Origin of the sequence: Methylophilus sp. OH31 (genome assembly GCF_000576615.1) — a bacterium.
GTDB lineage: Bacteria > Pseudomonadota > Gammaproteobacteria > Burkholderiales > Methylophilaceae > Methylophilus.
In genome coordinates this window covers 230,687-288,357 of the sequence record NZ_BAUS01000012.1, presented here as the reverse complement: position 1 = coordinate 288,357, position 57,671 = coordinate 230,687, and the positions used below count along the sequence as shown (strand labels likewise).

At 45.9% G+C, this 57,671-nt stretch carries 53 protein-coding genes, 1 tRNA gene and 1 other RNA gene (2 of these 55 running past the window's edge); 22 read left to right on the top strand and 33 right to left on the bottom strand.

Going from position 1 to position 57,671, the window contains the following annotated elements:
• The 4 genes from cheD to cheZ all read left to right on the top strand — a co-directional run.
• Positions 1-178, top strand: partial view of a chemoreceptor glutamine deamidase CheD gene (gene cheD, locus OH31_RS14240; protein WP_019882314.1) — the final stretch only. 431 nt of this gene lie to the left of the window's left edge; only the last 178 of its 609 coding nucleotides appear in the window; its start codon lies beyond the left edge, outside the window; the stop codon is at positions 176-178.
• Between the two features lie 25 nt (positions 179-203).
• Positions 204-1,274 (top strand): chemotaxis response regulator protein-glutamate methylesterase, encoded by a 1,071-nt coding sequence (locus OH31_RS14235; protein ID WP_019882315.1) that lies wholly within the window; start codon positions 204-206, stop codon positions 1,272-1,274.
• Positions 1,275-1,385: 111 nt separating this feature from the next.
• Entirely contained in the window at positions 1,386-1,784 is a 399-nt protein-coding gene (cheY, locus tag OH31_RS14230; protein ID WP_019882316.1) for a chemotaxis response regulator CheY, read from the top strand.
• Positions 1,785-1,786: 2 nt separating this feature from the next.
• Positions 1,787-2,467: a protein phosphatase CheZ gene (gene cheZ / locus OH31_RS14225; RefSeq protein ID WP_024931256.1), complete on the top strand. Its 681-nt coding sequence runs from the start codon at positions 1,787-1,789 to the stop codon at positions 2,465-2,467.
• Positions 2,468-2,518: 51 nt separating this feature from the next.
• Here cheZ and OH31_RS14220 read toward each other — a convergent pair whose 3' ends face one another.
• Both OH31_RS14220 and OH31_RS14215 read right to left on the bottom strand, forming a co-directional pair.
• Positions 2,519-2,899 (bottom strand): DUF779 domain-containing protein, encoded by a 381-nt coding sequence (locus OH31_RS14220; protein WP_024931255.1) that lies wholly within the window; start codon positions 2,897-2,899, stop codon positions 2,519-2,521.
• Between the two features lie 108 nt (positions 2,900-3,007).
• Positions 3,008-4,528, bottom strand: a complete 1,521-nt coding sequence (locus tag OH31_RS14215) for an aldehyde dehydrogenase family protein (protein WP_019882319.1) — start codon at positions 4,526-4,528, stop codon at positions 3,008-3,010.
• Between the two features lie 323 nt (positions 4,529-4,851).
• Here OH31_RS14215 and OH31_RS14210 point away from each other — a divergent pair.
• A tRNA-Ser gene (locus tag OH31_RS14210) sits at positions 4,852-4,941 on the top strand.
• A 58-nt stretch (positions 4,942-4,999) separates the two neighbouring features.
• On the opposite strand, the gene OH31_RS14205 is transcribed toward OH31_RS14210, so the two are convergent.
• From OH31_RS14205 to cmk, 6 genes are all read right to left on the bottom strand, one after another.
• Positions 5,000-5,299, bottom strand: a complete 300-nt coding sequence (locus OH31_RS14205; protein ID WP_019882320.1) for a ComEA family DNA-binding protein — start codon at positions 5,297-5,299, stop codon at positions 5,000-5,002.
• Between the two features lie 109 nt (positions 5,300-5,408).
• Positions 5,409-6,104, bottom strand: a complete 696-nt coding sequence (pyrF, locus tag OH31_RS14200; protein ID WP_024931254.1) for an orotidine-5'-phosphate decarboxylase — start codon at positions 6,102-6,104, stop codon at positions 5,409-5,411.
• A gap of 30 nt (positions 6,105-6,134) precedes the next feature.
• Positions 6,135-7,364: a lipopolysaccharide assembly protein LapB gene (gene lapB / locus OH31_RS14195; protein ID WP_024931253.1), complete on the bottom strand. Its 1,230-nt coding sequence runs from the start codon at positions 7,362-7,364 to the stop codon at positions 6,135-6,137.
• Between the two features lie 130 nt (positions 7,365-7,494).
• Entirely contained in the window at positions 7,495-7,782 is a 288-nt protein-coding gene (locus OH31_RS14190) for an integration host factor subunit beta (protein ID WP_018985241.1), read from the bottom strand.
• Positions 7,783-7,796: 14 nt separating this feature from the next.
• Positions 7,797-9,293, bottom strand: coding sequence for a 30S ribosomal protein S1 (rpsA, locus tag OH31_RS14185; RefSeq protein WP_024931252.1), 1,497 nt, complete (start codon positions 9,291-9,293; stop codon positions 7,797-7,799).
• 177 nt (positions 9,294-9,470) lie between these two features.
• A complete protein-coding gene (gene cmk, locus OH31_RS14180; protein ID WP_024931251.1) occupies positions 9,471-10,148 on the bottom strand; it encodes a (d)CMP kinase in 678 nt (225 codons plus the stop codon).
• Positions 10,149-10,239: 91 nt separating this feature from the next.
• Here cmk and OH31_RS14175 point away from each other — a divergent pair, with 91 nt between their 5' ends.
• Positions 10,240-10,464: a DUF2061 domain-containing protein gene (locus tag OH31_RS14175; protein WP_024931250.1), complete on the top strand. Its 225-nt coding sequence runs from the start codon at positions 10,240-10,242 to the stop codon at positions 10,462-10,464.
• Positions 10,465-10,469: 5 nt separating this feature from the next.
• Here OH31_RS14175 and aroA read toward each other — a convergent pair whose 3' ends face one another.
• Both aroA and OH31_RS14165 read right to left on the bottom strand, forming a co-directional pair.
• On the bottom strand, positions 10,470-11,750 hold the full coding sequence (gene aroA, locus OH31_RS14170) for a 3-phosphoshikimate 1-carboxyvinyltransferase (protein ID WP_024931249.1): 1,281 nt from the start codon (positions 11,748-11,750) through the stop codon (positions 10,470-10,472).
• Between the two features lie 12 nt (positions 11,751-11,762).
• The gene (locus tag OH31_RS14165) at positions 11,763-12,653 is read right to left on the bottom strand and encodes a prephenate dehydrogenase/arogenate dehydrogenase family protein (protein ID WP_036299372.1); all 891 of its coding nucleotides are present in this window, start codon (positions 12,651-12,653) and stop codon (positions 11,763-11,765) included.
• Between the two features lie 60 nt (positions 12,654-12,713).
• Between OH31_RS14165 and ssrA the strand changes: the two genes are divergently transcribed.
• Positions 12,714-13,078, top strand: a transfer-messenger RNA (tmRNA) gene (gene ssrA / locus OH31_RS14910).
• A 140-nt stretch (positions 13,079-13,218) separates the two neighbouring features.
• On the opposite strand, the gene OH31_RS14160 is transcribed toward ssrA, so the two are convergent.
• The 6 genes from OH31_RS14160 to OH31_RS14130 all read right to left on the bottom strand — a co-directional run bounded on the left by OH31_RS14160 (position 13,219) and on the right by OH31_RS14130 (position 21,377).
• Complete coding sequence (locus OH31_RS14160) at positions 13,219-13,602, bottom strand: hypothetical protein (RefSeq protein WP_019882357.1); 384 nt, start codon at positions 13,600-13,602, stop codon at positions 13,219-13,221.
• 228 nt (positions 13,603-13,830) lie between these two features.
• Positions 13,831-14,907 carry a two-component system response regulator gene (locus tag OH31_RS14155; RefSeq protein ID WP_024931247.1) on the bottom strand — a complete coding sequence of 359 codons (1,077 nt, stop codon included), beginning with the start codon at positions 14,905-14,907 and terminating at the stop codon, positions 13,831-13,833.
• A 42-nt stretch (positions 14,908-14,949) separates the two neighbouring features.
• Positions 14,950-15,309, bottom strand: a complete 360-nt coding sequence (locus OH31_RS14150; protein WP_024931246.1) for a response regulator — start codon at positions 15,307-15,309, stop codon at positions 14,950-14,952.
• A 22-nt stretch (positions 15,310-15,331) separates the two neighbouring features.
• Entirely contained in the window at positions 15,332-18,526 is a 3,195-nt protein-coding gene (locus OH31_RS14145) for a response regulator (RefSeq protein WP_024931245.1), read from the bottom strand.
• A 269-nt stretch (positions 18,527-18,795) separates the two neighbouring features.
• Positions 18,796-19,311, bottom strand: a complete 516-nt coding sequence (locus OH31_RS14135) for an FxDxF family PEP-CTERM protein (RefSeq protein WP_024931244.1) — start codon at positions 19,309-19,311, stop codon at positions 18,796-18,798.
• Between the two features lie 263 nt (positions 19,312-19,574).
• Entirely contained in the window at positions 19,575-21,377 is a 1,803-nt protein-coding gene (locus OH31_RS14130) for a PQQ-binding-like beta-propeller repeat protein (RefSeq protein ID WP_024931243.1), read from the bottom strand.
• 152 nt (positions 21,378-21,529) lie between these two features.
• Between OH31_RS14130 and OH31_RS14125 the strand changes: the two genes are divergently transcribed.
• The 11 genes from OH31_RS14125 to OH31_RS14075 are packed head-to-tail and all read left to right on the top strand — an operon-like array spanning position 21,530 to position 33,142.
• Positions 21,530-22,582 (top strand): cyclopropane-fatty-acyl-phospholipid synthase family protein, encoded by a 1,053-nt coding sequence (locus OH31_RS14125; RefSeq protein ID WP_024931242.1) that lies wholly within the window; start codon positions 21,530-21,532, stop codon positions 22,580-22,582.
• Positions 22,583-22,597: 15 nt separating this feature from the next.
• Positions 22,598-23,134, top strand: a complete 537-nt coding sequence (locus OH31_RS14120) for a DUF2878 domain-containing protein (protein WP_024931241.1) — start codon at positions 22,598-22,600, stop codon at positions 23,132-23,134.
• Positions 23,131-23,904 carry a DUF1295 domain-containing protein gene (locus OH31_RS14115; RefSeq protein ID WP_036299368.1) on the top strand — a complete coding sequence of 258 codons (774 nt, stop codon included), beginning with the start codon at positions 23,131-23,133 and terminating at the stop codon, positions 23,902-23,904. The genes OH31_RS14120 and OH31_RS14115 overlap by 4 nt, the downstream gene beginning before the upstream one ends.
• Positions 23,897-24,529: a DUF6134 family protein gene (locus OH31_RS14110; protein WP_024931239.1), complete on the top strand. Its 633-nt coding sequence runs from the start codon at positions 23,897-23,899 to the stop codon at positions 24,527-24,529. The genes OH31_RS14115 and OH31_RS14110 overlap by 8 nt, the downstream gene beginning before the upstream one ends.
• 35 nt (positions 24,530-24,564) lie before the next feature.
• Positions 24,565-25,062, top strand: coding sequence for a lipocalin family protein (locus OH31_RS14105; protein WP_201768576.1), 498 nt, complete (start codon positions 24,565-24,567; stop codon positions 25,060-25,062).
• A 38-nt stretch (positions 25,063-25,100) separates the two neighbouring features.
• The gene (locus tag OH31_RS14100; protein WP_024931237.1) at positions 25,101-26,048 is read left to right on the top strand and encodes an acyl-CoA desaturase; all 948 of its coding nucleotides are present in this window, start codon (positions 25,101-25,103) and stop codon (positions 26,046-26,048) included.
• A complete protein-coding gene (locus tag OH31_RS14095; RefSeq protein WP_024931236.1) occupies positions 26,045-27,292 on the top strand; it encodes an NAD(P)/FAD-dependent oxidoreductase in 1,248 nt (415 codons plus the stop codon). Before OH31_RS14100 ends, OH31_RS14095 begins: the two co-directional genes overlap by 4 nt.
• Positions 27,289-28,065 (top strand): DUF1365 domain-containing protein, encoded by a 777-nt coding sequence (locus tag OH31_RS14090; RefSeq protein ID WP_024931235.1) that lies wholly within the window; start codon positions 27,289-27,291, stop codon positions 28,063-28,065. The genes OH31_RS14095 and OH31_RS14090 overlap by 4 nt, the downstream gene beginning before the upstream one ends.
• Positions 28,066-28,067: 2 nt before the next feature.
• Positions 28,068-29,354, top strand: coding sequence for a cyclopropane-fatty-acyl-phospholipid synthase family protein (locus OH31_RS14085; RefSeq protein ID WP_024931234.1), 1,287 nt, complete (start codon positions 28,068-28,070; stop codon positions 29,352-29,354).
• Positions 29,355-29,387: 33 nt separating this feature from the next.
• Positions 29,388-31,358: a bifunctional tRNA (5-methylaminomethyl-2-thiouridine)(34)-methyltransferase MnmD/FAD-dependent 5-carboxymethylaminomethyl-2-thiouridine(34) oxidoreductase MnmC gene (gene mnmC, locus OH31_RS14080; protein WP_024931233.1), complete on the top strand. Its 1,971-nt coding sequence runs from the start codon at positions 29,388-29,390 to the stop codon at positions 31,356-31,358.
• The gene (locus tag OH31_RS14075) at positions 31,355-33,142 is read left to right on the top strand and encodes a tetratricopeptide repeat protein (protein ID WP_024931232.1); all 1,788 of its coding nucleotides are present in this window, start codon (positions 31,355-31,357) and stop codon (positions 33,140-33,142) included. The genes mnmC and OH31_RS14075 overlap by 4 nt, the downstream gene beginning before the upstream one ends.
• Here OH31_RS14075 and OH31_RS14070 read toward each other — a convergent pair.
• A complete protein-coding gene (locus tag OH31_RS14070) occupies positions 33,139-34,050 on the bottom strand; it encodes a DMT family transporter (RefSeq protein WP_024931231.1) in 912 nt (303 codons plus the stop codon). The genes OH31_RS14075 and OH31_RS14070 overlap by 4 nt on opposite strands.
• Before the next feature lie 15 nt (positions 34,051-34,065).
• On the opposite strand from OH31_RS14070, the gene dapC reads away from it, so the two are divergent.
• Positions 34,066-35,256, top strand: a complete 1,191-nt coding sequence (gene dapC / locus OH31_RS14065) for a succinyldiaminopimelate transaminase (protein ID WP_024931230.1) — start codon at positions 34,066-34,068, stop codon at positions 35,254-35,256.
• A 66-nt stretch (positions 35,257-35,322) separates the two neighbouring features.
• Here the strand turns inward: dapC and OH31_RS14060 are convergent, their stop codons facing one another.
• The 4 genes from OH31_RS14060 to OH31_RS14040 all read right to left on the bottom strand — a co-directional run bounded on the left by OH31_RS14060 (position 35,323) and on the right by OH31_RS14040 (position 38,566).
• Positions 35,323-35,838, bottom strand: a complete 516-nt coding sequence (locus tag OH31_RS14060) for a PEP-CTERM sorting domain-containing protein (RefSeq protein WP_024931229.1) — start codon at positions 35,836-35,838, stop codon at positions 35,323-35,325.
• A 36-nt stretch (positions 35,839-35,874) separates the two neighbouring features.
• A complete protein-coding gene (locus tag OH31_RS14055) occupies positions 35,875-36,363 on the bottom strand; it encodes a hypothetical protein (protein ID WP_024931228.1) in 489 nt (162 codons plus the stop codon).
• Positions 36,364-36,766: 403 nt separating this feature from the next.
• On the bottom strand, positions 36,767-37,735 hold the full coding sequence (gene galE / locus OH31_RS14045; protein WP_024931227.1) for a UDP-glucose 4-epimerase GalE: 969 nt from the start codon (positions 37,733-37,735) through the stop codon (positions 36,767-36,769).
• A gap of 69 nt (positions 37,736-37,804) precedes the next feature.
• Positions 37,805-38,566: a WecB/TagA/CpsF family glycosyltransferase gene (locus OH31_RS14040; protein ID WP_019882374.1), complete on the bottom strand. Its 762-nt coding sequence runs from the start codon at positions 38,564-38,566 to the stop codon at positions 37,805-37,807.
• A gap of 267 nt (positions 38,567-38,833) precedes the next feature.
• Here OH31_RS14040 and OH31_RS14035 point away from each other — a divergent pair, with 267 nt between their 5' ends.
• The 3 genes from OH31_RS14035 to OH31_RS14025 are packed head-to-tail and all read left to right on the top strand — an operon-like array spanning position 38,834 to position 42,585.
• A complete protein-coding gene (locus OH31_RS14035) occupies positions 38,834-40,513 on the top strand; it encodes an FAD-dependent oxidoreductase (protein ID WP_024931226.1) in 1,680 nt (559 codons plus the stop codon).
• 10 nt (positions 40,514-40,523) lie between these two features.
• The gene (locus OH31_RS14030; protein WP_024931225.1) at positions 40,524-41,495 is read left to right on the top strand and encodes an NAD(P)-dependent oxidoreductase; all 972 of its coding nucleotides are present in this window, start codon (positions 40,524-40,526) and stop codon (positions 41,493-41,495) included.
• Between the two features lie 13 nt (positions 41,496-41,508).
• On the top strand, positions 41,509-42,585 hold the full coding sequence (locus tag OH31_RS14025; protein WP_024931224.1) for an acyltransferase: 1,077 nt from the start codon (positions 41,509-41,511) through the stop codon (positions 42,583-42,585).
• A 15-nt stretch (positions 42,586-42,600) separates the two neighbouring features.
• Here the strand turns inward: OH31_RS14025 and OH31_RS14020 are convergent, their stop codons facing one another.
• The 12 genes from OH31_RS14020 to OH31_RS13965 all read right to left on the bottom strand — a co-directional run.
• On the bottom strand, positions 42,601-44,016 hold the full coding sequence (locus OH31_RS14020; RefSeq protein WP_024931223.1) for a hypothetical protein: 1,416 nt from the start codon (positions 44,014-44,016) through the stop codon (positions 42,601-42,603).
• Positions 44,017-44,174: 158 nt separating this feature from the next.
• Complete coding sequence (locus tag OH31_RS14015; protein ID WP_019882379.1) at positions 44,175-45,305, bottom strand: acyltransferase; 1,131 nt, start codon at positions 45,303-45,305, stop codon at positions 44,175-44,177.
• Between the two features lie 32 nt (positions 45,306-45,337).
• Positions 45,338-46,522 (bottom strand): glycosyltransferase family 2 protein, encoded by a 1,185-nt coding sequence (locus OH31_RS14010; protein WP_024931222.1) that lies wholly within the window; start codon positions 46,520-46,522, stop codon positions 45,338-45,340.
• 32 nt (positions 46,523-46,554) lie between these two features.
• Positions 46,555-47,952, bottom strand: coding sequence for a hypothetical protein (locus OH31_RS14005; RefSeq protein WP_024931221.1), 1,398 nt, complete (start codon positions 47,950-47,952; stop codon positions 46,555-46,557).
• Between the two features lie 17 nt (positions 47,953-47,969).
• Positions 47,970-49,184: a glycosyltransferase family 4 protein gene (locus OH31_RS14000; protein ID WP_024931220.1), complete on the bottom strand. Its 1,215-nt coding sequence runs from the start codon at positions 49,182-49,184 to the stop codon at positions 47,970-47,972.
• Between the two features lie 63 nt (positions 49,185-49,247).
• The gene (locus OH31_RS13995) at positions 49,248-50,396 is read right to left on the bottom strand and encodes a Gfo/Idh/MocA family protein (protein WP_024931219.1); all 1,149 of its coding nucleotides are present in this window, start codon (positions 50,394-50,396) and stop codon (positions 49,248-49,250) included.
• Between the two features lie 75 nt (positions 50,397-50,471).
• On the bottom strand, positions 50,472-51,896 hold the full coding sequence (locus OH31_RS13990; protein WP_024931218.1) for an O-antigen ligase: 1,425 nt from the start codon (positions 51,894-51,896) through the stop codon (positions 50,472-50,474).
• 59 nt (positions 51,897-51,955) lie between these two features.
• Complete coding sequence (locus OH31_RS13985) at positions 51,956-53,038, bottom strand: glycosyltransferase (RefSeq protein WP_024931217.1); 1,083 nt, start codon at positions 53,036-53,038, stop codon at positions 51,956-51,958.
• Positions 53,039-53,059: 21 nt separating this feature from the next.
• Positions 53,060-53,875, bottom strand: coding sequence for a glycosyltransferase family 2 protein (locus tag OH31_RS13980; RefSeq protein WP_024931216.1), 816 nt, complete (start codon positions 53,873-53,875; stop codon positions 53,060-53,062).
• Positions 53,876-53,877: 2 nt separating this feature from the next.
• The gene (locus OH31_RS13975) at positions 53,878-55,899 is read right to left on the bottom strand and encodes an acyltransferase family protein (protein WP_024931215.1); all 2,022 of its coding nucleotides are present in this window, start codon (positions 55,897-55,899) and stop codon (positions 53,878-53,880) included.
• Between the two features lie 36 nt (positions 55,900-55,935).
• On the bottom strand, positions 55,936-56,886 hold the full coding sequence (locus OH31_RS13970; RefSeq protein ID WP_019882389.1) for a polysaccharide pyruvyl transferase family protein: 951 nt from the start codon (positions 56,884-56,886) through the stop codon (positions 55,936-55,938).
• Between the two features lie 49 nt (positions 56,887-56,935).
• Positions 56,936-57,671 carry the 3' portion of a hypothetical protein gene (locus OH31_RS13965; RefSeq protein ID WP_024931214.1) on the bottom strand. 158 nt of this gene lie beyond the right edge of the window, so the window shows 736 of its 894 coding nt (coding positions 159-894); its start codon lies beyond the right edge, outside the window — the gene reads right to left on this strand; the stop codon is at positions 56,936-56,938.

Sequence of the window (57,671 nt, the reverse complement as noted above, 5' to 3'; positions counted from 1 at the left end):
GACCGGCGAAGACTTGCTGGATATTTATCCGCGCAAGGTCTATTTTTTTCCAAAAACCGGCAAGGTATTGGTTAAAAAACTGAAACAACTGAACAACTACACATTGGTCAAACGCGAACAAGCTTACTCGAGCAAGTTGCAGACAAACGATGTGGGTGGGGATATCGATTTGTTTTAATAATAATTAAAAAAGAGGACATGCCATGAAAACAAAAGTACTCGTCATTGATGACTCTGCGTTAATACGCAGTCTGCTGAGCGAAATTATCAATGACACCAAGGATCTGGAAGTGGTGGGCACTGCACCGGATCCGCTGGTTGCGCGAGAAATGATCAAGCAACTGAATCCGGACGTGCTGACGCTGGATGTGGAAATGCCACGCATGGACGGCCTGGATTTTCTGGAAAAGCTCATGCGTTTGCGCCCGATGCCAGTGCTGATGGTCTCTACGCTGACTGAAAAGGGCTCAGAGATCACATTGCGCGCGTTGGAACTGGGTGCAACAGATTTTGTGACCAAGCCTAAAATGGGGATTTCGCAAGGCATGCAACAGTATGCTGACGAAATTACAGACAAAATCCGTACGGCCTCCAGAGCGAAAGTCAGTACCTTGCAAAGCATTGCCAAAGCCTCTAATACACAGGTGCAGCAAAATGCGATCCGCAACCCACTCATCAGTAGTGAAAAATTATTGATTATTGGCGCATCTACCGGCGGTACAGAGGCGATTAAGTCAGTGTTGATGCAAATGCCATCTGATTGTCCAGGTATTTTGATTACCCAGCATATGCCGGCAGGGTTTACTAAATCTTTTGCTGAGCGCTTAAATACCTTGTGCAAAATTGCGGTTAAAGAGGCGGTGGATGGCGAACGTGTGCTGCCCGGCCATGCCTATATTGCACCAGGTGATAAACATCTGTTATTGGGCAGAAGCGGCGCCAACTATGTGACCAAGCTGTCAGACAGTGAGCCCGTCAATAGACATAAGCCTTCAGTCGATGTATTGTTTGATTCTGCAGCGACCAATGCGGGTAAGAACGCAGTGGGGATTATCCTGACCGGCATGGGCAAGGATGGGGCGGCAGGGATGCTGCGCATGAAAAATGCCGGTGCCTATAATTTCTCGCAAAATGAAGAAAGCTGCGTAGTGTATGGCATGCCGCGCGAGGCAGTCGCGCACGGTGGCGTCCATGAGGTGGGTCATTTAAAAGACCTGCCACGAATGGTGCTACATTATTTAGCTACTAATAGTGAACGTGCCCTGCGTGTTTAACGTAGTGGTGAACAAACAGACAATTCCCGGTTTTATCGACAATAGCATTGTGCGTCACATGTCAGATAATCAATGCTACGGGATAGGTAACTAATGATAGTGGAGTAACAAATGGGCAACCCTAATACAAAATTTCTGGTAGTGGACGACTTTTCCACCATGCGTAGAATCGTACGTAACCTGCTCAAGGAGTTGGGTTATAACAATGTGGAAGAGGCCGAAGATGGCGCGGATGCATTGAACAAATTGCGTAATGGTGATTTTGAGTTTGTAGTTTCTGACTGGAATATGCCGAACATGGATGGTTTAACCATGTTGCAGAATATTCGTGCAGACAACAAATTATCCAAGCTGCCGGTATTGATGGTCACGGCCGAAGCGAAGAAAGAAAACATTATTGCGGCGGCACAAGCGAAAGCCAATGGTTATGTGGTGAAACCATTTACGGCCGCTACCCTGGAAGAGAAATTATCCAAAATCTTTGAAAAATTGGAAAAAGGCGAGGTGTAACCATGACCGAAGCTGTCAATCCGAATCAGGACAATCTTGTCGTGGACATCGCTTCCACCATGATGCAAGAGCTGAACGGAAATCAACAAGAAGAAATGATCAGCCGTATTGGCCACATGACACGCTCATTGCATGACAATTTGAGCGGATTGGGCTACGACAAGGTGCTGGAGCAGGTGGCTCAGGAGATTCCTGATGCGCGTGACCGCTTGAGTTATGTCGCAAAAATGACAGAGCAGGCCGCAGAGCGTGTGTTAAATGCCACAGACCAGGCGACACCGCTGCAGTCTGAATTGGCGGACCGTGCGACTGCGTTAAAACAGCGCTGGGAAGAGGTGATGCAACGCGCATCGCTGAAATCAGAATATGATGCCGTGGTGCAAGAAACATTGGCTTATTTATCACTGGCCAACGAGCATACCACCACGACTAAATCGTTGCTGATGGATATTATGATGGCGCAGGACTTCCAGGATCTGACCGGCCAGGTGATTAAAAAAGTCACTAGCCTGGCACAAGACCTTGAAAGGCAATTGGTGCAAGTGCTGGTGGACTTTGCACCGCCAGTCAAAAAAGATGATGATTCCTTGCTGAATGGCCCACAAATCGACCCGCATAATACCGTCGACGTCGTGGCTAACCAGGAGCAGGTGGATGACCTGTTGGACAGCCTTGGCTTTTAAGTGCTACAGACCATGGTCTACAAAAAAGGCATCTCACGATGCCTTTTTTATTTATTGAAATCCAATGCGCTGTTCTGGCTGAAGTGCGGCTAATTCGTCATCGGAATACAAGCGGCCGCGCGTAATAAAAGCCATACCGCTACCACAATCAAGCGAAAATGAACCACTGGAACCCGGCATGGCATCCAGAATGGTATGCGTGCTGTGCATGAAGCTGAAATGGCTATCGCTCATATAAAAAATAGCGCCGCCTGGTAATTCACCCAGCTTGACGTCTGCCGGACTAGGCCGGAACTCTGCAGCTGGCAGGCACATCGGCCCGCTACCTTCACAGCAGCCACCAGACTGAAAAAACACGATAGGGCCATGTTGTGCGGTGAGTTGCTCAATCAGCGTCACTGCGGATGGTGTTGCAGAAACACGCTCTGTCATTACTCTTCCCCTGTTAATGTTTGCATGATGTGATTATAGATAAAAAAAGGAGCGAAAAATTCGCTCCTTTTTTTAAGCCGTTATATTCGTCAGGCATTTACCCGGCAATTAGAAGAATCCTAATTTTTTCGGGCTGTAGCTGACCAGCATGTTTTTGGTTTGCTGGTAATGATCCAGCATCATTTTGTGCGTTTCACGGCCGATACCAGACTCTTTGTAGCCACCAAATGCCGCATGCGCTGGATACGCATGGTAACAGTTGGTCCATACACGGCCAGCCTTAATACCACGACCCATACGGTAAGCACGGCTGCCATCACGCGTCCATACTCCTGAGCCCAGGCCAAAGATGGTGTCGTTCGCAATGCTCAAGGCTTCTGCTTCATCTTTAAATGTCGTCACTGCCAATACCGGCCCAAAAATTTCTTCCTGGAAGATACGCATTTTGTTGTGGCCTTTGAACAGTGTTGGCTTGACGTAGTAGCCTTCAGCCAGATCGCCACCCAACACATTACGCTCACCGCCACACAGTAGTTGCGCGCCTTCCTGGCGACCGATGTCCATGTAAGACAAGATCTTGTTCACTTGATCCTGGGAGGCTTGTGCGCCGATCATGGTGTTTGGATCCAGCGGGTTACCTTGCTTGATGGCCGCTACGCGTGGCAATACACGTTCCATAAACTTGTCGTAAATGGATTCTTGAATCAATGCACGGGAAGGACAGGTACAGACTTCGCCCTGGTTAAATGCAAACAACACCAGGCCTTCAACGGCTTTATCCAGGAAGTCATCGTCAGCTGCCATGATGTCTTCAAAGAATACGTTAGGCGATTTACCGCCCAATTCCAGGGTGGCCGGGATCAGGTTGCTCGCCGCGGCTTGTGCAATGTAGCGGCCAGTGGCAGTAGAGCCAGTAAAGGCGATTTTGGCGATACGCTTGCTGGTAGACAATGGTGCGCCGACTTCGCGGCCAAAACCGTTGACGACGTTGATCACCCCAGGTGGCAGCAAATCTGCAATCACTTCCATCAAAATCAGCAGGCTGATCGGGGTGAACTCTGCTGGCTTCATGACCACCACGTTACCCGCTGCAACCGCCGGTGCCAGTTTCCAGGCGGCCATCAGGATAGGGAAGTTCCAAGGAATAATTTGACCGACAACGCCTAGTGGCTCGTGGAAGTGGTAAGCCACGGTATTTTCGTCCAGCTCACTGATGCTGCCTTCTTGTGCGCGCAAAGCACCAGCAAAGTAGCGGAAGTGGTCTGCGGCCAATGGAATGTCGGCATTCAGTGTTTCACGGATAGGTTTGCCGTTGTCTACGGTTTCTGCAGTCGCAATCAGCTCAAGGTTCTGCTCAATGCGGTCAGCAATCTTCAACAATAAGTTAGAACGTTCAACCACTGAGGTTTTACCCCATTTGTCCGCCGCCGCGTGTGCAGCGTCCAACGCCAGTTCCACATCTTCAGCACTGGAACGTGCAGCTTGGGTATATGGCTTGCCGGTAATTGGTGAAATCGCATCAAAATACTCACCTTTAACTGGTGCTACCCATTTGCCACCGATAAAGTTGTCATACTTGGCTTTGTATGGGACTTTTACACCCATCGCTTTTAAAAGGTCCAAACTCATAGTTACTCCTGTACTTTTTGTATTAGTGTCGTAGCAGAACTGCTCTCCAAACCGCTTACATCAAATCGCAACTAGATATCGCGATAAACATCCGTTAACACCTTATTTTACAAGGCTTAGGCGTCTGTTTGTGTGCTAAACATTAAACCTTCATAGTGACAAAAGCAAGCCTTTTCAGATAACTTTTTTATGATTTATAAGATAGAAGAGTGCGGTTATCACACACTGTTTCATGGCCAGTTTGTGTGGGTATTCACATGAAAATAATCGATTAAATTATTTGGCGGCGACGAGTTTTATGGGCTATAATCGCGCCTTCTTTCGGAGAGATGGATGAGCGGTTTAAGTCACCACCCTGGAAAGGTGGCATAGGGGCAACTCTATCGAGGGTTCGAATCCCTCTCTCTCCGCCAAATATAAAAAGCACCCCTCGGGGTGCTTTTTTGTTTTCAGAGGTATTATCTCGCAGTGTTATTTCTTTTTATCGCTTTTAAGAGTTTCCGTGGGGAGTGTCTTTTTGCCGCTAATGCTGACATCTTTTTTCAGGTTGGCTAATGTTGCCTGGCCAATGCCTGGGACTTGATCCAATTCATCTACAGATTTAAAGCCGCCGCTTTTTTTGCGATATTCAATGATGGCTTGTGCTTTTGCCGGGCCGATGCCATTCAGGCTTTCTAATTCGGCCTGGCTGGCGGTATTGATATCGACAACGGCATAAGCGGCTGGTAACAGAATGAAATACATTAAATAAGCCAGTATGGTTTGCTTCATATATCCTCCGTATGTTCAAAAATAAAAAACAGGCTCAATGGCCTGTTTTTTATTGTACTGACTCGCTATAGATACAAATGCACGTGCGGCTTAATATTGTTAATTTATATTAAATATTTTTAATTATCGTGTTTAGTGCAACAAGCGGGGCAGGCGCTTGTGTAATGGGGCGACCAATCACCAGGTAGTGTGCGCCTAGTGTTAATGCTTGTTCTGGTGTGACGATTCTGGTTTGATCGTCCTGGTTAGCGTCAAGTGGGCGAATGCCAGGCGTCACCAGGCAAAAAGCAGCACCTAAAGCTTCTTTAAGCATCTGCGCCTCTTGTGCCGAGCAGACCACGCCATTCAAACCCGCTTGTTGCGTCATGGTGGCCAGTGCTAACACATGCTCATTTAAAGAGCGTTGTATGCCCAGGCTATGCAACGTTTCTTCATCCATGCTGGTTAATACAGTGACGGCAATTAACAGGGGGGCATTGCTGCCAAAGGCTTTGTCCAGGCCTTCACGTGCCGCTTGCATCATGGGTAAGCCGCCACTGGCATGGACATTTAACATCCAGACGCCAAGGTTAGCCGCTGCCTGGCAGGCTTTGGCGACAGTATTGGGAATATCGTGGAATTTTAAATCCAGAAAAACATCGTATTCGCGTTTGACCAGTGACTCCACAAACGCCGGACCGGCGGCCGTAAATAACTCTTTGCCGACTTTGAGTTTGCAGAGTGTTGGGTCCAGGCGGTCGACGAGGGCGGTGGCAGACGCAGCATCTGCGTAGTCCAGGGCGACAATAATTTTGCTATCAGTCATAGGTGGTGAATGTGTTCCGGTTAATGAAAGCTACTTGCGTTTGAGCAGTTTAATATCTCTGATGGTCGCCTCAGTCGGCTCTGGTGGCAGTGATTCCCAGGCGTTACAGGCCGGGCATTGCCAGTGATATTGCTTGGCGCGGAAACCACACTGGTCGCAATAGTATGCGGCGCGGTCACCAATAGCATTGCGCACGGTCTGTTGCATCAGTTGCAAGTCGTGCTGTTCGTCCTCCAGCATGGCACGCGCTTGCAGCAACTGATCCAGCGACTTCAGGCTAGGCTTGCGTATCAGCTCATTACGCGCCAGTTTGGCGGCTTTGTCAGCGCCTTCTGCTTGCAGGGTCGCTTCATAAAGCACAGACATCATGCTGCTGATTTGATAGGTTTCCAGGTATTGATGTAATTGGTTCAGGCCTTCGCTTAGCCCTTTGCTAATCTTGTTGGATTCAGCGTCACTTTCGCCATAAAGTAGTGAATAGCTTTTGAGCATTTTTTGCGCAACCAGGCCCAAGTGTTCCGGTGCCTGCATTTCAATGCGTTTCCAGAGCGCGATGGCGTCTGTATGGTGGCCTTGCTGCGCGGCGATGTCACCTAGCAACACATTGGCGCGCACGCAGTTTTTATTAGCGTCCAACGCTTGCTCCAGCTGTGTTTTAGCGTGCGCCCAATCCTGGCGGATCATCGCATTGGCGGCCAATTCGCAGTAATATTGTGCCACCTCTTTGCGGTAAGAAATCCCAGACGAGCGTTCTAGCTCCGTTGCACTGGCAATCGCTTGCGACCATTCTCGCTCTTTGACATAGATTTCAAGCAAATGTCGCAAGGCGGCTTGTTCATAGCGTGTATGACGCAAGGTTTTGAAAATCTCTTCAGCGCGGTCATACAAACCGGCTTTAAAGTAATCCTGCGCTAATTCGACCTTGATCGATGTCGATTGTTGTTCGGTGAGCTCATAGTTCTCGAGCAAGTTCATATGCAGGTGGATAGCGCGGTCTGTTTCCCCGGTACGACGGAACAGGCTACCCAGCACAAAGTGCAGTTCCAGAGAGTCTTTGTTGAGATAGAGCGCTTCACTAAACGCATCAACGGCTTTATGGTACTGATCTGCAATCAGCAGGTTCAGACCTTTAAAATAGGTGGCTGGTAGTGAGGTGGATTCAGCAATTAATTGCTTGATATCCACGCGGGCGGCAATCCAGCCCAAGGTAAAAAACAGCGGCAGAATCAATAGCCACCAATATTCAAATTCAACCAGCATAGGGGGTCTCTTTTCAGGTCAGGCTTTATTTTACCCAAGCAGTGGTCGATGCGCTATGAATAGCGTTGATCACAGGTAAAAAAAACGGTATCCGAAGATACCGTTTTTTGCTTACTACTTAATCAAAAAATTAAGATTCGATAGCGTCTACGCGGTCACGCAGCTCTTTACCCGCTTTAAAGTGCGGTACGTACTTGGCCGGCACTTGTACTTTTGTACCAGTTTTCGGGTTACGTCCTAGACGAGGCGGGCGGTAGTTGAGGCTAAAGCTGCCAAAACCGCGTATTTCGATACGCTCACCCGTCGCCAGGTTTTCCGTCATCGCATCGAGGATGGTTTTGACGGATAACTCGGCATCCTTAAGCACTAATTGCGGAAAGCGCTGGGCAAGCAAGTCTATCAGTTCAGATCTTGTCATGATCTAAAACCTTCTTACTTTTTGCTGTCCAGCTTGGCTTTCAACAAAGCACCCAAGTTGGTTGTGCCAGCAGAAGCTTCGTCGATCATTACATCGTCAGCTTTTGCTTTCTTGGCTTTTGGTTTGCCAGATTTGTCGTCACCAATCGGAGCGCTGTTGCCGCTAGGATCTTCGGTCAATTGTTTCACGCCCAGAGAGATACGCTCTTTCTCAACGTCAATGCCCAGGATAACTGCTTGTAGCTCGTCACCTTTTTTGAAGTTGCGGATTGCTTCTTCGCCAGACTGTGTCCAGGACAGGTCAGACAAGTGAACCAAGCCATCGATGCCGCCTGGCAGACCGATAAATACGCCAAAGTCAGTAATAGACTTGATTTGGCCAGATACTTTGTCGCCTTTAGCGTGCGTTGCAGCGAAATCATCCCATGGGTTTGGTTTGCACTGTTTCATACCCAGTGACAAACGACGACGGTCTTCGTCGATTTCCAGGATCATGACTTCAACTTCGTCGCCCAATTGAGCGATTTTGCCCGGGTGGATGTTCTTGTTAGTCCAGTCCATCTCAGACACGTGTACCAAACCTTCGATGCCTGGTTCCACTTCAACAAACGCGCCGTAGTCGGTCAGGTTAGATACTTTACCGAACAGGCGTGTGCCTACTGGGTAACGGCGGCTCAATGCCACCCATGGGTCGTCGCCCAGTTGTTTGATGCCCAGAGAAACACGGTTTTTCTCTTGGTCGAACTTCAGGATCTTGGCTTCAACTTCTTCACCAACGGTCAGCACTTCAGATGGGTGCTTCACACGGCGCCATGCCAGGTCAGTGATGTGCAACAGGCCATCGATACCACCCAGATCCACGAACGCGCCGTAGTCGGTGATGTTTTTAACGATACCTTTGATCACTGCGCCTTCAGTCAGGCTGCCCAACAGTGCTTCACGGTCGGCACCCAGGGTGTCTTCCATCACTGCGCGGCGGGAAACCACGATGTTGTTACGCTTACGGTCCAGTTTGATGACTTTGAAGTCCCACTCTTTGTTTTCGTAAGGAGTAGTATCTTTTACTGGACGAATGTCTACCAGTGAACCTGGCAAGAATGCCATGATGCCGCTGACAGAAACACGCAGACCGCCTTTAACACGGCTGCTGACAAAACCTTTGACCACGCGGCCTTCGTTCATGGCTTCTTCCAGATCCAGCCATGCTTGCATTTTCTTCGCTTTTTCGCGAGACAGTTGTGTAGAACCAAAACCATCTTCCAGCTTTTCAATCGCTACTTTAACGAAGTCGCCAACGGCAACTTCCAGCTCGCCTTGAGCATTTTTAAATTCGCTAGCGTTGATCACGCTCTCGGATTTCAGGCCAGCGTTAACGATAACGAAATCATTGTCTACAGAAACTACTTCGGCGGTGATCACTTCACCTGCGCGCATTTCCTGGCGAGCCAGGCTTTCTTCGAAGAGGGCTGCAAAAGATTCCATGGAAGAGGATGTATTAGAAATAGAAGCCATTAAAAAATTGTCCAATTTTTACTCGCATGAACGACAGACATCCTTCAGCGAGCCACTGTCACGCAGGTGCGCAAACAATGGAAAAGGTTAAAAAATATTGCCCAAGCATGACTTGAGCAATCCGAATCCAAAACTATACACAAAAAAATTATTGAGTTCAATGACTTATGCGGTTTTTTATGCCGTTTGGCCGCCTTTTTTAAAGGCTTCGATAATGATGTTCACGGCTTGCTCGATATTCTTGTCTGTTGTATCAAGCAAAATAGCATCTGGCAATTGTTTCAAAGGCGCAGCGGCACGCTGGCTATCGCGCAAATCACGTTGTTGCAAATCTTCCAGAATAAGTGTGTAGTCGGCAGATTCACCGCGTTGCAGTAATTGCTCATAACGGCGTTTGGCACGCGTTTCGACGGCAGCAGTCAGGAAAATTTTCAACCCGGCATCCGGGAAAATCACCGAGCCAATGTCGCGGCCATCGCCTACCAGCCCCGGCGCTTGCCTGAAGTTGCGTTGTGTCTGGAGCAGGGCGGTACGCACGTCTGGATGCACGGCCACTTCAGACGCGCCTTTGCCCATTTGCTCGGTGCGGATATGGGCGCTGACTTGTTCGCCATTCAAATAGGCTTCACCGTTCTCGAACCTGATATCCAACTTGCCAGCAATCGCCGCCAGCTTACTGGCGTCAGACCAGGCGACGTTTTGTTGATAGGCCGCATAAGCCAGAAGCCGGTAAATGGCCCCAGAATCCAGGTAGTGGAAGCCAAAATGTTTGGCCACGCGCTCGGCGACGCTGCCTTTACCAGAAGCGGAGGGGCCATCAATAGCGATGACTGGAGGAAGAGAGATATTAGACATAAATTTTACTTATCAAATGCTTTTAAACAATGAATTGGATTTTGATTTTGCGCTTTTGTAACATGTAACCATCGTATTCAAGGAGCCTACCATGATTAAAACCGCCTCATTCGCCATGCTGCATTTCAGCGTTGCTTTTACCGTTGCCTATCTGCTGACTGGCAGCCTGCTAGTGGGCGGGCTGATGGCGCTGGTTGAGCCAGCTTGCAATACCGTCGTGTTTTATTTTCACGAGCGTGCCTGGCAGCGTCACCAGCATGGCCATGCTGTTACACCGGCAGAGCCGGATGAGCATGAGTGGGCGTATGCGGCTTGAGCAGCTTAACGCGCAATACTGGTAAATACTTTAAAGTATTCTGGAAACGTTTTGCCCACGCACTTTGGATCATTAATGGTAATCGGCACACCAGCCAGGCTGATCAGTGAAAAACACATGGCCATGCGGTGATCATCGTAAGTGTCGATCACTGCATTCGGCGTCAGTTGTGCCGGTGGCGTGACTTGAATGTAATCAGCGCCTTCCACGACAGTGGCGCCTACTTTGCGTAATTCTGTGGCCATGGCAGCAATACGGTCTGTTTCCTTGACGCGCCAGCTGGCGATATTGCGTAACGTGGTTGTGCCCTGGGCGAATATCGCCATTACACCCAAGGTCATGGCGGCATCCGGAATATGGTTGCAATCCAAGTCTATTGCTTGCAGTGATTGTGTTTTTTCGGCGCGCACATGGTTGTCACCGTAGCTGATACGGCCACCCATCAGGTTGGCGGCTTCTGCAAAGCGGATATCGCCTTGAATACTCTGCTCGCCAACGCCGTTAACAGTGACATCGCCAGCCAAAATACCTGCTGCAATAAAGTAAGAGGCGCTTGAAGCATCGCCCTCTACATAAATCTCGCCCGGCGATTGATAACGCGCCGCTGCCGGAATATGAAAACGCTCCCAGCCATCCCGCTGCACGGTGACACCAAAACGCTGCATCAGGTTAAGCGTGATTTCAATATAAGGTTTTGAGATCAGTTCGCCGACGACCTCAATGCTGGCCGCTTGACCAGTTAATGGTAGTGCCATCAGTAACGCAGTTAGAAACTGGCTGGATACATCGCCGCGGATTTTGATCGCCTGGCTGACATCCAGCTGGGCAGGGGAAATCTGCAGGGGAGGGTAGCCATCGTTTGCCTGGTATGTTACTTGGGCACCGGCTTGCCTTAATGCATCGACCAGATCGCCGATCGGGCGTTCGTGCATGCGCGCAATGCCGTGCAAGTGATAGTCGCCGCCAGAAAAAGCCAGCGCAGCCGTGAGTGGCCTGAACGCCGTGCCAGCATTGCCTAAAAATAAATCGGCCTGTTTGTTGGGAAAATTGCCACCACAACCGGTGACCTGCCAGGCATTTTCGCCAATGTTTTCCAGTTTAACGCCTAAAGCCGTTAAGGCTTCCAGCATCCTGGCCGTGTCGTCTGAGGCCAATAAATCGCGAATGACTGTTACGCCATCGGCAAGTGCCGCCAGCAACAAGGTGCGGTTAGAGATGCTTTTGGAGCCTGGCAGCGTAATCGCGCCTTGTGCCTGGTGTGCAGCGGGTAAATGCAGTTGTTCCATAATGTAGACTAATTATTGAGTTTTAGACTTGGCCCAGTCGTTGCGCGCACGGCTGGCATGATCAAACAGGGCTTGTAGCGCATTGCCGTTACCTTGCTCCAGCAAGCTGGTCATCTCGCTCAGCGCTTGCTGGTAAGCATTCAGTTCACGTAATAATGCGTCTTTGTTTGCCAGTGCAATATCGCGCCACATTTCAGGATGACTGCCCGCAATGCGTGTAAAGTCACGGAAACCACTGGCAGCAAATTTAAACAGTAATTCGGCGTTATCGCGTTTGGCCAGATCCTCTACCAAGGCGAACGCCAATAAATGCGGCAGATGGCTGACTGCGGCAAACACACTATCGTGTTCCTGCGCAGTCATGCTCGAAACGATGGCGCCACATTGTTGCCACAGCGTGGTCACTTTGGCGAGCGCGTTAGCATCTGTGTCTGCATTGGGTGTCAGAATGACATTTTTGCCGATATATAAATCTGCCATTGCAGCTGATGGGCCACTTTTTTCAGCGCCGGCAATGGGGTGGCCGCCGACAAACTGGCCGACTTTATCGCCTAACTCAGCCTTTGCATAAGCCATGACATCTGATTTGGTACTGCCTGCATCTGTAATGACAGTTGCATCATTTAAGTGTGGATAAATGGCACGCAAAATAAGCGGTGTTTGTGCAACCGGTGCAGCAATCAATACCAGGTCGGCGCCTTGTAACGCCTTGCCGATATCGGTTTCTACCGTGTCAATCAAGCCAAGTTGAAGCGCCTCTTGTAAACTCTGGCCAGAACGACCGACGCCGGTGATTTGTGGTGAGTGCGGTTGTTTTTTCAGTGCAAGTGCCACTGAGCCCCCGATCAAACCTACCCCGAAAATCACAATTTTTTTGAACATAAACGAATTGTACCATGTCATATAAATGCGCTTGAAGTTTGGTTCACCAGCTTTTCAAGCGTATAATCCCAAGATTGCATTGGGGCTGACCCGGTTTCGACGTGGGTTGCAAAGCAGTGCAGGGCATACCGAGGATTCAGGTTCCCTCGTAAATCCATCTGAACAAGTATAGTCGCAAACGACGAAACTTACGCTTTAGCCGCTTAATCCCGGCTGAACGCTGCACCGAAGAGCTTCTCGGTCGGGCTGGGTAACCGGCAGCAGCGTCATTTAGAGAAGATCGTGGTGTATTGGGTTACTTAATACATCATTAAATCCAAGGTGACTCGCTTTACAGTTGCTTGCTCGTTGGTGAGTGTACGGTTAAATTAAACAACACAGCTAAGTATGTAGAACTGTCTGTGGAGGGCTTGCGGACGGGGGTTCGATTCCCCCCAGCTCCACCAAACAAAGTAGTTGAAGAAGTGATTTTAAGATATTGTTTTAAAATATCTTTTAAATGAAATAAGTAGGGTGATATAAAAAAGCCAGTCCAATGTGACTGGCTTTTTTACGTCTGTTTCCAGTCGATAAAATGGTATTTTAATTATCCTAGCAACAGTTCCTTTTTTAAACGCTTGCAGTAACGTCGCTTGGTGAGCGTGTTCATCTCATCAAACAGCATCATTTTCCATAAATACTTGGTTTCAACTAATTCTGCATCTAGCGTGGTTTCATCGGCATAGCTTTTTAATACTCTTTGACGGTGGCCGATACGATAGGGTGCAAATGCCCGCCTCTTAATGATGTTCAATTTGATATCAGGCGCAGTTTGTTTTCCGGATAGCCATCGATCGATCACATCTGATTTGACATCCAGTAGCTGCCTGAGCTCAGCGATGGACAGCGTTCCCAGATATTCACCAATCTTGAGGCACCAAATTAAGCTGTATTGTGTATGTAATTTCTTTAAGCGTTTTCTGTCTTGCATAGCAACTCCCGTAAAACCTTGCAAACCACATCTGGATATTAACACTTGTTTTGCCTATGTTAATTAAACTGATGCGACTATTGTTAAATCATTTAAGTGTGTATTTACGGCAATGGCATTGATACAGTTGTATTATTATTCGTATAATGTATATTATGTTAAATTATTGGTTCAGCTGTTACCCTGTTGCTTGAATAGAAAATCACGTTGTTGAAATCTGGTGAATGCTTAATCTGCATCATCTGCGTGCTCGTCGAAGATCTCTCTGAAACGATTGGCGAGTTTTTTGAATGCGTTGAGTATGACGGGGTCAAAATGCGCTGGCTGTGTTCGGCCATCACCTTGCATGATGATTTGCAACGTGAGTTCATGCGTAAATGCGGATTTATATGGGCGCTTGCTGCGTAGCGCATCATATACATCACTCATCATCATGATGCGTGCCGATAATGGGATTTCCTCGCCTTTTAAGCCATTGGGGTAACCACTTCCATCCCAGCGCTCGTGATGATTCAAGGCGATTTCTGCACCCATGATGGTAAATGGCGAGGTGCTTTTGCCGTGTCCAAGAATGCTGTTACCTAATACGGTATGTGTTTTCATGACTTCCCATTCCTCATCAGTGTGCGGGCCTGGCTTGAGCAAGATATGGTCCGGAATCCCAATTTTTCCGACATCATGTAATGGGCTGGCATGATAAATGGTGTCAATAAAATTTGAGTCCATGCCCAAATCGGCGGCCAGTTCCTTACAGTAAAAGGCAATGCGGTGAATATGGTCGCCGGTTTCTTTGTCCCTAAATTCGGCGGCACGCATAATGCTGAACATGGAGTCAAAATAACTGGTGAGCAATTGCGCGGTTCGCTCTTCTACCTGTATCTCCAGTGTATGGCTATAGTCAGTCAGAAAGTCGTTATATTCTTTCAGGCGCAGCAAGTTACGCACCCTGATCCAAAGCTCGGCCCTGTCTACGGGTTTGGTGACAAACTCTTCAACACCGCATTGCAAGGCACGCATTCTCGAGGTGCGGTCTATCAGCGCCGTAAGCATAATAATCGGTATGATTTTCGTCGCTTCATTATTTTTCAATTGCTCAGCCAGCTCGAAGCCGTTCAATACCGGCATCATGGCATCCAGCAGAATCAGGTCTGGTTGATGGCTTAAGGTCATTTCAAGCGCCATTTTGCCATCGTGGGCTTGTAGTGTGGCGTAGCCTTCAGCGGTGAGCAACGCTTCCAGATAGGCGCGATTATTTTCTTCATCATCGACAATCAGAATGGTCTTGCGCGTGACTTTCATATCCATGTGCCGGGTCCCCTGCGAGCTTATTTTCTGGTGAAATCTGCTTTAAAGTAAGGCATCCACTGTTTGCAGAAATTCTTTATAGCGGATAGGTTTGGCGATATAGCTGTCGCACCCTGCCTGGCGCATTTTCTCTTCATCCCCCTTCATGGCAAAGGCGGTGAGCGCGATGATCTTGATATGACTGGTTTGACTGTCTTCTTTAAGCAGTCGTGTCGCAGTCAGGCCATCCATGCCTGGGAGCTGAATATCCATGAGGATCACTTCGGGTAACAAGCTGCGTGCAATACCAAGGCCATCCAGGGCGTTAACGGCCTGCAATACCTCGTGCCCTGCGCTTTCAAGCAACAGCTGCGCCAGTTTCATATTGTTAGGATTGTCTTCAACAATAAGTATTCTTGCCATGCTCGCCTCTATGTTCTTTATATTATGGCTGCTTGGCCTGGCCAGCCAATGCGCGATGCACTTCACTTAAAAAGTTACCGTGATTAAATTCAGACTTTTCGAGAACGGCTAATACATGGCCCTTGAGAATGTGGTGTTCTTCAGGCGCCAGAAATTTTGAGGTGACAATAATGATCGGAATTTTTGCCGTGCGTTTGTCCTGTTTCAACTCTTCGACTACCTCAAAGCCATTGGCTTCGGGCATCATCAAATCGAGGATAATCAGGTCAGGTTTCTGTTGTTTTGCAATTTGAGTGGCCTCATGGCCGCCATAAGCCCGCATCACCGAGTATCGGGCATGCTCAAGGTAAGATGAAATGATTTCTACAGCTTTAGGGTCATCGTCGACAACCAGTACCTTCACGCTTGCTTGATCATTGGCCGGGGATGTAAACCCCAGTTTGCCAAGCGCAGTTTGCAAATCATCGGCAGACACCGGTTTTTGCAATACCTGTGCGGCACCGAGTGATAAGCCTCGATTACTGTCAGCGACAATAGACAGGATAACCACCGGAATATGGGCCAGTTTCTGATTGGCCTTGAGTTTAGCCAAAAATTCCCAGCCATCCATGCCCGGCAGCAAAATATCCAGCGTAATTAAATCGGGCGGTGCAGCATCTGCCAAAATGGCCAGGGCAATTTCGGCCGTGGCCGCGCGCGTCACGCGGCAATGGTCAGACTCCAGTTGCAACCTGATCAAATCGGCGGCACGGTCATCATCCTCCAGGACCAGCACATGCGGTGATTCTTTATTTAATAACTGACTAGCGGTTTCTTTTGCCTGGTTAATGGTATTTGCAGGGGCCAGCAGGTTGACCTTATATTGCAGCCAGACAGTGAACGTACTGCCCTCCCCTGGTGTACTGCTGACTGCGACTGCTCCACCATGCAGTTCTGCCAGTTTGCGCACGAGCGCTAACCCTAGCCCTGTGCCTTCAAAACGCCTAGAAAGCGTGCTTTCCAGTTGAACAAAGGGTTGGAACAGCCGCTCAATGTCCTGCGCCTCAATACCTATCCCGGTATCAGTAATGGATATCTGGATGAACTGTTGCGCGTTACCTATGGACGATATCTGGTGCTGCGGAATATCTTTGATTTGCTCAAGGACGGCTGCGCGTTCAAGCAGGGTCGCTTGCAAGGTAATCTGCCCGCCTTCGGGCGTAAATTTTACGGCATTCGACAACAGGTTATAAATAATCTGTTTCACCTTGCGTGCATCCAGCCACGCATTGCCCAAGTCTTCCGATAAATCTGCTTGCAGTTTGATATGTTGCGTCGCTGCTTTTTCCTTAACAATAGAGAGGCTGTTTTGCAGCAGCACTTGAACATCGGCGATCTCCGGCTCAAGCTCCATGCGGCCTGCTTCAATTTTTGATAGATCCAGTACATCATTAATCAATGACAGCAGGTGTTGCCCGCTTTCAAAAATATCACTGACGTATTCTTTTTGCTTATCGGCCAACGGCCCAACGAAGCCATCCCGCAATATCTCTGAGAAACCGATAATTGCATTGAGTGGTGTGCGTAATTCATGCGACATCGTGGCCAGGAATTCAGATTTCATGCGGTCTGCTTCGAGTAGCTGCTCATTTTTCGAGCCGATTTCTTCGCTGCGCAGGTGCAATTGCTCGGCCAATAACTTGAGATCGCCATATTGCTGAATATTATGCAGCGCGACACCAAGCTGTGCGGACAGGCGCTCAATAAAGGTTTGGTCACGCTCGGTAATAGCCTGGCTGGCGGCAAGCACCAGCACGGCCAGGCGCTTCTCCTGATAAGTGACCGGGCAGATGATGATGCCGGCCGGCTTGATAGACACCAGCCCCGTTTCAATAGTCAGTGATGGCAGCACATCAATATCGCTTAGTATCAGTGTCTGGTTCTTTTGAATAGCCTCACCGATTATGCCATGGCCCAATTTAAACTCATTGAGAATGTCTACCGGGGCCGCATGTGTGCTTTCAAGGCGATAGCATCCACTCCATTCGTCATAGCCATAAATGGCCGAGACCGGCAGCGCATGATTGTTGGCCAGGATATCCAGCATGCCTGACAAAATCTTCGAGCGGTCATAATTGGCATTAAATAACCTTAAGACCTTACTATGCGTTTGGTCATAAGTCGCTGCATGGGTTAGGTCGACTTCAATCTGTTTAAAGTCGCTGACATTGCGTGCAACCATGGATAAATGTGTCGGCACGCCATCACTGTCCTTATGCACCACAATCACCTGCGAGACCGGAATTTCTATGCCAGTACGGGTAATGTATGCCGACTCCCCGCTCCAGACACCAGTACTCAATGCAGCAGGAATCGCCTTGTGCTGGATTAAATCTGCCGCCCATTCTGGCCGCATATGTGCAATGCCCTGAAATGCGATGTCTTCATTCTCACCAATGCCCAGCAGCTTGCGCCCGCCTCTATTCAGGTAAAAATAATCCCCCTGCAGGTTTGCATTGGCGATGAGGTCCGGTGAAGCATCAAGGATATCCGTGAGTCGCCTTTGTTCTGCAGAGGCTTGTTTGCGAATATGGAGATCGCGCTGAATACGCCAGATCAGCAGTGGGAAAAAAATCAAAATGGCGATAGACATCACCGCAAACAGCGTCAGCAGGTCTTTGGCGTGGCTCTGTTCAGATAGTGTGCGGTCGGTAAGCAGGTTCTGTTCTTCAAGTGACATCGCACTAAAGACCCCACGGATTTCAAGCATATCTTCGCGGCGGATATAGTCTTTGCGCAGGATCTCTTTTAGTTTGTCGGCCGAAGTGGTGCGCGCAGTCTCGATAATGTGATTAAAGTAAATAATCCGCTTATCAATCAATTGCCTTAATTGGGTGATTTGCTGCTGCTGGAAGTAGTTATCTTTGGTCAGCACGGCAAGTTCTGTGACATCTTTTTGCAAGTCGGCTAACGCAGCATCGCGGCGTGTAATAGAGCTATCATCAGCCGTGAGCAGAAAGCCTCGCTGTGAAACTTCCAGTTGATTGAAGAGCACCAGGCCTTTATCCAGCTTGGAGATGACTTCGTTGGTGTGGCTGACCCAGCGGTTATTTTCAGCAAAGCGCTGCAGGTAAACCATGCTGGTAATGCCAAGCAACACGAGTAATGCGAAGAAACTGATGAATCCATAAATAATGACGGATTCCAGCGCCCACACTTCTTTTTTTTGCGAACTCATACTGATGAAACCTTGCGACTAAGCATTATGACTCCCTTCTTGTTTTTAACATCAAGGATCAATCAGTTTCGGTACTTGCGCTGCAAGAGCTATTAAATACTAAATTAAGAAAACACGTAAGTATTTTATTTGTATCAATTAAATTGTGTGAGGATGGTAAAGAGCACGCTGTTTATAAACACGCGCTGAATAGCGGTCAGGTGTGTTTTATCATTGAATAAAAAAAAGGGCGCTAAGCGCCCTTTTTTGCTTACCAAATAAGTGGAAACTTATTTAGCTTTACGACGGCTTACCAAGCCCATCAAGCCTAAGCCAGCCAGCATCAAAGCATATGAATCAGCTTCTGGTACTGGAGTCAGCGGGTTGATGTTGAAGCTAACGTTGAAGTCGCCGCCCAAAGAACCAGACAGTTTGCCGGTAGCAGTCAGGAAATAAGTACCAGCTGCCAGGCTAGTCAATGTGGTCACAGCTTCGCCGTTCGCATCGTAAAAACCATAGTTCATAAATGTCACGTCATACTGTGCATTGTTGCCTGTGGTGATTTCTGTGATGCTGTATGAAAAATCAGACACTTGAGTCAGGTTGATTTCATAAATATCTTCAAAGTATGGGCCTCTGGTATTCAAGGCGCCAGTATTTTTAGTGAAATCTGCATCAGCGATCAGGCGAATAAAATCCAGACTTTGGCTGGTTGTGTAAGCGCCAAAGTCTTGCGCTTGTGCTGCAGACATAGATGCAATGCCGAATACGCCAGCAACTGCCATTTTTTTCAGGGTTTGAAACATTACGACTTCTCCAAGGATTAATGCTAACTAAAAAACTATACTCATTATTTGTGACAACCATTAGATACACAATAGTACTAACGGGCTACTCCACGGCTTATTTTTATAATCATAAAACTGCAATTTTAAAATCGCAGCTATTCTAACTGTTTACGCGATATTCTGTAAACCTAACAATATGTTTTTCAAGAAAAAAATGCCATTTTTAGCCATTAAGAAAATGCATAGCAATCAATCTAATTGATTGGAATTTTAAAAAAGGATTAATGCTTTGACGGTAATTTAAATGTCAAAATACGGTCGCCTTGTTTAAACCCAAACAGAGAGTTACCGCCACTCACTACCGCAATATATTGTTCGCCATTGATTTGATAGGTGATTGGTGGTGCATTGACGCCATATTCAGATGAAAATTGCCATAGTGATTGGCCAGTTTGACTATCATAGGCCGCAAACTTTCCATCGCCCTCCCCGCAAAATAATAAACCGCCCGCTGTGGCTAGCACGCCGCCTACCAATGGCTGGCTGGTTTTGTGCTGCCAGGCAATCTGCCCGGATTTAAGGTCAATGGCACTTAATAAACCCCAGCGCGCATCATCTGTTGGCTCGCTGGCGGCGTAGCGGATAGGCTTCTCGCCCGCGTTGACTTCGGTTTCATGCACGCTGTATTTGATCGGGCTGTGCATGGCCGCGACATACACCTTTTGTTGATGCTCATCAACGCTGACGGGTGACCAGTTCGCACCACCCAGTATGCCCGGGTAGACAATGGTGCCTGCAGGGCTCGGCTTTTTAAATAGATTATGTTGTGGCACAAATGGCACCGATTTAGCCAGGAACTGTCCATTGGTGCGGTCATGAATATAGAACCAGCCCGTTTTACTGGCCTGGCCGACGGCGGCGATGATTTTTCCCTGGTGGTTGTAATTAAACAATACCGGCGGGCTCGCCAAATCATATCCCCATAAGTCATGTGGCACTTGCTGGTAGTGCCATTTGTATTTGCCGGTTGCTGTATCCAGTGCGACCAGGGAAACGGTGTAAAGATTGTCGCCAGGCCGGGAAACATCATTCATTTGTGGTGAAGGGTTACCCGTGCCAAAATACAGGGTATGGCTGGCGGTATCAATGGCTGGCGTGCTCCACGCTGAGCCGCCACCAAAGCGCGCAGCGTCCGGATAGTCTTTCAGGGCGGCTTGTTCTGCCGCAATATCACGATCGAATTGACTGCCATCAGCCGTTTTTGTTGCAAAGTGCCCTTCCCAGCCTTGCTTGGGAATCGTGTCGAATTGCCATACCTGATGACCGTCATTGGCATCAAACGCCGCCAGAAAACCTGGGCGGCCATAGCGCCCGGTGACGCCGATTACCGCGCCCAAGGGCGCATCACTGCGCGGGTTGTCGATATGCAGGCCGTAACCGACGCCGGTAATACCAATGATGACTTTATGCTGATAAACCACTGGTGCCATGGCGATGCCAACGCCAGTGCCGCCGGTGACTTTGCGTGTTTTATTCGGGTCAGTGCCGCTTAAGGCATCCTGGTGTTCGGTATTCACCTGATTGGCTGCCACATCAATATCCCACAATTTTTGCCCGCTCTGGGCATCAAGCGCGATCAGCCTGGCATCTACCGTGCCGATAAACACCTTGCCTTCTGCCACTGCGACACCGCGATTGGCCGGGCCGCAGCACATTTGCCAGTCTGCTTTGTGTGCGTGCGTGTATTTCCATAATTGCTTGCCGCTGGCAGCGTCCAGGGCTATCACATGATTAAACGGCAGGCTGACATACATGATGCCATTCACGACGATAGGCGTGGCTTGAAATGTCGCTTTCACCCCTGTTTCTACAGACCATGCCGCTTGTAACTGGGCAACATTGTGCTGATTGATCTGCGACAACGCTGAAAAACGCTGCGATGACATATTCAAGCCATAACTAGGCCAGTCAACATGATCTTTGCTCTGGGCAACAGGTTTTGTGTGGTGTGTGCATGCCAATAACAGGCATGAAAAGCCAATCGTGGCATAACGGAAAATACGTTTTTGTGGCGCAGTTTTCATATAAGATGTCCTGAACTATACAGGTTAGTATACATCTAAACGCGAGCCTGTTGCCAAGAGCAAAACGTTAAAAAAATATTTAAAGGATGAAACTAAATATGGCAAAGAATAGACCTATACTATAGAAATTAATTTGCACACTAATAATAATCATGACAATTAAATCCGCGAAAACATCGATTGCACTCACGCTTGCTGAAAAAGGATCGTTGCCTGATGCATTGATTCGCAAAGGCATCAGAATGCTTTGTAAAACCAGGCTGCAAGAAATTGCTGACGGCGATTGTGCGCATACGCAAGCCAGCCTGATTGCGTTTATTGAGCAGATGCAGTTAGCAGATATCGCCCCACTCCCTGAAAAAGCAAATGCACAGCATTATGAAATTCCAGCCGCTTTTTATCAGTATTGTTTAGGCATGAACCGCAAATACAGTAGCTGCTTTTGGCTGCCGGATACGCATACCCTTGATGAAGCGGAACACCTGTCACTCGCGCAAACCTGTGCGCACGCTTGCCTGGGCGGTCCTTTGAAAATACTGGAGCTCGGTTGTGGTTGGGGCTCTCTGACGTTATGGATGGCCAGCCATTATCCTAACGCGCAGATTACGGCAGTCTCCAATTCGGCGTCGCAACGTGAATATATATTGCAGCAAGCACAAGCCCGTGGATTATCCAATATTCATATCATCACAGCAGACATGAATGTATTTGATACTGACCAGACCTTTGATCGTGTGGTGTCTGTCGAAATGTTCGAGCACATGCGTAATTACCAGGTGCTCTATGCCAAAGTCGCACGTTGGCTCAAGCCTGATGGGTTGTTCTTTAAACATATCTTTGTACATCGCACCGCGGCTTATCCCTTTGACGTCAAAGCCGAAGATGACTGGATGAGCCAGTATTTTTTTAGTGGCGGCATGATGCCAAGCGATGACTTGCCACTTTACTTTCAGGATGACCTCAAAATCATCAATAAATGGCGGTGGAGTGGCACGCATTATGAAAAAACAGCTAATGCCTGGCTGGCGAACATGGATCAGCACCATGATGCACTGACCCCCGTTTTGCAGTCAATTTATGGTGATGCGGATGCCGAGATCTGGCGTCAACGCTGGCGCATTTTCTTTATGGCATGTGCCGAATTGTTTGGCTACAACCAGGGACAAACCTGGTGGGTCAGTCATTACTTGTTCTCGAAAAGATAATGCCAAAGATACAACATGGCTTCTAACAAGTGGGTTGTATTTAATTTTGTGAGCTTCCAGCTATGGTGGTGGGCTTGCATATTATCTGCAAAGCCTGGTTTAGGTTGGGCGGTCTTGCTGTTAGTGATTGCGGCCTGCTGTGTGCATTTGCAATGGATAGAAAGCTGGCGGCATGCCTTGCCCCTGCTGATCACAACCTTGTTAGGCTGCATATTGGACCAAATTGCTTACACGCTAGGTTGGTTAAGCTTTAAGCACCATCACACATGGCCAGCATTTATCCCGCTGTGGATGATTGCGTTATGGCTGGCCTTTTCCATGACGCTCAATGTCAGTATGCGTTGGTTACAAGGCAGAATAATACTGGCGGCCATATTGGGGGGGATGTTTGGTCCTTTGGCTTACCTTGGTGCACAGCAATTAAAGGTCATCGATTTGCCATCCTCTTCATGGAGCCTGCTTTGGGTGACGGTCGAATGGGCGGTAGTCATGCCCTTGCTGCTCTGGATACGTCGCAGATTTAATGAAACATTATCGACAGGGCCTACATGATTTACCAGTATGCATTGATTGTCATTGTGGTGTTCGCCCTCAGCGGCTGGTTACTGAGTTTTGCCACGCATCATTACAGCCATGTAGACAGCATGTGGAGCTTGTTTATGGCCATCACCGCCTATACCAGCGCCCTGTTTGCCCTTGATTTATCGTCACGCGCAGTATTGGCCCTTGTGGCGGTGACGCTATGGGCGCTTCGTCTCAGTATTTTCCTTACCTGGCGTAACTGGGGAGCAGAAGACCATCGCTATCAGACAATACGCCAAAATAACGAACCACACTTTTGGTTTAAGAGCCTCTATATCATTTTTGCCTTTCAGGCCTTATTGGCCTGGGTGATCTCTTATCCACTTTATGCCGCAGTGATTAGCCAGACGGCATTAAACCGGTTTGATCTGGCGGGAGCCCTGTTATTTTTGCTCGGCTTTTACTGGGAAGTCGTCGCTGATTGGCAACTGATGCAATTTCGTCGCCAGCCAGACAACCAGGGGGCCGTGTTGCAAACCGGGCTCTGGCGCTATAGTCGCCATCCTAACTATTTTGGGGAATGCCTGATCTGGTGGGGTTTTGGCCTGCTTGGCGTTGCCAGTGGCCATCCTTGGAGCTGGTTATCTCCAGTCATCATGACGTTTTTGCTACTGAAAGTCAGTGGTGTCAGCCTGATGGAGAAAACCATATACAGCCGTCGCCCAGGCTATGCAGACTATGTCCGCAATACCAATACGTTTATTCCTGGGCTGCCTAAAAAGGATAGCCCGGATGCATAAAACGCTCGGTATTGTGCCGCTCACGGCGTGGATGCTGGCAATGCCAAGTGCCGAGGCAAAAGAGTGGTCTTTTGATGTTTGGCTCGACAAACAGAAAATTGGCACGCATATCTTCTCTCTTGACCAGAACCACTTGCAAAGCCGGGCTCGTTTTAAAGTCAAAGTGTTGTTTATTAACGCCTACCGCTACCAACACCAGGCTGACGAAACCTGGCAGGGCCAATGCCTGAGTCAATTGACCGCGCATACTGAAGAGAACAAAGAGATTACTGATGTCAGAGGCCAGCAGCAAGATGATCAATTTGTGATTGAGCAAAAGGCCGGCAAGCAGTTGCTGCCTGCTTGTGTCATGACTTTTGCATACTGGAATCCAGAGATACTCAAGCAAACCCGTTTGCTCAACCCGCAAAATGCCGAATACCTGGATGTAACGGTCACCGATGAAGGCCGGCAGACCATACAAGTAAAAGGGCAAAATATTGTGGCACAGCAATACCGTTTAAATGGCAAATATCAGGGCAAGGAAAAATTGAAGATCACTGTATGGTATGACGAGCAACAGGATTGGGTGGCCCTGGAATCCATCACGCCTGAGGGTTATAAAATCACATATAAACTTATTTAATCAATATGTTAAAAATTTTATTTAAAGTGATTTGTATGATGAGTGTGTTTGGATTGACGGCATGCCAGAATTTGCCACCCATCAAGACCGTGCAACATGTGGACCTAGCACGTTTTATGGGCGATTGGTATGTCATTGCAGCGATACCAACATTCATTGAACGCGACCCTTACAATCCGATTGAGCAGTATCGCCAGCATGCAGATGGTTCAATTGCCACAACGTTTACCTTTAACAAGGGTGGCTTTGACGGACCGCTCAAAAGCTATCATCCAACGGGCTATGTGCTACCCGGGAGCGGTAATGCAGAGTGGCGTATGCAATTTGTCTGGCCATTTAAATCTGAATACCTGATTGCTTATTTGAGTGAGGATTACCAGCACACGGTGATTGCCAGAAACAAGCGCGATTATGTCTGGCTGATGTCACGTCAACCACGTATCGATCCAAAAACCTATGGCGAGCTGGTCGCCAAGATCAAAGCCATGGGCTATGACACCAGCAAATTACAGGTTTTTCCACATCAAAAATAAAAAATAGCGGATGCATTAGTTTTGCGAGAGGGTGTGACATGCAACATAGATTTTCAGGCTTGCTATGGCGGCTGGTTGGCTGGTTAGATAATCACCGCTACCAACCGCCAAAAACAGCCAGTGCCGAGAGCATTGACTGGTGGCGCGTGCTGCCTTTTGTCGCCCTGCATCTTGCCTTGGTGGCATTGTTCTGGGTCGGCTGGAGCCCTTTTGCGGTGATATTTGCCATCCTGATGTATGTGGTGCGCATGTTTGCCATTACCGGCTTTTACCATCGTTATTTTGCCCACAAGACTTTTCAGACTTCACGCATCGCGCAATTTATATTCGCATTGATCGGCGCTACTGCAGTTCAACGTGGGCCATTATGGTGGGCTGCGCATCATCGTTGCCATCACATGCATGCCGACCAGCCGCTAGATGTGCATTCGCCGCACCAGCATGGCTTGCTATGGAGTCACTTAGGATGGTTTTTAAGTCACGCCAACTTTAAAACGCAGCTTGATCGGGTGCGTGAGCTTAGCCGCTATCGTGAACTTTGCTGGCTGGATCGCTTTGATAGCCTGATCCCGATTGCTTTTGCTGCCATTATTTACAGCCTTGGCGCGTTATTGCAAGCGCGTGCCCCAGTCTTGCAGACCAGCGGCTGGCAGTTAATTGTCTGGGGCTTTGTGGTGTCTACCATTGCCCTTTACCATGCCACTTTCTGTGTCAACTCACTGGCGCACGTCTGGGGCAGCCGTCGTTATGCGACACGTGACCACAGCCGCAATAATTTACTCATCGCCATTTTGACCCTGGGTGAAGGCTGGCACAATAACCACCACCACTTCCCGGGATCAGCCAAGCAGGGGTTTTACTGGTGGGAAATTGACCTGACCTACTACGGGCTCAAATTACTCGCTGCCCTGGGCATTATCTGGCAACTCAAGCAGGTTCCGCTAGAGATTCGGGCGCAGCATGCTAGCAAAGAGGACCGTGCATGAAGGTCGCCATCATTGGTGGCGGCATTGCTGGCAATACCCTCGCCTACTCGCTGCACAAACAACACCAGATCACCCTGTTTGAAGCCAATGATTACCTGGGCGGCCATACCCATACGCATCAGATCGACATCGCTGGTGACAGTCATGCGGTGGATACCGGATTTATCGTATTTAACGATAAATCCTATCCCGAGTTTGAGCGCCTGTTGCGTGAAACGGGGGTCGCCTGGCGAGACAGCGAAATGAGCTTTAGTGTGCGTAACGAAGTCAGCGGCCTGGAATATAACGGAACTTCACTCAACAGCCTGTTTGCCCAACGACGTAACCTGTTGTCTCCGCGTTTCTATCGTATGGTCAAAGACATTTTACGTTTTAACAAACAATCACTGGCTTTGCTGGCCCCAGGCAACGAAATACGCCTGGGTGACTATTTGCATCAGCATGGCTACTCCGCGCAATTTATCCGCGACTACATTATTCCCATGGGGGCAGCGATCTGGTCTACGGATGCAGAGCAGATGCTGCAATTCCCGGCACGCTTTTTTGTGCGTTTTTTCCACCATCATGGCATGCTCAGCATAGACCAGCGCCCGCAATGGCGAACCATCGTCGGTGGTTCAGCGCGCTATCTCGAAGCCTTGTCTTCAGGTTATCAGCATCGTATTCAGCTTACATCCCCTGTCAGTGCCGTGAAACGTCATACGCAAGGGGTCACTGTGATCACAAAAAACGGGCAATCCCAGTCGTTTGATTATGTGTTTTTTGCCTGTCATAGTGATGAAGCCTTACAGATACTAGGCACTGAAGCCACTGATAAAGAGCGTGACGTGCTCGGCGCCATCCCTTATCAGGACAACACGGTTTTCCTGCATACGGATGCCAGGCTGATGCCAAAGCGAAAGCTGGCATGGGCAGCGTGGAACTATCATGTGACAGCGACGCCGGTGGGTAAAGTACAAGTGACTTATAACATGAACATCTTGCAGGGTATCCGCTCCGCCGAGCCTTTACTGGTCACGCTGAATTACACAGAGGCCATTGATCCGGCAAAAGTGATCAAAAAGTTGCATTACCGTCATCCTTTATACACGCTGGCAGGCGCCAGGGCACAAAGTAGGCATGCCGAGATCAGCGGACCTCAACGCACAGCTTACGCCGGTGCTTATTGGCGCAACGGCTTTCATGAAGATGGCGTCGTCAGCGCATTAAGCGCGATTGAACACTTTAAAGCGGCGACGACATGACCGAAGTCCGTACACCTGCTTTACATAGTGCGATTTATACCGGATGGGTCAGTCATCAGCGATTGCAACCCAAATTACATGGCTTTCGCTACCAGCTGTTTATGCTGTATATCGATCTTGAAGAGCTGCCGACCCTATTCAAAAGCACCCGTCTATGGTCTTACCTGACACCCAATCTGGCGTATTTCAGTCGCAAGGATTACCTGGGCTCGCCTGATAAACCGCTGGCGATTTGTGTGCGTGACCTGGTCGAGCAAGAGACCGGGCAGCGGCCGCTGGGCCGCATCGGGCTGCTGACACATTGTCGCTACTGGGGTGTTTGCTTTAACCCGGTCAGTTTTTATTATTGCCATAACAGCGAAGGTGAATTACAAGCCATCGTCAGCCATATTACCAATACGCCATGGAAGGAGCGCTTTGCCTATGTGCATGCGGTGCAGCAAGGCGCGCCCCTGTTGTTCCAGTTTAAAAAAAACTTTCATGTCTCGCCTTTTATGCCTATGCAGATTGACTACCAATGGCAATTTTCGATACCTGGTGAGGCGCTCAGTGTGCATATGCAAAACTGGCAGCAGGATCAGGCCATGTTCTTCGCTACCTTGAAAATGCAGCGCCAGCCTTGGCAGGCCAGCGCGCTGAACCGCATGTTACTCAGCTATCCCTGGATGACATTGAAAGTGATCTGGGGCATTTATTGGCAAGCACTGCGCTTATGGTTTAAAAAAATACCGTTTTATCCACACCCAGACCAGCGTACTCAACGCGGAGATTGATCATGACCACAGCCCCCTCCCCCCTTGCAGTATCCGCCGATACTTTAACCAAGCCATTAAAGTCCAAAAGTCGCGCAAAATGGGTAGCGCAGCTGGCAAAGTCGCAAGTACTTAAGCGATTGGCTGGCTTGGCAATGGGTCAGTTAACTTTGATTGACGGTGATGAGCGCCATGTGTTCGGCCAAGCGAATACAGGTGGTCTACAGGCGACGATTACCGTGCATGATGCTCGCTTTTACGGTGAAATTGCCTTTGGCGGCAGCATCGGGGCCGGAGAAGCTTATATGCTCGGCTATTGGCAGGCAGACACATTAAGCAATGTTATTCGCCTGATGGTACTTAACCAGTCTGTGATGGATACCCTGGAGGGCGGCTATCAGTGGTTGACCAAGCCTGTGTTGAAAGTCTTTCACTGGTTAAACAGTAATAGCGAAGCTGGCAGCCAAAAAAACATCGCGGCCCACTATGATTTAGGTAACGACTTGTTCAAGTTATTCCTAGACCCCACCATGATGTATTCGTCGGCCATGTTTGACGGTGATATCACCGACTTGCAAGCCGCTTCAGAGCGAAAATTACAAGTGATTTGTGATAAGTTGCAGCTTTCTCCTGCTGATCACGTTGTTGAGATTGGGACTGGCTGGGGTGGTTTTGCCATTTATGCGGCTAAACATTACGGCTGCCAGGTGACGACCACCACTATTTCCCAACAGCAGTACCTGCTGGCGCAAGCGAGGGTGCGTGAAGAAGGTCTGCAAGAGCAGATCACAGTGCTGAAGCAGGATTACCGCCACTTGCAAGGCCAGTTTGATAAGCTCGTGTCCATTGAAATGATAGAAGCCGTTGGTCATCAGTATTACGATACCTATTTCAACAAAGTGAGCCATCTGCTCAAAGCTGACGGTGCTGCGCTGATTCAGGCGATTACCATTGCCGACCAGCGCTATGCCAGTGCTATCCGTTCGGTTGATTTTATTCAACGCTATATATTCCCGGGGTCTAACATTCCTTCCAATACGGCCATGCTTACCAGCATAACGCGGGCGAGTGATTTACGGCTGGTGGATTTGCAAGACATAGGTTTGCATTACGCCACGACTTTACGCTTATGGCGCGAAAATTTTTTCGCGCAAATCGACGCCGTTCGGCAATTAGGCTATAGCGACACGTTTATCCGCATGTGGGACTTTTACCTGAGCTATTGCGAAGGGGGCTTTGCCGAATGTGCCTTGGGGGATGTGCATCTGTTACTGGCCAAACCTGGCTACCGGGCCGCCAAGCGGGTTTAATGGGCCCGTGCGGCGTGATACACTTGCCAGCCTATGAGTACGCATGCAGTTTTAGAGTGGCGCGACGGCTTGCCCTACTCTACACAATTCGATGATGTTTATTTTTCAGTCAACCCAGATCATCCACAGCATGGGCTGGCTGAAACGCGCCATGTCTTTCTGCAGCACAACCAGTTAGAGGCAAGATGGCAGCAACTGCCGACTGACTGCCCCAGCCATTTTGTGATTATTGAAACCGGTTTTGGCAGCGGCCTCAATTTTCTGGCTACTCTGCAATTGTGGCGTGACACTGCGCCTGCCAACGCGCACTTGCATTTTTTCAGCATAGAAATCGCCCCGTTTACCCTGCAAGACTTGCAGATGGCACATGCACATTTCCCTGAACTGGCCGATATCAGCCAGGCTTTATGCCAACAATATCATTTATTGCAACCTGGGATTAATCAGCTGGAGCTGCCAGCATTCTCCACCAGTTTGACCTTGTGTATTGGTGACAGCGAGCAGATGTTGCCGCAACTGCAATTACAGGTGGATGCCTGGTTTCTGGATGGATTCGCGCCAGCCAAAAATCCACAAATGTGGCAGCCTTATCTATTTGAATGTATGGCCAGATGTGCGCATGCCGGGACAACATTTGCCACGTTTACCAGCGCCGGGCTGGTTAAGCGCGGTTTGCAGACGGTTGGGTTCCAGGTTGAAAAAGCACGTGGGTTTGGCAAAAAACGTGAAATGTTATGCGGCGTATGGCCGCTATCTGAGCAATGCCCCTCTTCTACTTCGTTGCCTAAAGTGGCAATCATTGGTGCCGGTATTGCGGGTTGCAGTAGCGCCTGGCATCTGGCCAGCTTAGGCTGCGAGGTACATGTGTTTGAACGTGCAGATCAACTTGCCAGTGGCGCCTCCGGCAATCCCAGGGGCATGCTCTACCCACGGTTGAATGCTGAAAAACCGCAAAACGATCAATTGGCGTGGCGTAGTTATAGTTTTAGCCTGCGTCACTATGCCAGCCTGAATTTGGGTGAGGATGGCTTTCAAAGCTGTGGTTTGTTACAACTGGGCAGCAATCCTCGCGAGCATAAACGGGTACAGAAAGTGGCCAGCCGATATGCGCATTTAGGCATGCTACAACAGCTGGATGCAACACAGGCCAGTGCACAGGCCGGGGTTAACCTGGCGCATGAGTGCCTGTATTTTGCAGCTGGCGCCTGGGTCAATCCGACCGCAGCATGTGCACGCATGATAGCCCATCCCAATATCACGCTATATCTTCAGCAAGATATTTGCCAATTGACCTCCCAAAAGTCTGGCTGGCAGCTAGCCAACCAGGCAGGAACAATTAATGATTATTTTGATGCCGTGATTGTCTGTAATGCCGCAGAAGCCGCCAGCTTATTGCCAGAAAGCGGCATGTGGCTAAATCCGGTGCGTGGCCAGATGGGTATGATTGCCGGGCAGGCGTCTATGCAATCGCTCAAGGTGATTTTATGCGGGGACGGTTACCTGACACCGCTTTCTCAAGGCCAGCATGCCATGGGGGCTACTTTTGCACCAGGTGATAGTAGTACAGAGCTTCGCGAACAGGATAATCTGAGCAACCTCGATATGGTGAGCAAGTTAAGTCCGCAATTCGATCATGCAAGCAGCGCGGAAGTGACTTTTGCGCGCGCATCGTCCAGGTGTGGTTCTCCGGATTATTTGCCTTATGTCGGGCCTGTGCTGGCGGCAACAACGTTTAATGCTCAAAGTACGCCGATCACCGAGTTTACAGCGCTACCAGCGCCACAAGGCCTATATGTGCATGTTGCGCATGGCAGCAAAGGTTTGATGACCGCGCCTTATTGTGCAGCCATACTGGCCAGACGCTTGTTAAGCGACTTTGGCACCAGATTGCCACAATTGACCGAAGACAGCTTCTGGCACGGTTTGCATCCGCAGCGTCATTTGTTTAAGCAGCTGGGTTGGAAGTCTTTGCTTAATCCTTTTACTGGGCAGACGTCAGCATGAGTGCGAGTATTCAACAGTTAAAACAGCAGTTAGCGCGCACGCCGCAAGACCCTGAGTTGCATTATGAATTGGGGCGGCATTATCTGGCACTCAAGCAAGCTGAAGATGCTGAGCAGGCTTTTCTTCAGGCGCTAAGGTGGGCGCCAGATCATCCACAAATATTGATGCAACTCGGCAATGTGGCCAGTTTGCGCGGAGATGAGTCAGTCGCCTCACATTATTTCAGGCAATCGTTAGCGCAAGATGCGCAACAGGCCGATGTGCATTTCAACCTGGCCAATAGCTTGCGCAAACTGGGAGAGCCTGCGCTGGCGATTCAGCATTACCAGCAGTCGCTCGCGCTGGCGCCTGGCGATGCAGAGTGTCACAACAATCTGGGCAATGCCTACCGTGAACAAGGCCAGTTAGATTTGGCCGTGTCTGCCTATGCACAGGCCATTAAACTTGATCCGCAGCTACTGCATGCCAAAGTACACTGGATTCATCAAAAACAGCATATGGCCGACTGGCAAGGTCTGGATGCCGCCATTGCCGAAGTGCGCGCTGCGTTAGCACAATCCCCACAGGCGCAGATCCCGCCATTTGCATTTTTGGCGATGCCGGGCACCACAGCGGCTGAGCAACTGGCGTGTGCAAGCAACTGGGCACAACTGCATTATGGCCATATACAGCCGTTAGCCGCCACACAACAGTCTAGCCAGCCAGAAAATCAGCAGCGCATTAAAATTGCCTACCTTTCTTCTGATTTCCGTCGTCACCCCTTGGCGTATTTGGTCACAGACGTGATTGCAGCGCACGATCATCAGCAATTCGAAGTGTTTTTATATAGCAACAGCAAAGACGATCACTCAAGCGAACGCCTAGCCTTGTTTGCCGCCGCCAATCATTGGATAGACATCACCAGCACGCCTGATGTGGCAGTCGCCGCACATATGCAACGCATGGGGATTGATGTGCTGGTAGATTTAACCGGCTATACGCAAAATAGCCGTAGCGGCATTGCCGCCTACCGCCCTGCCCGCACCCACATTAACTGGCTGGGTTATCCCGGTAGTATGGGAATGGTCAATGGTCAGCCGCTGTTTGACGCCATGATTGTGGATGGCACATTAAATGACGTGGTTTTGGCCGAACAGCCTGTAGTGTTGCCATGCTACCAGGCAAACAATGCACAACGCCCCATGGCTGAGGCTGACACGCGCAAAGCGCATGGCCTGCCTGAGCAGGGGTTTGTATTTTGTTGCCTGAACCAGAGTTTTAAAATCACGCCTGATGTGTTTGCCAGTTGGATGCGCATTTTGCAGCAAGTGCCAGGCAGCGTATTGTGGCTATTGCATTGCAATCAATGGGCCACGCAGCATCTGCAACAACAGGCGCAAGCAGCTGGCATTGCCGCCGATCGCTTGATTTTTGCGCCACGCACCAGCATTGCGCAACATATTGCCAGGCAACAGCATGCCGATCTGATGCTGGATACGGCACCCTATAACGCGCACACCACCGCCAGTGATGCTTTATGGCAAGGGATTCCCCTGCTCGCGGTGGCCAGTGATACCTTCCCGGCACGGGTCAGTGCCAGTTTACTCAAGCATATCGGGCTGGATGAATGCATCTGCGCCGATTGGACGGCGCTTGAACAGCGCGCTATCACTTTGGCGCATGATGCAAGCGCACTGGCATTGCTCAAGTCCAAAGTGAAAAGCCAGGCCGGTGTGCTGTTTGAGCCGCACACATTCTGCCTGCAATTGGAGCAGGCTTATCGGCAATTGCTGTCTCGTGCTTAGTCAGACTCGCCAACGCTGACCGACAAGATGCCTGCGGCAATAATGCAACAGCCGCCTATCATTTCCATCACCGACATGGTTTCCTGCGCCAGAAAATAAGCGGCAATCGCGGCCACAATCAACTCGGACATAAACAACACTGACGCCTGGATAGCGGGTATTTTGGTCACGCCATATTGCACCAGCAAAGTCGCTGAAACCAGCAATAAGGCAATCACCAAGAAAGTGATGGTCACATAGGAGGTGAAGGTTGATGCCGTGATAAACGCCATGCCAGCGATGCCGGATTGCCAAAGTAATACCGCGAATGACAAGCCAAAGACACCCAGCCATACCAGCATGCCTTTGGCGGCAATCGTCAAATGCGTAGAAAAGCGGGTCATGACATTGGTTAAAGAAAAGCCTATACCGGCAGAGAGCGCCAGCCAGTCCGAGGTGGATTGCGGCCATGGCCACATCCATTCACCATTGGTCAGCATTAACACTGCGCCTAATAACGATAATGAAATGGCCAGCAGTTGCGGTTTATGCCATGGCTCATGCAGCCAGACTCTCGCCAGTAACAAGGTCCATAGCGGCGACAGGTAGAACAGCAGCATCACGCGCATGACTTCACCATCAATAATCGCCAATACATAAGCCAGGTTGGTCCAGCCCGCGATCAGGCTCAGCCAATAGGCCGAGGTAGGGACGTGCAGTATGCAGTTGAATCGCCGCCAAAACAGCATGCCACCTATCAGCAACGCCAGGCTATAACTCAATAAACTGGATTGCACGCCAGACAAGCCGATATCGTTGAGCAAGCGGTAGGGATACCAGATGACGCCCCAGCATAATGCGCCATAGATCAATGCCGCTGAGGCCGTATATTTTTGCCCGGAAGCTTTTTGTTTATGTGACAGGCTCACTTATAATACACACCTATGAATCCAAATTTAAACCTACTTCAGCCCTATCCGTTTCAACGCTTGCGCGATCTGTTTCAAGGCCTGACGCCTAACCCGGCGTTTAGTCCTGTCAACTTGTCGATTGGTGAGCCTAAACACGCCACGCCGAGTATCATTAGTGACGCACTCGCCAGTAATCTGGGGGGATTGGCCAGCTATCCTACCACAATAGGCATACCAGCCTTGCGTGAAGCGATTAATCAGTGGCTGCAGCGTCGCTACAACATTCCCGCCCTCAATATCGATAAAGCGATTTTGCCGGTGAATGGCAGCCGCGAGGCCCTGTTTGCCTTTGCACAGGCAGTCATTGATACCAGTGTTGCACAGCAGCCAGTGGTAATTTCACCCAACCCGTTTTACCAGATTTATGAAGGTGCGGCCTTTTTAGCCGGTGCGCAGCCCTACTTTATCAACACCACGCCAGACAATGACTTTGTCATGGACCTGACACAAGTACCGGTCGATATCCTCAAGCGTACCCAATTGGTGTTTGTATGTAGCCCAGGTAACCCATCCGGTAAGGTCATGGATATTCAGGCCTGGAAAACCCTGTTTGAGCTGTCCGACCAATACGGTTTTGTGATTGCGTCAGATGAGTGTTATTCAGAGATCTATTTTGATGAGAATAATCCACCGGTTGGCGCATTGCAGGCAGCACATCAGCTAGGTCGCGATTTTAGCAGTGTCGTCATGTTCAGCTCACTCTCCAAACGCTCGAATGTGCCTGGCATGCGTTCTGGCTTTGTCGCAGGCGATGCAGATATCGTTGAGAAATTTGCCTTGTATCGCACCTACCACGGCTGCGCCATGAGCCCGGCAGTGCAAGCTGCCAGTGTAGTGGCCTGGAATGACGAAGCACATGTGATCCATAACCGTGCGTTATACAGCGAGAAATTCAGTGCAGTGACACCACTGCTGCAACAAGTCTGGCCACACACGCAGTTGCCAGATGCGGCATTTTATTTATGGATTAATACACAAAAAGATGACACCGTTGTTGCCAGGCAGTTGTATCAGGAGTTGAATATTACGGTGTTGCCAGGCTCTTTTCTGGCGCGTGAAGCGCATGGCCTAAACCCCGGCAAAGGCTTTATTCGTATGGCGCTGGTGGCGTCGACTGAAGAAACGATTGCCGCCGCCCAAAGAATAAAGGACTACCTCAAGTAATGAACATGCATTAAAACAAAAAAGCCGGTTGCAAATGCAAACCGGCTTTTTTATGACAAGCAAAAATTAAGCAAATTTTCTGCGAGCAATCAAACCAATGATACCCAAACCAACCAGCATCAGTGCATTAGACTCTGGTTCTGGCACTGGCACTGTTTCGTGTGCAGTAAACGTCAGTTTATTTGACAAGGTAACATTCAATGCACCAGGATTAAATTTAAACTGGTAGTCATTGCCCGCCGCAATATCAATAAATGTGAAGGTTGTTGTCGAGTCGAAGGCCAGCGTTGGGATGTGGTAGGATGTGATTAAAGTATTTGAAGAGTTATACAGGCTGAAAGTAGAGCCAATACCGATACCCAGCAAAGCTTTAAAGTCTACAGTGACAGTAGAGTCAGAGCTCAGGTCAAATAAATACACATCGGGCAACCAAACAGCACCAATTTGCAACAAAGATTGTTCAGACACCGGGCCAGCATTCAAGTCACCCAGATCAGTCACGTTTGTGGTCGCAAACGCCTGATGTGAGAAACTGATGGCAGAGATTAATGCCATAGATCCCAATACATTAGATACTTTCATACCTACTCCTCAATTAAAAAACAAGAAAACTTTTAATTAAGCAGAATGTGATTTACGCAAAGAGACCAGACCCATCATGGTCAGGCCAACCAGCATCAACAAGCCCAGATCTGGCTCAGGTACTGGGGTAGTCACATTAAAGCTCAAGAAATATTGTCCGCCGCTAAAACCATCAGCCGTGCCAGAGACACGTAATTGGTAAGCACCGGGCGTCAGAATAGATGGCGTTGTTATTAAGTTGTTGTCAATATCGTACAGGCCATAGGTAAAAGTGCTATCTACAATATTGTAGGCAGCCTCAGGCATTTCAGTAATAAAGTAAGAAAGTGAGGCTGGTACTTGAAGGTCAAGATCAAACACATCATTAAATTCGAATGCGCCAATCACACCTGCATCACGGTTAACAACACCCAGCAGATCTGTGGTGCCATAACTCAAAGTCACATTGGTCGCTTGCGCATAGCCAGTGAAGGCAATCATTGCCGCGGTGACAATTGATAATTTTTTCAGCCAATGCATGAACATGGTAATTCTCCTCAGTACAGTTAATTATTAGCCATCTTATTATTTAATACGGCTATTTTATATAGCCCATATTGGCCAATTACTTCATTTTTATTTATTTGTTGTTTATCTTTTTGTTTATTTCTAAGCAAAAAGCAGACCAGCGCAAGTGAAATCGTTTAACAGGCTGATTTTATTAGTATTTTTACGATTGTAACAATAAGCCAACTAGGATGGATGCATGAATTGCACCACTTTTCAGAACGAAATGTTTGTAATGCACCATTTCAATGCGTCTATTTTACTCGCGTCTTGGGGAAAGTAGCAAAGAAATTTGTCAGAAATATGACAGCATCATGAATGCTTTACAGGGGTAGGCATTCATTCTTGGATGTTTAAACATCCAAGAATGAAAGTTACTGGACTATTGTTTTTGCTCCCATTGCCATGCATGCGTCACAATGGTGTCCAGCGCAGTATAGGTCGGTTGCCACGCCAATATGCTTCTGGCACGCTTGGCATCAGCCACCAGTCTGGCTGGATCCCCTTCACGTCTTGGGCCGTTAATCACCGTGACCTGTTTGCCTGATACCTTCTGCACGGCATCAATTACTTCTTGCACCGAAAAACCTGAACCATTTCCCAGATTAAAGCGGTCGCTAGCACCGCCTTTATTTAAGTATTCCAATGCTGCCAAGTGCGCAGCGCATAAATCCACAATATGGATATAGTCGCGAATGCAGGTACCATCGGGGGTGTCGTAATCACGGCCAAATACCTGGATATTTTCGCGCCGACCGGAAGCTGCCTGCAGAATTAAAGGAATCAAGTGGGTTTCCGGATCATGACGCTCCCCCAATTGCCCCTCAGGGTCGGCCCCAGCCGCATTAAAGTAACGCAAGCATACCGAGCGCAGATCAAATGCTTTCTCATAGTCGGCCAGCACTTGTTCTATCATCCACTTTGACCGCCCATAAGGATTCAATGGGCGATTAGGATGTGCTTCATCAATAGGCACGTAATCTGGCTCGCCAAATACTGCCGCAGTCGATGAGAAAATGAATTTCTTCACTTCAAATTGCAACATGGCATCTAGCAGGTTCAGCGTATTGGTCACATTGTTACGGTAGTAGATATCTGGCTTGCGCACGGACTCACCTACCTGGATATAAGAGGCAAAATGCATAACCGCCTCTGGCTGATGCTGCTTAAATACTTGGGCCAGGCATGCTGGGTCTGCCAAATCACCCTCAACAAAGGTGCCACCTAGCACCGCATCGCGGTGACCACTGGACAAATTATCCAGTGTGATCACCTCGTGGCCGGCGCCCAGCAACATTTTGACCATATGTGAGCCAATATAACCTGCCCCACCTACTACTAGAACTCGCATTGTTGAATCCTTTCAGATGCTGCTATTTAATAAACTGTTTAAAAAATCTCAAGTTAGCCTAGAGTGTTTTTACTTGCTTTCTTTGAATGCAATATATAAAAATTGGATGATATCTACTGAATATCTTTTCAATAGTCTTTTGGGCTCCTGGCACAACCTGAATAGCCACTCCAAGCGTAGCTTTTGTATTACGATGGGTGCGCGAATCTTATTGCCTGACCAAAAATCGAAGAGTGCGCCAACGCCGAAAATGTAAGAAGCATTGAGTTGGCTCTGATTTGTCAAAATCCACTTCTCTTGCATTGGATTACCCATCGCAACAAGTAGAATATCTGTACCTGCGGTATTAATCGTGCCCACAATTTCATCATTGTCTTGATGGTCAAAATAGCCGTCTCTCACACCTACAACTTGGTGCCGTGGAAAACGTAAAGCAATATATTCTTTTGCTTTCAAAACTACTTCTGGTTTGGCGCCAAGCAGGAAAATATTTAACTGTTCAGGATGATGTGATAAGAAAAAAGGCGAAAAGTCCGTACCATTTAAATTATCGCTAAATGTTTTTCCATGTACGAGTTTGGACGCTATATTTAAGGCAATACCGTCATTGGCAATTAATACATTTTCAATATCAGGGGTTGATGCCTGAAATAGCGCACGACAGTTGACAATGAAGTTGCTATTAGCAAATAGTAATATCGTTTTTTTTGATTGCTGTCGACGCTGCTGCAATATTTTAAGTAAATGCTCTGAGGTCGTGCTTAGAATTGAAACGCCAGCGATATTAATTAAATCAGTTGAGGTTTCTGCCTCACGATGAGAATGAGTCATGAATTACTTTCGGGCAGTTGGTCAGTGTTAGATGGCATTCGGCCACCACCCCATTGGCATTATTTAATAGTTTTAAAGTGTATTTTTGCGATTCTACACCAGAAAATATTCAGTTTCGTCAGAAGACTATCATTTAAAATAGCACCATAAAATGTATTTTTCGTTAAAAAACTGCGGGGTGGAAAAAATGCCGCATTATGTTGTATGCTTGTGCTAGTTAGTCTGCTTTGTACTCTGCAGATGTTCAGCTAGATTGGTTATACAGCAATGATAAAAAACATCTCCGAAATTCCCTCCGATACACAGCTTGAAGCTGATGTTTGCATTATAGGTTCTGGTGCTGCTGGGCTAGCTGTAGCACTTTCACTTGCTGGCCGTGGGCTCAAGATTATTTTACTAGAATCTGGTACAGAAGTATTTTCTAAAAAAACGCAGAAACTATATGCCGGTGAATTGACTGATGAAAAGCTACACAGCCCGCCTGATAAATACCGACATCGACGCTTCGGAGGTTCCACCGCTATTTGGGGCGGGCGTTGCATGCCATTTGACCCTATTGATTTTAAGCAACGTGATTACATCCCGCAAAGTGGCTGGCCTATCACCCATGCCGATTTGGCGCCCTACTTTCCTGTTGCCAATAGATTACTTGAGGCCGGTGAGTATGCTTACGATGCAGACACAGTATTTGGCATAAACAAGCCTATGTTTCAAGGCTTCGCCAGTGATATCTTAATGACCAATAACATGGAGCGATTTTCATGTCCAACCAACGTCGGTAGTCGCTATCGTCAACGATTGTCACTGGCAGATGATATTCAAGTAATCTTGGGGGCAAACTGTACTGGCATTAGACTCAATACTACTGCCGACCACGTTGATCATCTGGATGTCGCTAGTCTGGATGGTAAAAAAATGGCAGTTAAAGCCAAACAAATAGTAGTAGCAACAGGAGGCATTGAGGTTGCTCGACTGCTATTAGCATCAAATGATATTTGCAAAACTGGCATAGGTAACCAGCAAGATCTGGTGGGGCGCTATTATCAGTGCCATATTGCAGGCAATCTAGGCAAACTAACTATTTTAGGGCCTACATCAAATGTGAGGCATGGCTATGAGGTCTCTGCTGAAGGTATTTATTGTCGACGACGGCTTTCTCTTACCGAGGAAACTCAACAAAAAATAAAAGCAGGCAACATGGTTGCCAGGTTGCACTTCCCCAAAATCGTTGACCCCTCACATAAGGTTGGTGTTTTATCAGGACTGTTCCTAGCTAAAAATTTTATTAGTTACGAATATGGAAAGCGTCTCAAAGATGGCCAGGCATCTTTGAGTACATACTTAAAGCATTTTTCTAATATCATTTTAGATCCCATTGATACATTTAGGTTTCTGTATCACTGGCTGACTAAGCGGACATTAGCAAAGCGCAAATTCCCCTCTGTCATTCTAAGTAATAAAAGTAACCAGTTCACTTTAGAAATTCATAGTGAGCAGTACCCAAACCCTGATAGTCGCATCACTTTAATTGATGAATGCGACGCACTTGGAATGCCGCGCGTGAAGGTTGATTGGCGATATTTACCTGCTGATATTGAGTCTGTACGTCGCTCATTGGATGTATTTGTTGAGGAGTTCAGGAAAAGTGGCGTCGGTAACTTTGAATTCGATGCCTCAAAATTGGAAGAAGATTTGACTCGATTCGGTGCCTACGGCGGTCATCATATTGGCACTGCCAGAATGGGCAAAGATCCAGAAACTTCAGTGGTGGATGCTAACTGTAAGGTGCATCATGTAGATAATCTTTATATCGCCAGTTCAGCAGTTTTCCCGACCAGTGGCCAGGCCAACCCAACACTTACAATTGCTGCACTTAGCCTGCGGCTGGCAGATCATCTCGCGCAAAAAATGCAGGCGCCCTGTCAATCAAAGCACGTGGTTATTTGAGGTAATGTAAATGAAAGTATTGATTCTTGGTGCGACCGGTCACGTTGGTAGTCGCTTAGTTACGCATCTCAATCGGCAAGGTTACGAAACAATAGCCGCATCCAGAGGGCGTTTAAATACGAACATTCCAGGGCGTATCACGCTTGATAGTTTAAACCTGGAGGCATTGACTCATTACCTCAAAGGCGTTGATGCCGTGGTCAATTGTGTTGCTGGTGATAAACACTCAATTGGTAAAGGGGCTGATATCTTGGTACAAGCTGCGATCGTTGCAGGTAAACCAAAGATCATCCACTTGAGTACGATGTCTGTCTATGGCGGTCATGAGGGGAATATTACTGAATCTCACGCATTTGATCCAACTTACGGCTGGTACGCTGCTGCAAAATGTGAAGCTGAGACTTATATGCAAAAATATGCGGCGGCTGGCGGGCAAGTTATTTCATTTAGACCTGGATGCGTACATGGGCCTGGTAGCCACCTATGGGTAAGCCGCCCTGCAAACTTGTTAAGAACATACAGGCTTGGGGATTTAGGTGATGCTGGCGATGGTTGGAGTAACCTAGTGCATGTGGATGATGTCGTGCGTGCCATTCATGTAGGTTTGAAGATATCTAAAAAAGCGGGGGAGGCGTTGTTTTACAACCTGGCAGCCCCTGATAGCCCGCGATGGAATCAATATTTGTTTGATCTGGCTAATGGTATTGACGCGACGCCGATTAAACGTATCAGTCGACTGCAACTCAAGCTGGACTCAAAAATACTGAGCCCAGCGATTAAAATTGCACAAATTTTGTGCCGTAAAGCAAGGCGGGATGCTTCTTGGTTACCAGAACCGCTTCCACCTAGCCTATCCAGACTTTTTGAGCAGCATATTTTTCTGAATGCTGAGAAGTTTAGCAACGAATATGATTTTACTTACATGAGTTACTCACAAAGCCTTCAGGAGTCTATCTCCTGGTATAACGATATTAAGTATTAGCAACATAGATCATATGAAAACAGAGACAAATAACAGGTATGCTTTTGCAGATGGTCTACGAGGGTTGGCGGCACTCTGGGTAGTCTTTTACCATTTATTTCATGGTGATCATGTGACCCAACTGAGCCTGTTTCTTGGACATTCGTTATCTGCCATTATTTTTGAATACGGTAATCTCGGGGTTCCCATATTTTTTGTATTAAGTGGCTTTGTCATGGCAGTCACCACCAACAAAAAAATCATGGGGGTTTCGCAATCAGCCAAATTCATGCTTAGAAGATTCATAAGACTTTCCCCGCCCTACTATTTTGGGATTATAGTTACCCTGATACTTTTATACGTTAAGACCCGCTTTGTAGAGCCAACCATTTCATTTCCAGATATGAAAGCTATTGTTGCCCATGTGTTTTACATGCAAGGGTTCTTAGGTATCAAACAAATCAATGTTGTGTACTGGACGCTGTGCTATGAAATCCAGTTTTATTTGGTATTTAGCCTAGTGATTTATTTGGCCTCTCGCTTCAGCCAAGACAGCCTTAATCATTTTCTTGTATTGATATTCTTCACCATGCCAGGCCTATTATGGCTGGGACTGGTATCTGAGCCAACTCCCCTGCAAACTTATACCAGTCACCATCTCATCTTTATCAACTATTGGTATGCATTTAGTGCAGGTGCGGTCGTTGGCTGGTCAATAACCCGTTATAACAGGTTTTATTTTGAAAAATATTTGATGCTATTTTATGTAGCAACCATAGCCATCGGATATATCAAAATGGATGCATTCGCAGTCACTGCAGGTTTAACGGCTTTGATTCTACATCTGGCATTATATAAAAACAAAATGGATAGCTGGTTAAACTTTAAGCCATTACAAACTCTAGGCTTAATTTCTTACAGTTTATATTTAATACATAATAATCTGCTTGGTATTGTTGCTAGGCTTATCAGAAAAACGCTAGATACAGGAGTTGTCACAGATCTGATCGTTGCGATAGTATGTACCCTGACTTGCTTGATTTCCGCGTTTTTAATGTATATGTATATTGAAAAACCAGTCATCAAGCTTAGCCAAAAGATTAAGTATTAAGTAGCCTCAGAAGGTTTATTCAAGTTTGATTAAGTCCCCTGCTACACTTGATGGTCCTTCTATGCCGCTGGTTGCAACCACTGTAATATCGTAATCATCCAGAGGCCAGGTAAATGTAACTGCCTGGTCATTCTCTAGATTATAGGAGTCATAAATCACATAATCGTTTTTTTGTGGATTGCGAATAACAAATCTCAATTTGGCACCACCAGTGGTTTTTGCTTTAAGTTGATACTTAATACCTTTCTTAGGTTTGGCCCAGTCAATCGTACTCACAGAGCGTCCTGAGGAGTTAGCCTGCACAATTGGCTCTTCTGTAGCGTCGAATTCTAATACTTGCTTATACGAATTAAATTTACCAAGTACATTACATGAGGTTTCGCACTTTTCACTGTCTGGCAAATAATTGTACCCCCTCGCCCATGGCCCCCTCATAGATAATATATTTAGATTCTTGTTCGCTTGATAGCTAACACCATTACCATCGACCCAGCCTTGCACTGAAGTAACCGCTCTTAACGCTGAATGCAGTCCTCTAAACTCAGCATAAGATAAATTGGTAGTCGTCCATGTATTTGCACCGATCTCCGAGTAAATAACAAATGGTGTACCGTAATTTCTATCAACAACATATGCGCCATAAGTTTTAAGCGTATTTGCAATTTTCTTAATCAATGGTGTTTGAATTGATGCTGTATTAAAACCAGGAGGCAACATCAATAATGTACCTTCTGGAATTGAGCCTGTGTAGTTACCTGTGTTGTTATCAGTAGAGGTAGAGGGGAAAACGTAATCTTTAGATAAAGCATTATCTGTGAGCGATATTGCTAAGGCATGTCTAAACATGTTATCACCATCATCTACTTCATGCTTTCGAATCATGCCTGCGCAGGCCGCGATACCCGTTGCTCGCCCACCATGATAGAAATGTGCTGGGTCACCCCATCCACGACCATCAAGGGGAGTCCAAGCATATAGCAATGTCGTCCATTCACCATTTACTTTTTTCAATCGATAAAATGAGTGAATGATTTTGTTCTCAACATCAAATATATCTGCATGGGCATCAGCCCCTGATGCTGGTAAAACATCCTCAGGCCAATGAGGAATTGTAATTTCTGATGTCAGCACCTCTGCATCTCTATCATGCACACCACCATAACCTGGACCAACCTTGAGCGTTACGGATGAGTGACTTGCATCTGTAAGAAAGCAAGAGGCGGAATATGCTGGCGTGTAAGCAGTTGGGTTATAAAGAGAATTGGGAATCACATAGTTTGAAAAAACTGGTGAAACTGGCCGACTATTCCAAAATGAGTCTAATGCAAACGGACGCTCATATGTACCATAATCTACTGAAAAAGCGTTTGTAGCGAACAGAAAATTAACTATGATTAATTGGCTAGCTAACTTGGCTTTGCGATACTTCATCTTGGAACTCCTTTTAGCAATCTCATGAAATTATTTATTTGTTATATTTTATTAACCAATATTTACATAATAAAAGATTAATTGCTATTGATGTAGTAATTATTTTTAAATTAGAAATAAAAAAAGGCACCTAAGTGCCTTTAAACATTTGATAAGTATTATGAGGAGCGAAGCAATGCTCGAGACTTTTCTCTAAAAGGTTTCTCTATTAATAAATAAGTAATATGCGAAACTATAAATGCTATCAACAAAAATAGAGTAATTAACCCTGCTGCTTCCAGGGCAGAGAATTGTGGTGTTGATATCCCATGGATCATCAATTCTGGTCGGTGAAATAATATTCGGATAACTTGCTGATAGCACCAAAGTACCGCGCCATGAGCCATATATAGTGAATAAGAAATGGTTCCTAGCCATACAAGCCATGCATGTGAAAGAATCCTTTTAAAGACATTTGCAGGGCTGAGGGTGATAGCCGCAATCAATAATGCACTGACTGGATATATGAAGAGCGCTGTACCAGTATATCCTTGCGCTGTGGACGCAATAATAATGATCCAGAATATTGAGAGAGGAATAAGCCATATACTTAACTTATATACCCCATCATGAGGATATTTTTTTACTTTTTGTATACCGTAGGCAGTTAAGCATCCAACAAAAAAACCAGCTAAGCATCTCAGCATGAAATTGTAATGTTCCGGATCAAATGCATACAAAACATAAATGCTGACAATTGCAATCGACGCAAAAACTAGCGTTTTAAACTCTCTGAACCAGTGGATGATGAGTGCAAAAATAACATACGTATAGAACTCCGCGCTAATTGACCATGCTGGGCTATTAAAGGACATAGCGGTTTCATTAGGCCAGAAAGCTTTTACTAGAAAAAGCTCTCTTAAAAAAGCAGCTAAATTATTTTGTACAAACGGTGCTTTACTATGGCTTTCAATACCAAAGTAGGCTTGCAAAATATATTTGAGGGTTTCAATCCCTAATGCAACAAGTAGAAAAGTTAGATGTACCGGATATAAACGGCCAAATCGCAGGAATTGAAACTGTAGAACCTCTTTTGCAGAGTTCAGCTTATTGCCATAAGCTGAGTAAATTACAAAGCCCGACAAAACAAAAAACAAGTCGACCATGATCCCGCCACCTCTAATTAACGGGATCTGATGCAGAAAACTATTCCAGCCTGGAATGTGGTACATCACTACGATTAAAGCAGCTATACCGCGAATACTCTCTAACTCATCAATTTTATTTTTATTATTTGCAATCGAGCTCATTTTGCTTACTTTCAGATTAATACGTTATCAAGTTAGTCTTTTCTGGACTTTACCCATTCCACTTGCCTGTTCACAAAAAAACCAAGATATAGCTTGATTTTACGGAAAGCATAGACAGGAGCAAATGTTAGTAATGCTTTCATCGATAAGATATTGCGGCCGTGTTTTATCCAGGCGATTAAAACAAAACTATTGAAAATCACAAATAACAATACTCCCGCTCCCCATGGGAAAAGCTGCCCAGAGATTAGAGCAATGCAGGCTGAAATACTTGCAAATACGAATGCAAGCAAAAATAGTAATGCGAGCGGTGGGACGCATAAATCAAGCGCCATAGCGATCATTTGAATGTCAAAGGTTTTAAGTCCGCGCCACAATAATGGTAGCCCTTCTTGGGCAATCATCCCGAGATGCCCGTGCTCCCAGCGTTTACGTTGAGATTGTTCTCCTTCACTATGCTCTGGAAACAAGCTACTTACAAAAGCCTCGGGACAAAACTTTGGCGCCAATTGCTGATTTGTCAGGTCAATACCCAGTTTCATATCTTCTACAATACTGCCATGTGCTAAATTGGCATCAGCTATTTGTTTCCAAGGAAAAGCCATACCAGAGCCCATAAGCAGCATCGGCATTCTTAAGCGATAGAATCCAAGCGCGCGCGTCCAACTTTTTACAACATAAGCAAATTCGGACAATCGGGTCGGCACTTTGGCTTCTGCCGGAGATTGAATAAGGTATAACCCTTGTACCGCCCGCTGATGCAACGTGACTGCCTGAGCAAGTGCGGAAATACAGTCTTTGGAAATCTGGCAATCTGCATCAAAAATAACCAGAATTTCGGGCGGATTTTGCTTTAAAAATTGAATACCATAATCTAGCGCATATCCCTTACCACGAAGGTCTTTATTTTGCCGTTCAATCGCCTCCACCCCCATTGCTTGCGCTAACTCAGCAGTATTATCTACACAATTGTCTGCAATAACGACTATACGGGTATGCTCAGTCGCTTGTGCTTGAATAGAGCGTAAAGTTTCCTGTATGCCTTTAGCTTCGTTGTGCGCTGGGATAAGTACCGCAACGCTCGCCAAGGAGTTTTCAATTTTTCTTAACTTAAAGCCGGGCAAAACTGCAAACAGAATTTGAATGGAAAATACTATGACAGGAATAGCCAGGATGATAAAAACTATCCAGTAAAGCCCACTTAAAATACTTTCCATTCTCTTCTTATCCCTATGCTTTTACGAAATAATTACTGATCTTTTAATAAAGTAGCAGAAATGCTTGATTGGTTATCGACACCACTGGTTAATACTAATTTTGGTACGAAACTATCTACTGGCCATTCAAAAGTGACTGATTGCCCATCTGGCACATTGCCAGTTTCATAGACTAATTTTCGCGTAGCACCATCAAGTACTTTTAAGTTTAACTGTGCACCACCAGTCGCCGTGACGGATAGTTTATAGCGCTCACCTTTTTGGGGCTTAGCCCACAAAACCGTGTGCATTGAGCGACCAGATTCATTGGATTGTACTGTTTTACGGCCGCTTCCGGAAAAAACAATGGATTGATTATAAGAGTCATATTTTCCTAGTGCCTGCCCGGACTCTAGGTACCATGGTCCTCTCATAGATAAAACATTTACATTTGCATTGGGTTGGAAGTTGTTTCCTTCAGCATCAAGGTAACCGGAGACTGATGTTACCTTGCGTAATTGTTTGCGGAGTAATTGTAACTCCTCAGCTGCGGCATTGTTCCAAAGCCCCTTGTGTATATCTAGTGAGCCGCCTCGTTCTACATAAATTACGTAAGGTGTCCCATAGTTTTCATCTACAACATAGGCTCCGTGCACTTGTAATGTTTTGGCAATCTTCTTGATTTCTGGCGTCTTGAATACATTAATATCGAAATCTGCAGGCAACATGATGAGCGATCCTTCAGAAATCGGTCCCTTGTTTTTATCCACAAAACGATCAGAAATTGTCGCAGGAAAAATATAAGGCGGATTTGCTGATAGTGAGTTATGTGTCAAAGAAATGGCTAGCGCATGATGATAGAGTGGCTCGCCATCACTAATTTCATGTTTGCGAATGATGCCTGCACAGGCAGGAACGCCTGTCGCACGAGCGCCTTGATGGTAATGTGCCGCATCTGCCCAACCTGAGCCTTTCATCGGCATCCATCCATAATGCGTAGCTCGCCATTCACCATCTACTTTTTTCAACTGCCAGAAAGAGTGGATTATGCCAGTTGCTACATCAAAAATATCAGCGTGCCCATCACCCCCGCTCGCTGGAATTAAGTCAGCAGGCCAATGAGGAAGTATTAGCTCCTCATGAAAGGTTTCTGCATCAGCATCAAAGACCCCTTTTTGTCCCTTTGTACCCTTAATTTTCATAGGCTGATCTGAGGTAGTTGCATAGAAACAACCCGTAGAATATTGGCCATTGTGGATGGATGGGAAGTAGTCAGAAGTCGGAATCACAAAGTCACTAAATACCGGATTCAACGGTTTACTGTTCCACAAAGAGTTTTTAGCAAAAGGGGTTAAATAAGTTTGGTCTTGAGCACCGTAGCTCACTTCATTGCTGCAACCAATACATAAAGATATTAATGTGGCAGAGATTAGTTTAAAACTTTTCACCATAATATTATCCAATACTGTTAGTTAGCCTCAGAAATGTAACTGGAAAGCTTGGAAAGCTCTTTGTCCAGATTGAATTCGTTTTCAACATATATTCTGGCTGCCTGGCTTATACGCAAACGTAAATCCGGATCTTTGATATAGCGTGATATGGCATTCTTTAAAGCGTCTTCATCCGCGGGCGGAACAATCAGTCCGGTGACGCCGTGTTCAATCAACTCACTCACTCCGCCAACATTAGTACCCACTACCGGAATACCAGAAGCCATGGCCTCCATAAATGACACAGGAACGCCTTCTGCAAAACTGGGTAAGACGAAAATATCACTTTCCAATAGTTTGGCTCTCACAGTCTGTTGGTTCGCGTAGCCATGAAACAAAATATTTTCTTTTAAATCATTCTTAGCCACCAGCTGTTCCAGGTGTACTCTTTCCGGGCCATCGCCAATCAATGTTAATTCAAAAGTCGTGCCTTCTTGCTTCAGTTTAATCAGGCTATTAATCATTACCCCCACCCCTTTTTCAGGGGCCAATCGGCCCACGTAAATGAGCTTTGCAGGCTGGCCTTGAACAACAGTTGGTGCAGATTGCACAGTTTGATAATGGTTAAAATCAATCCCGCAATGCACGATTTTTAATTTATGCCAGTCAGCGGCGTCTGAAAACAGCATAATCTGGCTTTGGCAATAGTGGCTAATGCATGCCACAAACTTAGAGTACTTAAGTTTTAAGTCAAGCGCCCACACTAATGGTTCAAAGAAAATATGGGGGCCATGTATCGTAATACTGTACCCTACCCCCGATTGCAAAGATGCCAGCATGGTAATCGTGCCACTGCTATCACCAAAATGATTATGGACATGCTCAATTTGATGTTTTTTTAATAGCTGCACCAAAAGCAGGGATTCCTGAAAATAAAAAAGCTGGTACAAAAATCCTTTAATACCAGGTCTTGCGCTTTTCAGCGCAATTTTCCAGGCATGTAAATAGCGTCTGGTATTAAATAATAATCCCTGAATATTTAACCAGGCGAGCAAAAGCGGGTTAAATGGCAATAGGTAATCTGTTTCATCAAAGATTTTTTTTACCTCTGGGCTGATTAAATGCTCACCGCCCGGTTTGTTAGTCGAAATGGTAAAGACTTGATGCCCCAATTGGCGCAATCCCGTTACTTCTCTTTGAATAAAAGTATCGGTGGCTCTTGGATAGATACTGGTGAAGTAAGCAATACGCATTTGATGCACTCTTGAGATGATGTTATTTAAAAAGTCAGCCACTAGGCTGACTTTAGAGGTAGTTTATGACTTTAGTGCGTGCGCCCAAGGCATAGGCGGCTGTTCTGGACATGAAGTTTTCATTATCTGTACACCGGTATTATCGCGCGCATTCTGTATTGCCAAAGTGACTTCATTCAAATGCAACGCAAAGTCCGCAGAGGTTCTAGGCGGACGTTGCTCCTTAATCGCGCTTAATAATTCCATTGGTCCTAGGGCAAAATTCATTTTTGTATTACCTTTTTTAGGCCCCATGGGGTGCGATGGGCCTGACAGTTTTAACTTTCTTGTAAACAAGCTGTTAATCAACTTTCTATGTAAGACATAACGGCGTCTGGTTTTTACAACCGCTGCGTTATTCCAGGACTCATTTACTTCGATGACGCCTTGCTCGCAAATAATACGCAGCCCGTGATTGTGTGGTGCAACAATCCCACAGGTGATACGTGCGATCAGCCCACATTTGAAAAATAAAGTCGCTGTAGAGTAATCAGGTGCTGTTTGTTGATTATTTGGTAACTTATCTTTGATGATCTCTGCCGAGGCTGCAATCACCTTTTCTATCGGACCAAAAATCATCATCAGCCAGGATAAATAATATCCAGCGTGTTCCAGAGTGCAGCCTACTTTGAACTCATCTTCAGCTGGCCATGGCGCACCAGACTCACTGATCCATTTTTGATAAGGGGCTTGCGATATAAAATCATCATCCAGCTCCGCATAAACCAGCAGTGGTTTGCCCATGAGCTTTTCACGTACAGCCAGCCAAACTGTCTGCGCTACCTGGCTTAAATAGCTGCAGGGCGCTGAGGCGAGATAAAGGTCTTTTTCAGCGGCAATTCTATGTAATTCAAAAGCATCTTCCATTTTGATACTCAGCGGCTTTTCACTATACACATTGTAACCAGCTTCAAGACAAGCCTTGCTCACCGTAAAGTGTGCATGTGGATTCGTAAGATTCAAGATCAACATTGGACGTTCTTGGGCATCTGAAGTATTAAGCAACTCTTCCAAAGACGCTGCAGTAGGCACATGCCAATAGTCAGCAAAAACCTTTAGTCGTTGCTGATTGATATCATAGGCCTTCAGTACTTTAACTTCTGGAAAAGTTTGCAGGGATCGCATGTAAAAATCAGCGACATATCCAGTCCCTATAATTGAAACGGTGTACATAACCAACCACTTATAAAATAAAAAACTTTTTTGCTTGTGCTGTCGCTCATGATTAAAGCGCAAGCACGCTAATCATCAAGTACGGTGTACTTTCAATTCATGTGACTGCATTTTTGTTTGTGACAATTTAACGCTGCTGAGCGATATACCAACAGTAAACCATAAATACCATTCATAAATGAGATAGTCGATGAGGTTGTCTGAGTAGGACATAAACAAGTATTCAATCATCATTACAATAACCATGAAGATCAATAGTTTGTTTCTTTTATATACAGTTAAAAGAGCCTTAAGATGTGCATATAAAAGATACAAAAATGAGAGTAGTCCAAATATTCCAAGTTCAAAGAACAACTGCACATAAACGCTGTGAGCATTAATTTCTACAGTTTGCATTTGATATGCGTTAGCCTTGATAATGCTTGTAGAGTAATGAATAAAGCTCGCTAGCCCGTACCCAAACAAATAATGCGTTTTTGACATCCAGTTTATGGCATCAGTCCATACTTGTTTACGCCATGCATATGAATTCAATCTACCATACCCATCGGCACCAAAGTTTGAGCCCTGGGCCAAATCCATCACACGGTCCCTGATCTCTGGAATTAATAGTGCCAAAAATGGCGCGAGTAGAACTGGGAGCAAGAGTTTTCTCTCATGAAATGAAGCATACAAAAGAAAAAATACATAACAAGCAACCCATGTAGACCTGGTCTTTGTCATCAACAAGAAAAAGCATAAAAGCACTATGTATACCGGCAAAAACTTATTAAATGTTGGAGAAACCAAAGATGGCTTAGCTCTCCACAAATAAAAGGAAACGGTAATTACAATGACCAGATATGGGGCATAAGTATTCGGATGGGGAAAGGTGCTTTGTAGACGAAGGCCTTCATTCAAAGAGTGATAAAAACCACTCAGGCCGAATGTCATACTAAGTATTGCATAGATTGATGGGATAAACGATGAGTACACAATCATCTTCATCCACTTAGAGAAGTCTTCCTGTGTTTGAACAACATAGAGCCCAAGTGTAAACATTGAACAATAAGAAACAAATAATAAAAAAACCTTCAAGCTTGCAACGAATGCTGGTGCATAAAATATTGAAACAAAAGCAAGCGTGAGAAAAATGATCCAAGATAGCTTGATTGAATCAAGTTTTATATCGTATTTAAGTGGTTTTTCAAAAACCATCAGTATCGCGATAAGAATAACTAAAGCGTTTAGAACTGCACCTAAACCGAAGCTACCTAATTTGATTGCATTGAAAATTGAGTCTAAAGAGGCTCGACTTAGAATAACCAATATGAAGAAAAAGTATCTGTTAAATACAAATACTAAGCCCAATATAATCGCAACCGGCAATGCGGCAAGATAGGCATAATGCTTTCCTGAAATCTGAACCAATATAAGTGAAACTAACCCAAAAAATAAGGCTGCAAAAACTGCCAACAGTGAAAATATCACTTTTGATTTGTTAATGTTTAATTGGGCCATTTCTGCAACCTGTATGTCATCTCAATTATTTAATCATTATTATTGTAAGCAATTGAGTTTTATTGATCTAACAACTCAACACTTACAAACTGGCGACGCTTGATTTTTCTGGTCACCCAGTTTTTTACGGCATACCACTCATCAAGCTCCCTGCTATTTTTGAGTGTAAAAAACATATACTTGATTAGCATACATAAAGTATGGCGTGTAGATAATACCTTGCGATAAGCTAATTCTCGTGACAATCCATTTGACTTGCCGAGTACGCAGCTTAAAGTATCTGACATCTTATTGAATCTGCCTGCCAGATCATGATGGGATACATTAGGCACTATTTCTAGCACTGTACCACCATATGTGCAAAATGGCGCCGGATCAAACCTTTCAATACTGTGCCTGGCTGAAAACGAAGCCGCAAGATATCGTGAAATTTTAATCGAGAGTGAAATTTGGTCTAAAAACTTTGTAGCCCCTACATTATTGCCATGCCATCTGTATTTGATTAACACCTCATCAATATTGAGGCACTTTCCCAGCACACCTAGCTGGCCAAATAAATAGTAATCCTCGGCCAATCCATTGACGACTAGTTGCTCAGACTCAGGTAGAAGATTGATAAAATCGATACCATACCTCATAGCTAAAGCTTGAATTGTCGAAAACCGCATCATCACTGTCGGATGTATGATTGGATTTTTAAAGAAAAAAGCTGCTTGTAACCTTGCAATATCCGTAGGGACTTTAATTAAGCCGGTCTCTTTACCTGCACCATCAATTTTTAATGCGTGACCACCAATGACATCAATATGTGGATGGCGTGCAAAAGCCGCCAAAGACTTTTCCATTCTATCGGGAAAGGCGACATCATCTGCATCATGGCGCATGACGAAATCGCATTGACACAGCTCAAGACCTTTGTTCAATAATCCAGACAAGCCCACCGCGTCTAAGAATTGGAATACCACTATACGTTGGTCGGCCTTTGCGTAATCAAGCGCCATCTCATAGCTGCCGTCAGTAGAGCCATGATCCAGTACAATCAAACGCCAGTCAGAAAAGTTTTGATTAATTATGCTATCTATTGCTTCTGCGAGATAAGCGACACCATTTTTTACCGGGAGTAATACATCTATTTTAGCCATGTTCGAGGCCCTGTTTATTCGCTAAAAGTATTTTGATTTTTTGACAGGTTTGTTTGATCTGGCAACAAACAACTCTTTCGCAATCGTAAAATGCAAACGCGCTCGTCCAGTTCTTCCCCTCACTCTTGCAACTACAGCTCTAAAGAGCCTCATAATAATATTACGATAACCCAACATTTCACGATGCGTATAATAAGCTAAAGCAATTTGCTCATTAATAATTTTTTGATCATTCATATTTACATTAAGATATTTCGCTTCATAAGCTTTCACTCGATAAAAGTAAGCCTCTTTTTCTCGCAAGTAATATGCGGCCCACTCTTGATCTTCAGCTGAAAAAACCTCCTCTAAAAATGGCCGTTGCTGAATATGCAATGTTTTTAACATCGTACAAGAATTAGACGCTGCCAGATCTAGACTAAAATTATATTTAGTTACCATTGCTGGCTCCCAATTCTCACTTTCATTAATAGCGGGAGTCAAACAAAAACCAAGGTAGTTCTCAATCGAAAAACTCTCTAACGCCAATCCCTTTTCAATTAAAGAGCGATCATTCAAGAGGACATGTGAGCTTATGATTAATACAAGTTCAGTTTTTACATAGTCTACGCCGATATTAATTGCCTTCGAAAAGTTGAACTCCTCATCAGGATAATCAACAACTTGAAGACCTAGCTTTTTGATAGCTTCTTTTTGGCTATAGTCTTTTGATGAATCAACAATCACATAATCAGATGGAGGGATCGTTTGCATTTTTAAGGCATCTAGAACCTTAAGTAGCAAAGGTAGGCTATTGTATGTTCGGATAACAGCCGAATAGTCTTTATGTGTTCTCATTATCAAAAACTCGAAATCGGATTGAAAAAACTATTAATTACAGATAGCGATGTACCATTCTTTAAAATCCAGCCAGGACTAAAATGATTATCATCCCAAAAAATTGGTGCATTATTAGCATCAAAATAATCACAACTACCTCTTTTACAAAAAGTGCTTCTCAAATCAACTGTGATTAAATGGTTTTTACTTTTTAACCGATTTACTACGGCATCTAAGAACATGTCGCCATTATTACTAGCCCATTCTTTATCAATATAAGTTGAGGGTGGCTTAACTCCCCACATCCGATATCTTTTCCAGACATGGCCGATTGCTACAGGCGAGTATGGTGTTGGTTTAACAATCACCACTTTGACTTTCTTTTCAATTAGCGTATCCAGAAACTCAGCCATGCTGTTTATTGCATAATCTCTATTTTGCTCAATATTTAGTTCAGGACAATGCGGATATTTCTTGGCACAAACCCCAGGTCTATCCCAATCAATAGAGTACCAGTTACCTGAAATCACAATCACATCAAATTGGTTTTTTTGAATTAAGCGCTCAATTTTCTGGAAGCTTTGATCGCAGCTCCACCCTTGATCATGTCTATTTAATCCTGGCAAAGGCGGACAGCCAATCGTAATAGCAAATGTTACAGATGCGTTTTTTAAGTTATGTACAAACCATGGGTACAAATGCTCGGCATGAGAGTCTCCCATAAGCAAAACCTTTTGCGGTGCATTCTCATTTAACGTCAAAGTCTGCAGTGATTGAGCCGGCAGTAGTTTAGAGTTTTCATACTTACCTGGAAGTTTTAAAGCTGTTGAATATTCTTCTGGATAAGAAATAATATTCGGTCTGTTTGCAGCGCCATTAGTCCAGACAATGGCGGTCACCAATATGCAAACCAGACCATAAGGAATCACTACTTTTAACAAACTATACAGCGAAACATTTTTCGTGCGGAATACTTGCTCAATCCATCGATAAGAAATGTAGCCAAAGATAATACTTAGTATTAATCCGGCAACTGCAATAGACTTAGGGACAACAGCTAATCCATAAAAGTTGATTGCGATGACGACTGGCCAATGCCACAAGTAAATTGAGTAGGACCAGTTGCCTAAAGACTGAGTAACTTTATTAGACTCAAGCCTGGACCAAAACGAATTCGATTCCTCAGCCAAAATATAAATAGCTGTAGCAATCACCGGAATAAGTGCGAAGCGGCCTGGCCAAACTGACTCCCATACCCCACCACGACCCAACCAGACACATGCAGCAAACATTGCCACCGATAAACACTTAAAATAGCCCGCATGCTGCTTAACCCATAAATTGAGTTTGGTATTCTTCAACAAAAGTACATGGCCACCAATAAGCATTTCCCAAGCTCGTGAAGGCAAAGAGAAAAAGGCTTTGGGCTGATCAATTAATGTTAAATGTAGTGAATAAAAAAATGACGAAAGTGTCAGCGTTAGCAATATTAAATTCAACAGTTGCTTGGAGTATAGTCGCTTACTCCAGCCAGAACTCACCGCCGTGGCTACTTTGTAAAGTGCAAAAACTATCAGCGGATAAGCACAATAAAACTGCCACTCGACAGACAATGACCAACTGTGCAAAAACCATCTTTCTTCAATCCCTGAGGAGAAGTAACCTACACCTTTGGCAAACTCAGCATTGCTTATAAACAAGAGTGCTTTGATCGCACTCTCGGCAAACTTCATATAGTCATCGGCAGGTAATAAAATAGCCCCAAACAAGCTCAATGCTAAAACTAGCCCAATAAGCGCAGGCCATATTCTTGTCGCACGCGAATAAATAAACTTGATATAGCTAAAGCTATTCTTATCGAGCATATTCACAATAATTTGAGTCATCAAATACCCGGAAATTACAAAGAATATGTCTACCCCAATAAACCCAACGCCAAAGCCTTTGACTTTAAAATGATAGAAGACGACAGATACTACAGCTAATGCTCTAAGTGCATTAATATCATATCGAAAATTGGGTTTTAACAGGTTCTTATTCACAGCATGCTTAAATTGTTTGTTAGCCGTTAGGTGGAGTTATTTGATTAAGTGATTTTGATACTGATTGATAATCGACTCTCTCAATTTTAAATAGGTGTCCTTATTTTTAATTTGGAGATAGTCTGTTTCAGATGGAAGGACTTCTTCAGTGTTTGTTTTGTACCAAAAAAGATCTAGGAACGAGGCGATTCGAGCATCATTCTCAGGCTCTGCATGAATGAAAATAACAGGAACTTGCATAGCAAGACAGGGTAATGCAACATGAATTCTGTTGGTAATAACGAGTTTACTGGCACATAAATCATTTAGCCTGGCTTCAGCCAATTCTACTTTCCTGGGTGCAGCTGTGTTTTCTTCGCAATTTTGTGTTGCATATTGAATATTCTTTATCTGGTACTTATCAATAATGCTATTCAACAAATGTCTTGCGTCACTAGTGTGACCGTCAGGATTATTTAAATGTGCATCAACAACTAGGCATTCAATGGTTTTTTCAACATCACGTTTATTGAGTGTTAACGTGGGGCAGCCAGAGTAATAGGCATTGATACCAACCGAGCTTAATGCCGTTTGCGTCGCAAAATCTCTACAACCTATCGGAGTATGTTCTTTAAAATAGTTAACTGCTTGCTTTGAATTTAAGATGTGTTTGTTTGCTAGATGAAAGCCTATAAAGATCGGAGTAATAGCCTTAGTGGGTGGAAATGAGTTTTCATCATGAGAAAACCAGCCATTTAAGATAGCCTTGCGTTTAAATATTGAGAAAACCTTTGAAAGTCTTTCTCTTGGAACATATTTAACATTAAAGTCGAGAGCTCTCAAAAGATCATGGCTAGCAATAGACTGCACCTCGTCACCAATATTGGTTAACTTGGGATAGGAAAGTACATATACACTTTTTTTGTCATATATCAATCCATTAAGTGGTGAGCGCAATATCAAATCTCTAATATTTAATAAAGTTTTCTTAATTTGTTTTTTTATCATTTCAACATCGACCTAAAATAAATATCTAAATAATGCCATTGAGCCCAGATTAAAGTAAGGATCTTAGCTTTCTGAACACTCTTGTAACTAGTAAAGACTCAATTTTATTTTTATAAGCCTTATGCTCTTGTAACGAGCCTTCGATGAAGGGATATTCAAATAAAATATTGAGAACATTTTGTGGGATTGAATATAAATTATCTAATTTAGAATGTATTGACAATAACTCATTCAGAAAGCTACCTGAAGGAGGCGGTAAATTTTTAGGAATCTTATATATCGAGTAAATTTCATTCCACAGGTGAACACAAAAACTATTCTTGATAATTTCATTCGATGCATCCTTTAGTGAAGGGTCGAAGAAGTAACTCATATCATTAAAGTTTATGGGGTAAAACAGATGCTTATCTACCACCTGATCGACCATTTGCAACTCACTCACTGTTTTGGTAATTAATCTGGGGCCGATTTCCCCCCAAACAAATTCTTTACCAATTTCGCTAAGCTTTTTTGACACCAGATTATTAAATTGCTCATTGTCAGAGAACATGACGGCACCATTAACCAACTCATCACTTTCCCAACCAAAAACAAAGGACCCCTGTTTGCTCTCAGCAAGTGCAATCCATTCGCTGACATTCTTTAAGCAAAACACATCAGTGTCGAACCACCAACCAGCCTTTAACTTACATAATTCATATCTAAATGCATCAGAGAAGGCGGCGAGATTTCCCTTCTTCCCTGCTTGTGTGTATGAATAGACTTCAGAGAGTGGCAAAACCTCC

Bases quoted from the DNA above. Each gene is read 5' to 3' on its own strand.
- OH31_RS14145 (WP_024931245.1), bottom strand. From the start codon at position 18,526: ATGAGTTCGCAAAAAAAAGAAGTGTGGGCGCTGGAATCCGTCATTATT.
- OH31_RS14035 (WP_024931226.1), top strand. From the start codon at position 38,834: ATGATAAAAAACATCTCCGAAATTCCCTCCGATACACAGCTTGAAGCT.
- OH31_RS14165 (WP_036299372.1), bottom strand. From the start codon at position 12,653: ATGACATGGTACAATTCGTTTATGTTCAAAAAAATTGTGATTTTCGGG.
- lapB (WP_024931253.1), bottom strand. From the start codon at position 7,364: ATGCTGGTTGAATTTGAATATTGGTGGCTATTGATTCTGCCGCTGTTT.
- OH31_RS14220 (WP_024931255.1), bottom strand. From the start codon at position 2,899: ATGACAGAGCGTGTTTCTGCAACACCATCCGCAGTGACGCTGATTGAG.
- OH31_RS14060 (WP_024931229.1), bottom strand. From the start codon at position 35,838: ATGAAAGTATCTAATGTATTGGGATCTATGGCATTAATCTCTGCCATC.
- OH31_RS14005 (WP_024931221.1), bottom strand. From the start codon at position 47,952: ATGGTGAAAAGTTTTAAACTAATCTCTGCCACATTAATATCTTTATGT.
- OH31_RS14000 (WP_024931220.1), bottom strand. From the start codon at position 49,184: ATGCGTATTGCTTACTTCACCAGTATCTATCCAAGAGCCACCGATACT.
- OH31_RS14040 (WP_019882374.1), bottom strand. From the start codon at position 38,566: ATGACTCATTCTCATCGTGAGGCAGAAACCTCAACTGATTTAATTAAT.
- OH31_RS14075 (WP_024931232.1), top strand. From the start codon at position 31,355: ATGAGTGCGAGTATTCAACAGTTAAAACAGCAGTTAGCGCGCACGCCG.
- OH31_RS14175 (WP_024931250.1), top strand. From the start codon at position 10,240: ATGATTAAAACCGCCTCATTCGCCATGCTGCATTTCAGCGTTGCTTTT.
- OH31_RS14025 (WP_024931224.1), top strand. From the start codon at position 41,509: ATGAAAACAGAGACAAATAACAGGTATGCTTTTGCAGATGGTCTACGA.
- OH31_RS14135 (WP_024931244.1), bottom strand. From the start codon at position 19,311: ATGTTTCAAACCCTGAAAAAAATGGCAGTTGCTGGCGTATTCGGCATT.
- pyrF (WP_024931254.1), bottom strand. From the start codon at position 6,104: ATGACTGATAGCAAAATTATTGTCGCCCTGGACTACGCAGATGCTGCG.
- OH31_RS14215 (WP_019882319.1), bottom strand. From the start codon at position 4,528: ATGAGTTTGGACCTTTTAAAAGCGATGGGTGTAAAAGTCCCATACAAA.
- OH31_RS14090 (WP_024931235.1), top strand. From the start codon at position 27,289: ATGACCGAAGTCCGTACACCTGCTTTACATAGTGCGATTTATACCGGA.
- OH31_RS14010 (WP_024931222.1), bottom strand. From the start codon at position 46,522: ATGGAAAGTATTTTAAGTGGGCTTTACTGGATAGTTTTTATCATCCTG.
- OH31_RS14205 (WP_019882320.1), bottom strand. From the start codon at position 5,299: ATGAAGCAAACCATACTGGCTTATTTAATGTATTTCATTCTGTTACCA.
- OH31_RS14100 (WP_024931237.1), top strand. From the start codon at position 25,101: ATGCAACATAGATTTTCAGGCTTGCTATGGCGGCTGGTTGGCTGGTTA.
- rpsA (WP_024931252.1), bottom strand. From the start codon at position 9,293: ATGGCTTCTATTTCTAATACATCCTCTTCCATGGAATCTTTTGCAGCC.
- OH31_RS14085 (WP_024931234.1), top strand. From the start codon at position 28,068: ATGACCACAGCCCCCTCCCCCCTTGCAGTATCCGCCGATACTTTAACC.
- OH31_RS14030 (WP_024931225.1), top strand. From the start codon at position 40,524: ATGAAAGTATTGATTCTTGGTGCGACCGGTCACGTTGGTAGTCGCTTA.
- OH31_RS14150 (WP_024931246.1), bottom strand. From the start codon at position 15,309: ATGGCAAGAATACTTATTGTTGAAGACAATCCTAACAATATGAAACTG.
- OH31_RS14115 (WP_036299368.1), top strand. From the start codon at position 23,131: ATGATTTACCAGTATGCATTGATTGTCATTGTGGTGTTCGCCCTCAGC.
- dapC (WP_024931230.1), top strand. From the start codon at position 34,066: ATGAATCCAAATTTAAACCTACTTCAGCCCTATCCGTTTCAACGCTTG.
- OH31_RS14095 (WP_024931236.1), top strand. From the start codon at position 26,045: ATGAAGGTCGCCATCATTGGTGGCGGCATTGCTGGCAATACCCTCGCC.
- cmk (WP_024931251.1), bottom strand. From the start codon at position 10,148: ATGTCTAATATCTCTCTTCCTCCAGTCATCGCTATTGATGGCCCCTCC.
- OH31_RS14190 (WP_018985241.1), bottom strand. From the start codon at position 7,782: ATGACAAGATCTGAACTGATAGACTTGCTTGCCCAGCGCTTTCCGCAA.
- OH31_RS13985 (WP_024931217.1), bottom strand. From the start codon at position 53,038: ATGGCTAAAATAGATGTATTACTCCCGGTAAAAAATGGTGTCGCTTAT.
- OH31_RS14055 (WP_024931228.1), bottom strand. From the start codon at position 36,363: ATGTTCATGCATTGGCTGAAAAAATTATCAATTGTCACCGCGGCAATG.
- OH31_RS14155 (WP_024931247.1), bottom strand. From the start codon at position 14,907: ATGGATATGAAAGTCACGCGCAAGACCATTCTGATTGTCGATGATGAA.
- OH31_RS13970 (WP_019882389.1), bottom strand. From the start codon at position 56,886: ATGATAAAAAAACAAATTAAGAAAACTTTATTAAATATTAGAGATTTG.
- OH31_RS14160 (WP_019882357.1), bottom strand. From the start codon at position 13,602: ATGCAAGACAGAAAACGCTTAAAGAAATTACATACACAATACAGCTTA.
- OH31_RS14125 (WP_024931242.1), top strand. From the start codon at position 21,530: ATGACAATTAAATCCGCGAAAACATCGATTGCACTCACGCTTGCTGAA.
- mnmC (WP_024931233.1), top strand. From the start codon at position 29,388: ATGAGTACGCATGCAGTTTTAGAGTGGCGCGACGGCTTGCCCTACTCT.
- OH31_RS14110 (WP_024931239.1), top strand. From the start codon at position 23,897: ATGCATAAAACGCTCGGTATTGTGCCGCTCACGGCGTGGATGCTGGCA.
- OH31_RS14105 (WP_201768576.1), top strand. From the start codon at position 24,565: ATGATGAGTGTGTTTGGATTGACGGCATGCCAGAATTTGCCACCCATC.
- aroA (WP_024931249.1), bottom strand. From the start codon at position 11,750: ATGGAACAACTGCATTTACCCGCTGCACACCAGGCACAAGGCGCGATT.
- OH31_RS14020 (WP_024931223.1), bottom strand. From the start codon at position 44,016: ATGAAGTATCGCAAAGCCAAGTTAGCTAGCCAATTAATCATAGTTAAT.
- cheY (WP_019882316.1), top strand. From the start codon at position 1,386: ATGGGCAACCCTAATACAAAATTTCTGGTAGTGGACGACTTTTCCACC.
- OH31_RS14015 (WP_019882379.1), bottom strand. From the start codon at position 45,305: ATGAGCTCGATTGCAAATAATAAAAATAAAATTGATGAGTTAGAGAGT.
- cheZ (WP_024931256.1), top strand. From the start codon at position 1,787: ATGACCGAAGCTGTCAATCCGAATCAGGACAATCTTGTCGTGGACATC.
- OH31_RS13980 (WP_024931216.1), bottom strand. From the start codon at position 53,875: ATGAGAACACATAAAGACTATTCGGCTGTTATCCGAACATACAATAGC.
- OH31_RS14130 (WP_024931243.1), bottom strand. From the start codon at position 21,377: ATGAAAACTGCGCCACAAAAACGTATTTTCCGTTATGCCACGATTGGC.
- galE (WP_024931227.1), bottom strand. From the start codon at position 37,735: ATGCGAGTTCTAGTAGTAGGTGGGGCAGGTTATATTGGCTCACATATG.
- OH31_RS14120 (WP_024931241.1), top strand. From the start codon at position 22,598: ATGGCTTCTAACAAGTGGGTTGTATTTAATTTTGTGAGCTTCCAGCTA.
- OH31_RS13990 (WP_024931218.1), bottom strand. From the start codon at position 51,896: ATGGCCCAATTAAACATTAACAAATCAAAAGTGATATTTTCACTGTTG.
- OH31_RS14235 (WP_019882315.1), top strand. From the start codon at position 204: ATGAAAACAAAAGTACTCGTCATTGATGACTCTGCGTTAATACGCAGT.
- OH31_RS13995 (WP_024931219.1), bottom strand. From the start codon at position 50,396: ATGTACACCGTTTCAATTATAGGGACTGGATATGTCGCTGATTTTTAC.